This window comes from Streptomyces sp. NPDC048269, assembly GCF_040652395.1.
In the GTDB taxonomy this organism is placed as follows: domain Bacteria; phylum Actinomycetota; class Actinomycetes; order Streptomycetales; family Streptomycetaceae; genus Streptomyces.
Genome location: NZ_JBEZLW010000045.1, coordinates 1 through 50077 on the forward strand (window position 1 = coordinate 1; position 50077 = coordinate 50077).

General features: G+C 69.2%; 40 protein-coding genes and 4 pseudogenes. 16 read left to right on the plus strand and 28 right to left on the minus strand.

All coding sequences use genetic code 11. From position 1 onward, the window contains the following. Positions 1-217: 217 nt before the first annotated feature. The 3 genes and pseudogenes from AB0D48_RS30875 to AB0D48_RS30885 all read left to right on the plus strand — a co-directional run bounded on the left by AB0D48_RS30875 (position 218) and on the right by AB0D48_RS30885 (position 2517). Complete coding sequence (locus tag AB0D48_RS30875; protein WP_362404291.1) at positions 218-757, plus strand: winged helix-turn-helix domain-containing protein; 540 nt, start codon at positions 218-220, stop codon at positions 755-757. Next, positions 754-1288 (plus strand): annotated as a pseudogene (locus tag AB0D48_RS30880) (transposase). The gene AB0D48_RS30875 and the pseudogene AB0D48_RS30880 overlap by 4 nt, the downstream one beginning before the upstream one ends. Positions 1289-2283: 995 nt before the next feature. Beyond that, positions 2284-2517 (plus strand): hypothetical protein, encoded by a 234-nt coding sequence (locus AB0D48_RS30885; protein ID WP_362404294.1) that lies wholly within the window; start codon positions 2284-2286, stop codon positions 2515-2517. A 606-nt stretch (positions 2518-3123) separates the two neighbouring features. Here the strand turns inward: AB0D48_RS30885 and AB0D48_RS30890 are convergent. From AB0D48_RS30890 to AB0D48_RS30925, 8 genes and pseudogenes are all read right to left on the minus strand, one after another. Then, complete coding sequence (locus AB0D48_RS30890; RefSeq protein ID WP_362404297.1) at positions 3124-3282, minus strand: hypothetical protein; 159 nt, start codon at positions 3280-3282, stop codon at positions 3124-3126. Between the two features lie 119 nt (positions 3283-3401). Continuing rightward, positions 3402-3659, minus strand: a complete 258-nt coding sequence (locus AB0D48_RS30895; protein WP_362404300.1) for a hypothetical protein — start codon at positions 3657-3659, stop codon at positions 3402-3404. Positions 3660-4047: 388 nt separating this feature from the next. Further along, positions 4048-4334, minus strand: a pseudogene (locus AB0D48_RS30900) (HNH endonuclease); the annotation flags it as partial. Between the two features lie 348 nt (positions 4335-4682). Beyond that, a complete protein-coding gene (locus AB0D48_RS30905; protein WP_362404303.1) occupies positions 4683-5669 on the minus strand; it encodes a hypothetical protein in 987 nt (328 codons plus the stop codon). Positions 5670-6392: 723 nt separating this feature from the next. Further along, a complete protein-coding gene (locus AB0D48_RS30910) occupies positions 6393-6581 on the minus strand; it encodes a hypothetical protein (protein ID WP_362404306.1) in 189 nt (62 codons plus the stop codon). Next, positions 6578-6778 (minus strand): hypothetical protein, encoded by a 201-nt coding sequence (locus AB0D48_RS30915; protein ID WP_362404311.1) that lies wholly within the window; start codon positions 6776-6778, stop codon positions 6578-6580. Before AB0D48_RS30915 ends, AB0D48_RS30910 begins: the two co-directional genes overlap by 4 nt. Positions 6779-7362: 584 nt before the next feature. Continuing rightward, positions 7363-7872, minus strand: coding sequence for a hypothetical protein (locus tag AB0D48_RS30920; protein ID WP_362404314.1), 510 nt, complete (start codon positions 7870-7872; stop codon positions 7363-7365). Between the two features lie 493 nt (positions 7873-8365). Beyond that, positions 8366-9658, minus strand: coding sequence for a ricin-type beta-trefoil lectin domain protein (locus AB0D48_RS30925; protein ID WP_362404317.1), 1293 nt, complete (start codon positions 9656-9658; stop codon positions 8366-8368). 562 nt (positions 9659-10220) lie between these two features. Here AB0D48_RS30925 and AB0D48_RS30930 point away from each other — a divergent pair. Next, positions 10221-10679 carry a hypothetical protein gene (locus AB0D48_RS30930; protein WP_362404320.1) on the plus strand — a complete coding sequence of 153 codons (459 nt, stop codon included), beginning with the start codon at positions 10221-10223 and terminating at the stop codon, positions 10677-10679. Between the two features lie 688 nt (positions 10680-11367). On the opposite strand, the gene AB0D48_RS30935 is transcribed toward AB0D48_RS30930, so the two are convergent. Then, the gene (locus AB0D48_RS30935; protein WP_362404323.1) at positions 11368-13149 is read right to left on the minus strand and encodes a VCBS repeat-containing protein; all 1782 of its coding nucleotides are present in this window, start codon (positions 13147-13149) and stop codon (positions 11368-11370) included. Between the two features lie 762 nt (positions 13150-13911). Here AB0D48_RS30935 and AB0D48_RS30940 point away from each other — a divergent pair. Continuing rightward, a pseudogene (locus AB0D48_RS30940) lies at positions 13912-14244 on the plus strand (transposase); the annotation flags it as partial. A 749-nt stretch (positions 14245-14993) separates the two neighbouring features. Here the strand turns inward: AB0D48_RS30940 and AB0D48_RS30945 are convergent. Beyond that, on the minus strand, positions 14994-15284 hold the full coding sequence (locus tag AB0D48_RS30945; protein WP_362404408.1) for a hypothetical protein: 291 nt from the start codon (positions 15282-15284) through the stop codon (positions 14994-14996). A gap of 628 nt (positions 15285-15912) precedes the next feature. On the opposite strand from AB0D48_RS30945, the gene AB0D48_RS30950 reads away from it, so the two are divergent. Beyond that, positions 15913-16683 (plus strand): 2OG-Fe dioxygenase family protein, encoded by a 771-nt coding sequence (locus AB0D48_RS30950; RefSeq protein WP_362404326.1) that lies wholly within the window; start codon positions 15913-15915, stop codon positions 16681-16683. Positions 16684-17152: 469 nt separating this feature from the next. Next, on the plus strand, positions 17153-18283 hold the full coding sequence (locus AB0D48_RS30955) for an NAD(P)/FAD-dependent oxidoreductase (protein ID WP_362404330.1): 1131 nt from the start codon (positions 17153-17155) through the stop codon (positions 18281-18283). Positions 18284-18814: 531 nt separating this feature from the next. Here AB0D48_RS30955 and AB0D48_RS30960 read toward each other — a convergent pair. Then, positions 18815-18953: pseudogene (locus tag AB0D48_RS30960) on the minus strand (transposase); the annotation flags it as partial. Between the two features lie 650 nt (positions 18954-19603). On the opposite strand from AB0D48_RS30960, the gene AB0D48_RS30965 reads away from it, so the two are divergent. The 4 genes from AB0D48_RS30965 (at position 19604) to AB0D48_RS30980 (ending at position 24697) form a co-directional block, all read left to right on the plus strand. Continuing rightward, positions 19604-21163, plus strand: a complete 1560-nt coding sequence (locus AB0D48_RS30965) for a sigma-70 family RNA polymerase sigma factor (protein WP_362404334.1) — start codon at positions 19604-19606, stop codon at positions 21161-21163. Positions 21164-21617: 454 nt separating this feature from the next. Beyond that, the gene (locus AB0D48_RS30970) at positions 21618-21773 is read left to right on the plus strand and encodes a hypothetical protein (RefSeq protein WP_362404337.1); all 156 of its coding nucleotides are present in this window, start codon (positions 21618-21620) and stop codon (positions 21771-21773) included. Continuing rightward, positions 21770-24139, plus strand: coding sequence for a non-reducing end alpha-L-arabinofuranosidase family hydrolase (locus AB0D48_RS30975; protein ID WP_362404340.1), 2370 nt, complete (start codon positions 21770-21772; stop codon positions 24137-24139). The genes AB0D48_RS30970 and AB0D48_RS30975 overlap by 4 nt, the downstream gene beginning before the upstream one ends. A 282-nt stretch (positions 24140-24421) precedes the next feature. Continuing rightward, positions 24422-24697 (plus strand): hypothetical protein, encoded by a 276-nt coding sequence (locus AB0D48_RS30980; RefSeq protein WP_362404343.1) that lies wholly within the window; start codon positions 24422-24424, stop codon positions 24695-24697. A gap of 540 nt (positions 24698-25237) precedes the next feature. Here AB0D48_RS30980 and AB0D48_RS30985 read toward each other — a convergent pair. From AB0D48_RS30985 to AB0D48_RS31020, 8 genes are all read right to left on the minus strand, one after another. Beyond that, complete coding sequence (locus AB0D48_RS30985; RefSeq protein WP_362404346.1) at positions 25238-25813, minus strand: hypothetical protein; 576 nt, start codon at positions 25811-25813, stop codon at positions 25238-25240. Beyond that, positions 25810-27189: a hypothetical protein gene (locus AB0D48_RS30990; protein ID WP_362404349.1), complete on the minus strand. Its 1380-nt coding sequence runs from the start codon at positions 27187-27189 to the stop codon at positions 25810-25812. The genes AB0D48_RS30985 and AB0D48_RS30990 overlap by 4 nt, the downstream gene beginning before the upstream one ends. Then, positions 27186-27995, minus strand: coding sequence for an ABC transporter ATP-binding protein (locus AB0D48_RS30995; protein WP_362404353.1), 810 nt, complete (start codon positions 27993-27995; stop codon positions 27186-27188). The genes AB0D48_RS30990 and AB0D48_RS30995 overlap by 4 nt, the downstream gene beginning before the upstream one ends. 150 nt (positions 27996-28145) lie before the next feature. Then, positions 28146-28964 (minus strand): zf-HC2 domain-containing protein, encoded by an 819-nt coding sequence (locus tag AB0D48_RS31000; protein ID WP_362404356.1) that lies wholly within the window; start codon positions 28962-28964, stop codon positions 28146-28148. Continuing rightward, positions 28961-29521 carry an RNA polymerase sigma factor gene (locus tag AB0D48_RS31005; RefSeq protein ID WP_362404359.1) on the minus strand — a complete coding sequence of 187 codons (561 nt, stop codon included), beginning with the start codon at positions 29519-29521 and terminating at the stop codon, positions 28961-28963. Before AB0D48_RS31005 ends, AB0D48_RS31000 begins: the two co-directional genes overlap by 4 nt. A gap of 476 nt (positions 29522-29997) precedes the next feature. Then, entirely contained in the window at positions 29998-30909 is a 912-nt protein-coding gene (locus AB0D48_RS31010; RefSeq protein WP_362404362.1) for a MerR family transcriptional regulator, read from the minus strand. Between the two features lie 647 nt (positions 30910-31556). Continuing rightward, positions 31557-32336 carry a hypothetical protein gene (locus AB0D48_RS31015; protein WP_362404365.1) on the minus strand — a complete coding sequence of 260 codons (780 nt, stop codon included), beginning with the start codon at positions 32334-32336 and terminating at the stop codon, positions 31557-31559. A gap of 357 nt (positions 32337-32693) precedes the next feature. After that, a complete protein-coding gene (locus AB0D48_RS31020; RefSeq protein WP_362404367.1) occupies positions 32694-33182 on the minus strand; it encodes a hypothetical protein in 489 nt (162 codons plus the stop codon). 541 nt (positions 33183-33723) lie between these two features. Here AB0D48_RS31020 and AB0D48_RS31025 point away from each other — a divergent pair. After that, the gene (locus AB0D48_RS31025; protein ID WP_362404369.1) at positions 33724-34677 is read left to right on the plus strand and encodes a hypothetical protein; all 954 of its coding nucleotides are present in this window, start codon (positions 33724-33726) and stop codon (positions 34675-34677) included. Positions 34678-35031: 354 nt separating this feature from the next. Here the strand turns inward: AB0D48_RS31025 and AB0D48_RS31030 are convergent, their stop codons facing one another. Both AB0D48_RS31030 and AB0D48_RS31035 read right to left on the minus strand, forming a co-directional pair. Beyond that, positions 35032-37758, minus strand: coding sequence for a WD40 repeat domain-containing protein (locus AB0D48_RS31030; protein WP_362404371.1), 2727 nt, complete (start codon positions 37756-37758; stop codon positions 35032-35034). 440 nt (positions 37759-38198) lie between these two features. Continuing rightward, positions 38199-38375 (minus strand): hypothetical protein, encoded by a 177-nt coding sequence (locus tag AB0D48_RS31035; protein WP_362404374.1) that lies wholly within the window; start codon positions 38373-38375, stop codon positions 38199-38201. 88 nt (positions 38376-38463) lie between these two features. Here AB0D48_RS31035 and AB0D48_RS31040 point away from each other — a divergent pair, with 88 nt between their 5' ends. From AB0D48_RS31040 to AB0D48_RS31050, 3 genes are read left to right on the plus strand one after another with little or no spacing between them, the layout of a single operon-like run. Further along, complete coding sequence (locus AB0D48_RS31040; protein WP_362404377.1) at positions 38464-39087, plus strand: helix-turn-helix domain-containing protein; 624 nt, start codon at positions 38464-38466, stop codon at positions 39085-39087. Between the two features lie 18 nt (positions 39088-39105). Next, positions 39106-40812 carry a PEP-utilizing enzyme gene (locus tag AB0D48_RS31045; RefSeq protein ID WP_362404380.1) on the plus strand — a complete coding sequence of 569 codons (1707 nt, stop codon included), beginning with the start codon at positions 39106-39108 and terminating at the stop codon, positions 40810-40812. A gap of 35 nt (positions 40813-40847) precedes the next feature. Then, complete coding sequence (locus AB0D48_RS31050) at positions 40848-41663, plus strand: PEP/pyruvate-binding domain-containing protein (RefSeq protein WP_362404382.1); 816 nt, start codon at positions 40848-40850, stop codon at positions 41661-41663. A 249-nt stretch (positions 41664-41912) separates the two neighbouring features. Here the strand turns inward: AB0D48_RS31050 and AB0D48_RS31055 are convergent, their stop codons facing one another. Both AB0D48_RS31055 and AB0D48_RS31060 read right to left on the minus strand, forming a co-directional pair. Further along, positions 41913-42410 carry a DUF6262 family protein gene (locus tag AB0D48_RS31055; protein ID WP_362404385.1) on the minus strand — a complete coding sequence of 166 codons (498 nt, stop codon included), beginning with the start codon at positions 42408-42410 and terminating at the stop codon, positions 41913-41915. Further along, entirely contained in the window at positions 42395-42724 is a 330-nt protein-coding gene (locus AB0D48_RS31060) for a hypothetical protein (RefSeq protein ID WP_362404388.1), read from the minus strand. The genes AB0D48_RS31055 and AB0D48_RS31060 overlap by 16 nt, the downstream gene beginning before the upstream one ends. 376 nt (positions 42725-43100) lie before the next feature. On the opposite strand from AB0D48_RS31060, the gene AB0D48_RS31065 reads away from it, so the two are divergent. Beyond that, positions 43101-43583: a VTT domain-containing protein gene (locus AB0D48_RS31065; RefSeq protein WP_362404391.1), complete on the plus strand. Its 483-nt coding sequence runs from the start codon at positions 43101-43103 to the stop codon at positions 43581-43583. Positions 43584-44544: 961 nt separating this feature from the next. Here AB0D48_RS31065 and AB0D48_RS31070 read toward each other — a convergent pair. The 5 genes from AB0D48_RS31070 to AB0D48_RS31090 all read right to left on the minus strand — a co-directional run. Then, positions 44545-44976, minus strand: coding sequence for a GNAT family N-acetyltransferase (locus tag AB0D48_RS31070; RefSeq protein WP_362404394.1), 432 nt, complete (start codon positions 44974-44976; stop codon positions 44545-44547). A 282-nt stretch (positions 44977-45258) separates the two neighbouring features. After that, complete coding sequence (locus AB0D48_RS31075; RefSeq protein ID WP_362404397.1) at positions 45259-46215, minus strand: hypothetical protein; 957 nt, start codon at positions 46213-46215, stop codon at positions 45259-45261. Between the two features lie 233 nt (positions 46216-46448). Continuing rightward, positions 46449-47312, minus strand: coding sequence for a PhzF family phenazine biosynthesis protein (locus AB0D48_RS31080; protein ID WP_362404399.1), 864 nt, complete (start codon positions 47310-47312; stop codon positions 46449-46451). A 201-nt stretch (positions 47313-47513) separates the two neighbouring features. Next, on the minus strand, positions 47514-48419 hold the full coding sequence (locus AB0D48_RS31085; protein ID WP_362404402.1) for a LysR substrate-binding domain-containing protein: 906 nt from the start codon (positions 48417-48419) through the stop codon (positions 47514-47516). Between the two features lie 341 nt (positions 48420-48760). Next, positions 48761-50077, minus strand: a 1317-nt coding sequence (locus AB0D48_RS31090; protein WP_362404405.1) for an amino acid permease, incomplete at its 5' end; no start/stop codon positions are given.

Genomic DNA, 50077 nt, shown 5'->3' on the forward strand with positions numbered 1-50077 from the left:
GCCGTCCGCTGGGAACGCCGCACCGAACTCCACGACGCCTTCGTCTCCCTCGCCTGCAGCCTCATCTGCTGGCGACGCCTCAACAAACCCGAATCGTGATCGTGTTACGAGCTCTAAGGGCGTTGGGCGCGGGCGATGTCCGTGCGGCCCGCCTACTGAGGATTTCGGGTTGTCGTCGTGTAGTGACGGTTCGTGATCCCTGCGGTATGCCATTGGTATGCGTTATCCGGAGGGTGGGGGCCTGACCGCTGAGCGTCGGGCATTTCGGGAGAAGATCCGGCTCCAGGCCGGGCAACGATTTGCGGCGGGTGAGAAGACCGCGGTGATTGCGAAGGACTTGCGGGTGAGCGTGCGGTCGGTGGAACGCTGGCGCCGCGCCTGGCGGGAAGGCGGGCTCGAGGCCTTGCGCTCGGCCGGGCCGGCGAACTCTCCGACGATCAGTGGGGTCCAGTTCACCGTGCTTGAGGAGGAGTTGGCGAAGGGGCCGGCCGCGCATGGTTTCGAGGATCAGCGGTGGACCCTGGTCCGGGTGCAGAGCGTGATCCGCCGTCGGCTGCGGGTGAGTCTGTCGGTGGCGACGGTGTGGCGGCTGCTGAAACGGCACGGCTGGTCCTGGCAGGCCCCCTCCCGCAGAGCCCTCGAGCGTGACGAACACGCCGTCGAGTTGTGGAAGAGGGAGGTGTGGCCGCGGGTAAAAGCCTCGCGGCGGCCCATGGCGGCTGGATCGTCTTCGAGGACGAAGCCGGATTCTCCATGACGCCGCCACGCGCCCGCACCTGGGGCCGGCGCGGACACACCCCAGTCATCCACGTCCGCGGCCGCTCCCGACGAAGGACCTCGGTGGCTGCGCTGTGCTGCTACAAACACGGCGAGGGGAGTCGGCTGATTCACCGGCCCCGCAACCACCTCCTGCTGAAGGGGGCACGGAAGAGCTTTTCCTGGCAGGACTACCGGGACCTGCTCGTCCGGGCCCACATTCAGCTCGGCGCCCCGATCGTGGCCGTCTGGGACAATCTCAACACCCACCTGGCCGCAGACCTCAAACGGTACGAGGCCGAACACGACTGGCTCACCACCATCCGGCTGCCGCCGTACGCACCCGATCTCAACCCCGTCGAGGCCGTCTGGTCCTCGTGCGCAGAGCAATGGCCAACACCGCGTTCGATACATCCGACGACCTCGACCCACACTCCGCCGCGAGTTACGCAGAATCCAGCTCCGACCCCACCTGATCGACGGCTGCCTCACCGCCACCGGCCTGCCCCTCAACCCACCGACCCCACACTGAAAACCTCAGTAAACGGTCCCGAGGACCCGGCCTCCACGGTGCGAGCCGGGCGCAGCCGTCCGTCCCTGTGGCTGCGTCGGATCGGTGTCTGCCGCAGCCGTTCTCCGTTCCGAGCGGTCGGTGGTCGGCCGACCAGCCCGGCGCCATCTTCTCGGCGTCCTCACCGAGCTCTTCCTCCCGTCCGGTAAGGCGCTTCTGGGCGGCTCGGCGAACCGCGTCGGAGAAGGTCATCACCAGGCGGTAGGCCATCGCCCGCGGACGACCGCGAGGTTCTTCACCGTGCGGCCTGCGCGTCGGCTGGTCGGTCTGCGCCGCCTCCCCCAGCGCTTCGGCGAACGGCTCGGGCAGCGGCGGGTATCCAGACGTCATCAGCAAGGACTCCCTCGGCAGGCCACGGCCCGCGGCGCGCTTGATGCCCGCGGTACGCGGCCTCGGGCCCGTCCCCGGCGGCCGGCTGCCGGTCAGGGCGGCGGCCTCGCGCAGCAGCACGGCCGCGTCGGCGGCGGACCAGCTCGCCGCTGCGACGCCCCAGGACAGGGCTGTGACTGAAGCGGGCTCAGTTGGCCAGCTTTGCAGCTGAGCCGCTCAGGCGCGTGCCACACAGGGTGCGGATCGGTCCTCGCGCTGTGTGAAGACTGCACCGAGTCCCGCGGAGCAGCTGGTACCGACGTCATGGGGCCGTGGCGTTGCGAAGGGGTGAGGCCGTAACCCTTCCCCGACCAGTGAAGTTGATCTTGATGTTGAGTTGATCAGCTGTCAGGGATGAGCGCATGCGGGGGCAGCTGGCCGGCCGCCGTGCGCGGCCCGTCCTCTGGCTTTGCGGAAGGCCCCCCTTTGATGACCACCCCGATGACAGTCCTGCGCACGCGCGCACTGCTGGCCCTGCCGGTGCTGCTGGCCGGCGCTCTCGGCGCAAGCGGTTCCCCGGCACAGCCGCCGCGGACGCCACGGTCTACACCACCCCCGGCGAGTACACCTACACCGTCCCGGCAGGCGTGGAGTGGATCACGATCACCGCCGTCGGGGCCGGCGGCGGCGGAGGTGGAGGCGGCGGGGGCGTCATCTACTCCAGCGGGGGTGACGGCGGCCGCTACGAACGCAACGGCGCCTCGGGCGGTGGTGGCGGCAGCGGCGCCACCCGCACCTGCACTCTCCGTACCGCCCCCGGAACACAGTGGAGCGTGTTCGTCCACGCGGGCGGCGCCCGGCGGAACGGCCGGCAGCGATAGCGACGCCAGCAGCAACGGCGGTGACGGAAGCTTCGGCAACCTCAGGGGAGGCTCCGTCGCCTACGGCGGGGACGGTGCCGACGGGGACAATGAGATCCGCGTGGAGGGCGGCGGCGCCAAGGGCACCACCGGAAGCCATGGCGAGAAGAACGGGTCCGCGTCCGCCGGCGGCACCGGAGGCGGCGAGGGCAGCGTGAAGTGCCCGGGCAACCGCCGGACGACGGCGACCTTCGCCCTCGGCCAGAACGGCAAGGCCGGCAACAACGGCGACCTCAACGGCGGCGACGGCGGCGCCAGCCAGGCCCCTCAGGCCCGTGTGCCAGCGGGCGCCGGCGGCAGGGCTGGCAACGGCGGCACCGCCACCATCGGCGGCGGCAGCCTCCGCGCCGAACCCGGCAGCAACGTAGGGCGCGTTCCGCGACGCGCCCCCGAGCCGCCACGCACCTGCCTGACGCCATCTGGGGCTGAACCGCTCCGGCGCGCGCGACAGGGCGCCGGACCTCAACTCCCCGGTACGGCGACCTCGCCCAGGACACCCTGCCAGGCCGGGCCGGCCCCCAGCCGCACGGTGTGGCCGGCGTCGCGGATACCGGCCCGTAGCTCGACCTACCGCTGCCGGAGCTCGATCTCATCGCCGCGGACCCCCCGCGAATGACCGCCCGAGCCGAGAGCGCTCTGGTAGTAGGTGTGGCCCTTCCATGTCGTGGCGCTGCCGGTGACTTTGATGCACTGGCCCTTGCGCCACCAGGGGCCCTGGTCGGTCATGCCGGTGACCTCGTTCCAGGTGCGGAACCAGCCCGGTGCCCTGACGATTGGGCTCGCCGTAGATACGGATGTCGGCGCGCCAGGAACGGGCGAAGCCGGCGGTGGCCTTGGCGTCGCAGTCAGCGCTCGGCGACGTCGCGGAGCTGATCGCGGTTCACGACGTAGGTTTCCTGGAAGCCGCTGTCCGGGTCCTCGCGGAGGACGACGTGTACGAACTGCTTGTACACCGCGCCCGGCGCGTCCTCCCTGACGAAGTACCAGCGGCCGGGAGATCCCACGAACCAGCCCGGTGCGATCCGGTTCTCGTCGATTTTGACGAAGCCGGTGTCCGCCGGCAGTGAGCGCTGCCCAGCGCTGAGGAAGCCTTCGCTGTGCATCGCGTAGGTGTGGGCTTCCTCCTTCGTCCACGCCCGCCGGGAAAACACGTCCGGCCTGGACGGCTGCCCGTCCTGGCCACTGCCGGCCGGTGACACTGGCACGGGCTGGCTGTCGATGTCCAGCCCGCCGGGCATAGCCTCACCCGGGGCCGCGGGCGGGAGATACCTGTCCGGGATGGGATGATTCGACACCAGGGTGATGTCCCTGCCCACCACGACATACGCCGACCGGCCGAGATCATCCAGCGTCGCCTGCTCCAGCGTCCTGCAACGGCCGACGGCGGCCGCAGGTGCAACAGCATTGCGAACCAGGGGCGCGGGCGCGGGGCACGGAGAGGGCAGAGCGCGCCAGTGCGGGAGACGGCAGGCAGCCCTGCTGCCCCCCTGTCTACGGGGCGGGGGTGAACTCCACGCCGGTACCGCCGCAGCCGGCCGCGATGTCCAGCAGCCGGTCCCGCTCCGCCTCGTCGCCCGCGAGGCCCCAGCGGAGCTTGGTCGCGGTCCACTCGGCGCCGTACCGGCACAGCGCGTCCGCGGACGGCGGCAGCCACTGGGCCGGGTGCTGGTCCGCCTTCGACCGGTTCGAACGAGCCGTGACCGCGACGAGGGAGCCGGCTGGCCTTGGTCGTTCGCGTACGCCTCACGCCGCGCCGCCGTCCAGGCGGAAGCTCCAGCCGGCGGGGAGCGTCATTCGAACCGTGCGGTATTCCCTGGTGTTCCGGCTCGCCTGAGCGGCTCGGGCGGGGGCGTCAGCGGCCGTTACGGCGCCACTCGTACCGCCACGCATCGCCGAGGTAGATCTCCTCGTCAAGGACACCGGGCCGCGGCGGGCCGAGACGGCGTGCCGCTTCCACGCATCGCTCGTCGTCGTGGAGAGCAAGCCCCTGCACGGCGACGACCTGGACCTGGCGGTCCGCGTCATCAAGAGCGCGGCCATGGCTTCAGTGAGGACGGGAGCGCGGTCCCTGCCCCGGCCGACCGTGCGGCAGGCATCCCGCCGTACCGCCGTGTCGACGTCCGTCATCAGCAAGAGCAGCGCCTCAAGGACATCATCGGAGAAGGCGGGCTGCTCGGCCCATGTGCCGAACCCCTCCGCCACCAAGCGCCGCACACCGGCATCGGGGTGGCCGGTGTAGGCCAGGAGGGCGCTTCGGCACGCGGACCGGCATGCCCACCAAGCCCGCACAGCACCATGGTGAGGACCGCGAGGTCCCTCTCCTCAGCCGACCAGTCGACGAGGATGTCCAGGGTCGGACCTGCGAACGCCTCCTCCTCACTGTCGTCGAAAAGATCGATCAGCCGCACCAGGTCGGCACCGAACAACCGATGGGACGGGTCCGGATGCGTGCGCAGGGACGCGGCAGCCGTCCAGGTCTCCTGGTCGCGTCGGTGAGCCAGCAGGATGCTGGCCCGACCCCACGCGGCGTGGTCCTGGTCGTGGTCCAACGCGCGTGCCATCAGCTCCTCGAACGAGGAGCTGATGGCGAGCAGCTCCTCCAGGTCCGTGAGGATCGCCCCGTGCCCGTCCCGGACGGATAGTCCGCCGAGAGTAGGCTCGCCGACTCCGTAGTACTCGTCATCCTGAACCCTGGTACGGACAAGGTCGTCCTGGGAGCCCGTGCGCCGCCGCAGTTCGGCTTCGACCCCCGCCTCGTACCAGCGGCGCGCGAGATCCCGCATCTCCAGCAGCTCGGACTCGGCGTACCCGCCCCGGATCCTATAGTCCAGGAGCGCCGCAACGAGCGCGGGCGAACCCGAATCAATCGCCTCGCGCAGGGACAGCAGCTCGTCCGGCCCGCACTGGCTGGGATCGGCGCCACGCTCGAGCAGCAGTTGGGCGATGCCCCCGGAGAACGCCTGCACGGCCACGCCGAACGCCGCGGTCCGCTTGTCGTAATCGTCGTCTTCTTGCAGAAGCCTCTTCACCAGGGCCATGTCCCCGGTCCGAACAGCGTCGATCAGGGAAAGCTCCCCGGCGACCGCCACGCTCGCACGCCCACCCACGTCCATTGCTCTGCTCCCCCGTCGCGTTCCTCCAGCTCAGTGTAGGTCTGCCGAATCCAGCCCACCGGGACGGAGCACAGCCGGCGCAGTCGCGAGATTCGGTCACCAGGAGCTCCCGGCGGGCCCCTGCCACAGTTGCATCGCATGCAACATCGCGGCGTCAGGTACACCGGCCAAGGCCCAGAGCCCGCGCCGACACGTGGTCGATCGGCTCCCCGCCCTCAGGCTGCACCAACCCGTCAGCCGCGTTCGCGGAATGGAGCGGCCAGACCAATTCCGCCTACTTGCTGTCCCATGCCTCCGCCAGCGGCACCATGTGGTCGATGTCTAGCGCGCCGGGCAGCGGCGGCCGCGGTGGCGGCCCGCATCATCGTGATCATCACTAGGCGGTTGTAGCCGCACCCACGACGTCAGCGACAGCCCCCCGGCTGCGGGTTCACCCGCCCGGGGCGCCCGATTCACCGCCGAAACGCCACTGCACACCAACCCATAGGACGAGACGGCCGATGACCTCTCCATGGGTGTCGTGGGCCTTCGCCGGCCGCAGCGGAACCCAGGGGCCACCGACTCCTTCCCCGAGCTGATACCGAGCGAAGGAGTGGCGGGAGGATGGGCGGGTGCGAGCGCGAGAGGCCCGCTGTGGCCCCGCCCCACGCCACGGCCGCGCCGCTCCCCGGAAGCCTGGACGCCGGGGACGACGCGGCTTTGACCTTCCTGCGCTGGGCTAGGTCAGCAGGAGTTGTAGGTGTTCGTCGCCCGGACCGGGGTGCTGCTCGACGCCTGGTTCTTGTAGATCACCACATTGCCGCCCATCTGGATCTCCAGGCCGTTCGCTCCCTGCCAGAACGTGCCTGACGCCCAGATCGCCTTGCCGTCCGCGCGGTAGATGACAAGATTCCCGTCCCTCTGGAACTTCAAAGTGGATCCAGGTTGCCGTACGTCCCGGAGGCCCAGACCGGGCGCCCGTGGCCCGTGTTGCAGTACACGACGAGGTTGCCATCGGCCTGCCAGGCCAGCTTGGCCTTGCCGTAGGGCTGCCACACTTCGGGCTCTGACCACTGGCTACCCGCGGCCACGTAAATGGTCTCGCCAGCGGCCGCAGTGGCATCAGACATCGTGCCCACCATCAACGCGACTGCGCTCAGGGCAGCAGCAGTCACCTGCTTGGCTTGGTACTCATGCTCTCGATCCCCCATGTGGAAATGTCACCCCTCGGCCGATGCCGAGAGAGAAGTTTGATGGACAGTCAGATTTGTGAACGTGCAATTCGAGCCACCCGTCCATGCCGCCGACTCCAACCCGTCACGGACGAAGGGTGTTCGGAGGCGTAGGCCGAACGGAACGTGTCTAAGGGACGCCCCAGAGCCGGGACTTCCCTTCTGACCGGCACAGACGCCAATAGCCGTTGCTGGGATCGCATCCAGCAAGAGGCATGAGCCCGGGGGCTCTGGGGTCAGAGTTGTGCGGTTGATGCCGCCTTCGGCTGCGTGGCGCTCCCGGTAGCCGGTCATGTTGAACGTCGGCGGGCGGCCACTGCGAGCGCCGAGCAGGGCCAGGGGGTGGGCAGGAGGTGGGTCAGTCAGGCCCACCAGGTACTGCACGCCGGTCAGGACGGCCGGCAGCAGGGTCCAGAGTGCCCACCGGTCGCCGTGGGTTGCGCACCTGACGGCTGCGACGAAGCACCAGAGGACGGCGCGACTCACGGATCGATGGTGCTTATGGGAGTCCTGGCGAAGATGGCGGCACCTCCCGTGGTGACGTTCCGCAGTTTCACCCTTCCGTAGATCCTTTCCGAGCCGTCCTCCGTGTCCAAGACGTTGCTGGTCGTCGGGAAGGTCCAGGTAATGCTCTGCTGCGTTCTCGTAGGGACGAACCCGAACTCGAAATGCATCAGGAGTTCATCGTCGGCACCACCGAACGGCTCGCCGGTGTCCCTCTCGAAGATGCTCGCGGCATCCGCGAACCTGAACTGCTGGTTGAGTTCGCTTTGGGTGAATGTCTCCGTCGTCGTGACTTTGAGCGTCCAGTTGTTCCCCGCCTGGGTTATCGCCAGGCTCAGGTTGGTGAGGTTCATGAGAGGCACGGCGGCCTCAGGGGCGCGGACTGTTGCCTGGGCAGTCGGCGTAGCGACTGCGGGTGCGGTAACCGCAATGGGCAGCGTCAGACCCAGTGTTGCGGCAACAAGAGCATGTGCGAGTCGGTCGTGCATGGCATGACTCTCCTGCGGTTGCCTGTCGGATGACCTGTGTGGTTTCTACGGAGGCCACCACTCGTGGAGACATGCCGGCCATCAGTTTCGGTGCTCCGGCGGGCGCGCTGGCTGTGCGGTCCGGCCTGAGCCACCGACGACGAGTGGACAGAGCCGGGACGGCGGCGGGACATGTGCCACAACCCGCGCGCGGCGGTCGGCCGGCACAGGAACGCGAGCCTCGACAAGCGAACGGCCAGACGGGCCTGAAAGGGTCCATCGCTTCCATAGTCCCCCGCCCGGCCCGACGTGTCGATCGGGGGCCGGGCCACGCTGTCAAGGCGACGTGCTGCCAGTCCCCCCGTGCGCGAGGTGCAGTCGGCATCGACAGCGGCACCCCCTGCCGTCGGTGTGGATCAGTGCCCGGGACTCATGGGCGCCGGCCCCTGTGTGGCGTTGCTGAAGGAGCGGGCTGGTCCCGCGATCCGGACCGGCGCGAAGCGCCTGCGCCGCCCTACCATTGCCAGCGCAATTCGGGCTGATGAGGGCTGCACGGTGCCAGAGCCAGCCGAGGGTTCAGCAGGGCCAGGTCGTCCTGGTGGAGACAGCGGTCGCCCGATCCGACCCTCCCGTCGGCGTCACGCCACCACGTCTGGGCGCGCGACCCGTTGCACGGCGACACGCTGACCTTCGGGGAAGCGGTGAGACAGGCCCCGGACACGGCGGACCTGATGGTTCCGGACGCGAATGTCCACCGCTGGGCCGGCGTACCGTCGCAGTCGCCCGTCGTGACGGGCCCATGTGCGGGCCGACGGACGTCCCTCTCGAGGCAACGCTCGACCGCGCCGGTCGAGTTGGTGCGGCCTATCGCCGACATGATCTCGCCGGGGCGGGGCTGCCGATGCAGCCTCCGGTGTTCCCTCTCGATCCAGCGGCGGAAACTGTGGCTGCGGGTGAATCTGGCAGGGCACGGCAATGTGAAGCATCCCGCGTAGGCGAGATACGCGTCGTAGACGGCCCCCTTGTCGTGTTGCTGTGCGGGAGTCAGGTTTGCCGGCAGCAGCGGCAGGGCGTAGCCCACGTAGGGCGCGACGACCGGGCGGGCGGCAGTGAGGAAGGCAGCCTTCCTGAAGAACCGTCCTGCCATCTCGTGATCGCTGTGATCGGCAGGATTCGGTGGACCGACCCCGAAGGTGGCGCTGTCGTAGTCCAGCGTCAGGACGCGTTCCGCCTTCCGGAGGGCAACGACGGCGGAGATCACAGCGGTCAGCTCCGCCTTGGTATAGGGCTGCGTTCCGTCCACCGGCTTGATGGTGCTGATCTGGCCGCGAAACAGCTTCAGCAGGCTCTGTTCGGAGTACTGCGTGCTCCCGGTGCCCGTCGGGAACCCGTCGGGCAAGCGGATGAAGACGAGCCGTACGTCAGAACGATCGCTCAGGACGGAGGACACAACCCGGCGGGCTCGCACGGTGAGATCGCTGCGGCGCCAGCGGTTCGGCACACCGGCCATTTTCGCGTAGGCCGCCTGCAGGCCCTCTTCCCGACGCCGCACGTAGGAATCCCGGAGGAAGGAGCGCCCGGCATCACCGGCGGTCAGATACACGGTGCCGACGGAACACCTGTGGCGGATCAGCCGCTGGACCTCGGGATTGAGGAAGAGCAGATCGTCGTCCTGGTGTGCCACGCCCACCAACGTGCGGCGACACTCCCCCGCGTCCGGCTCCACACCTCTGTGGAATGCGGTGCGCTGCCCACTGTGGGAATGCGCGACGTCGACCTGGAGGAACGAGGCGATCCCGGCCAGCACGATGCCCAGTGCGGAAGGAAGCGCCGGCCAACGGCACTGCTGCCCGCATGGGACTCGGCGGCGATCCGCACGCGGCGGGGACTGCGCTCCGCGACCTGGTGCGGAGTGCGCGGTGTCCCCGGTACCCACGGATATGCCGCTGTCGGGCACCTCAGGCCTCACCACGCGCCCCTTTCGCGGAGCCGGTCCCGTGGCGCAGGCGGCACCACGTGCTCCCGGTGTGACGTGCCCGATGCTATGGGCGCCCGTGGAACAGCGGCGACACGGGAGGGGCCGATCGGTGGATGCTCCGGCGGGGGGGCGGCCGCGTGGCCGCCCCCTCGGGTAGGCGACGAGAACGTCCGCCCGGTGGTCTGGTTCGGCTGAGCCGGCTCGACCCGGACCCCCGACCGGAGCCGGACCCCCGACCCGGGCCGAAGGGCGCGATCGTGGGCAGGCGCCTTGCCGACCACCGGAAGGCACCACGGCACTCTCCCCACCGCGCACCTCTACAGGTGTAGAGTGCAACTCGTCTCCTCCTCTACGGATGTAGAGGAGGAGACCCCAACCTCAAGGAGACACGATGAGCGCCACCGCCCCCTCTGCCCTGAGGCGCAAGCCCGAGCCGCTGGGACCCTTCCAGGTGGGAGCGAGCGGCTTCGTGTTGCTGGGTACGGGCCACCTCGCCCTTGCCGCCGCAGCAGCCTGGGGCGACCCGACCCCGCAGCAGGAAGCCTCCTCGGCAGCCATGCGGGCAACGAGCATGACGCTGCTGGGTCTGGAACGCAGCACCCTCGACGTCTTCCACGGCATGAGTTCCGTCATGGCTCTGTTCGTCATCTCCTGTGCAGTCCTCGCCCTGTTCGCCGCCCGGCACTCCCCCGCCCTGGTCGAGCGGCGCACCGCCTTCGGGTGGACGCTCCTCGCCGTCTCACTCGGCGGCCTGGCGATGTCCGCCCTCCTCCTGCCCCCTCCGCCGATCGTCGTCCTCACCGTCACCAGCTGCGCCTTCGCCCTGTCCCTGCGCCGGGCAAAGCCGTGACCTGAGCCAACTGGTCCGCGCCCATACGGACGCCGCCTGGGCGAGGAGCCGCCCCAGGCGGCGTCGACGAACCGCGCGCCCGCCCCGGCCTCGACGCCGAAGGTCCATCCGCCGCCTCAACAGCCGCATCGAACGCTCCTGATCAGCCGTCACACGGGCGGGCGCAGAGCCGATCCGGGGACCGCCGCACCCGCAAGGTGCGGCGGTCCCTCGCGTTCCGGCAGCCGGCCGGCGGTGCCCCAGCGTCCTGGGATGCCACCTGGCTGCGGCCCCTGAGGCCGGCTTCGTGCTGCCGCTCCTGGGGTTGCCCGCACGATCCCCCGGCCCGAGCACAGGTGGTGCAGGTAGCGGGGCCCGCGGGTTGACGCGGGCCCCACCGACCGAACCCGCATCCGGGGCCCCGACCACGCCAACACCATCGACACCCGCCACAACCTCGCCGTCGCCCTCTACTGGCTCGGACGTCAAGGACCAGGGCGATTCGTTCGAACTGAGCGTCTGGCTCACCGACGGCGGCCTGCTGGACGATGCCGCCCTGCTCCGCGTCGCGGAGACGGTCCTCCCCGCCGTCCCGGGGTGGCCCCCGGCCGGCTCACGCGCCGGCCCGAGTCGGGCGCGGGCCCGGTCGCCGGCCGGGGCCGGCGGGCGAGCCCGCGCCGTCGCTCTCAGCGGCCCGGGGCCGCGGGGGTCAGAGCATGTTCTTGTAGATGTTCCACCCGGTGCCGAACTTCACCCGGGGGGCGAAGGTCGCGGTGCCGGTCTTGCCCGTCGAGGTGTACGTGTACACGTCGCCTCCCGGGAGCCGGGCCATCAGGTCGCCCTTGCTGTCGCCGTTGATGTCACCCGGGACGAACAGCGTGTCGTACTGGTTGAAGCCACTGCCGACCTGCTCCCGAGCGGCGAACGGCGCGCTGGCCGTGCCGGTGCCCTTGTAGAGGAAGAGACCGCCGGCGGTGTCCCGGGCGAGCAGGTCGGGCCGCCCGTCCCCGGAGTAGTCGCCCGCGCCGACGATGGTGTTGTAGCCGTTCCAGCCTGTGCCGACCTTGATGCGCGTGCCGAACTTCGTGTACAGCAGGCCGTCGCCGGGGTGCAGCCACAGGACGCCGGCGGAGTCACGGCTGACCAGGTCGCCCTTCCCGTCGCCGGTGAGGTCGCCGGGGCCGGCCATCATGGTGTAGTTCCACGACGTACTGACCTTCACGCCGCGGACGTAGAGGTCGGTGCCGATGTTCTGCACGTAGCTGGCGTGGTTGTGGCTGTTGAGGCCCGTGGCGTACGTGTTGCGGGAGCCGGGCGTCTCCTTGCCGGCCTCGTACGGCGGCGAGTAGTAGGTGCTGTTGGCCAGGGCCTGGTACTTGACCAGGACGTTGTCGGCCTGGGTCATCACGTTCTGGCCCTTGCCGAAGAGCGATGTGGTGCCCGCGCCGACGATGAACTTGTTGAGTTCGTAGCCGCTGCCGAAGTAGGCGGGTGCGGCGAACTTGCCGCCGCCGATCGACTTGAACCAGTACTCCACGCCGTCGTGGTTGCGGGCGAGCAGGTCGCTGCGGCCGTCGCCGTCGCCGTCGTCCGAGCCGGTGATCACGTTGTACGTGTTCCAGCCGGTGCCGACCTTGACGCCGGGCTTGAGCGGGGCGGTGGCGCTGCCGGCTCCCTTGTGGAACCACAGCTCGCCGGCCAGGGTACGGGTGAGGACATCGCCGATGCCGTCGCCGTCGACGTCGTTGGCGCCCACGACCTGGTCATAGATCCCCCAGCCGGAGCCGACCTTGACCCGGGAGTTGAAGGGCTTGCTGACCGTCCCGGTTCCGGTGTACAGCCACAGGTCACCGGCGGGGTCCCGGGCCAGCAGATCGGGGCGGCGGTCGCCGGTCAGATCGCCGGTGGCGATGAGGCGGTTGTAGATCTGCCAGCCGCGGCCCGACCACAGGGGCGCCGAGGTGCTCTTCACGCCCGCCTCGTAGAGCGTGAGCACGCCGTCGAAGGTGAGCGAGAGGAGTTCGGGCTGGGTGGTGCCGCCGACGTCGCCCACCGGCAGCAGGTCCTTGAACGAGGCCTCGGGATCCGGATCGGTCTTGTAGATCGTGTAGTCGCTCCAGGCCTTGATGGACGACAGGTAGACGGCCGTGACCTGGTCGTACTCCATGACGATCATGTCGCTGACGCCGTCGCCGTCGACGTCGTGCCGCGGCTTGGCGGCAGCGGCCACCTGGGCCGGGACCCGGGCCGGCATGACGACGGTCGGGAGCCCTTGGCCGCGGGCCGTTCCGTCCACGGCCGACGGTCCCGGCGCCGGCACGGCCGGGCTCGGCACGGCCAAGCTCGGCGCGGCGATACTCGGTGCGCCCAGGCTCGGCGCGGCGATACTCGGTGCGGCGGCCAGAGCGCCGGCGGCCAGGGCGAGAACGCTCCCGGCGGCCAGGGCGCGCAGCCGTCTGCGCTGCGGTGACGTGCGGTGCGATGTAGTCAAGATCCCCCCTGAGGATCGAGCCGTGGGGCTCTGCCCTGGCACACGTCATGTGTGTGTCCGGGATCATGCGTCCGTGCGTGAACGGCCCCCCGCTTCCGTCCGTGCACGCTAAGCCCCGTCACCGACGTTCACGTCGGCACGATCACTCCGGTTCCCGTTCCCGGCACATCAGTTGGACTTCCTGCACCGGGCGTGTGAGGACGATGTGCCGGCGCGTCCCCTGTTCAGGGGCCGGCGGTCAGGTGCACGTGGACGGTCTTGCCGCCCTCGGGGACCGACCGGATCTCCACCGCGTCGGCCAGCCGGTTGATCAGCGGCCAGCCGTACCCCTCCCCGCCGTCGGTGCCGCCGTCGGCCGGCCGGCGCCGGCGCGGCGGGTCGGGCTGGCGTCCCTGGCGTCGACGCCGCGCAAGACCAGGCCTTCTTCACCACCCACTTCACCGGCGCCCGAGCCGCCGCCGACGAACCCGACCAGGCCGCCACCACCGCTTCGGCGAACTGATCGACTGCGGGCGGCACGACAGGTTCGGGGGTGGACACGGACCGGGCCCCTTCGCGAGGGGTTAGCTGGACTTGCCCGTGCCCCGCTTGGACGGGACGGGCGTCGTACGCGGTACCCCGGTAACGGCCGCCGGCACGGCCGGGCCACGGGCCGCCGCCCGCGGCGTTGCGGTGCGTGCGGTGCGCGCCGGGCCCGGCCCAGGCGGCGGTGCGCCGGCCGCAAGGGCCGCCGGGCGCAGCAGCGCAGATCAGCGCTGCTGGGGGGTGACCGCCTGGCGTCGTCTGCGGGACTGGACCGAGGCTGGTGTCTGGCCCCGGCTGCACGCGGCACTACTCGCGGAACTGCGAAAGACCGGCCGCCTGGAGATGGACGACTGCGCGGTCGACGGCTCCCATGTCAGGTCTCTCAAAGGGGGGGACCATGTCGGGCCTTCGCCGGTCGACCGCGGGCGCCCCGGCTCCAAGCACCACGTGATCGTCGACCGCTCCGGCACGCCTCTGGCCGTCTCGGTGACCGGAGGGAACCGGCACGACGTCACCCAACTGATCCCGCTGCTCGACGCGATCCCCCGCATACGCGGGCGGCGGGGCCGTCGATCATCGCCCATACGTACCATGCAATGCGCCCTCCGCGGCCGTCGACTCCCCACCAAGAGGCCTTGGGCCGATCCCACTCTGAAACGATCAGTTAGTCGACGATTGCGAGGACCGGCTGAGGGCCTCGCAATCGTCGGGCTCCGTCAGTTCAACGGCAGCTGCCCCGTGATGGACGTGTCCTTCTTCCTCGGCTTGCGGAGCTGAGGCCGGAGCATCAGCAGTCTTGATCAGCTTGGCCCGGTCGGCCTCCCGCATCGGCGGCCCGCCCGGTGTGATCCCGGACGCCTCCGCCGGCTCCAGGTACTTATGATGATCACGCCCTGTGGCGCGTGGGGATCTGACGGACAGCCAGTGGGCCCGGCTTGAGCGGATGTTGCCGCAGCGCATCAAGCCGGGGCGTCCGCGGATGTGGACGTCGCGCAGCTGATAGACGGCATACGGTGGCGAACCCGAACCGGTGCACCGTGGCGGGACGTGCCCGACAGGTATGGGCCGTGGGACCGGGGGTTGAGCCGCCATCACGTCGACGACTCGGCGCATCACCCACCCGAAACAAGATTCTCGCGAGTCCGACCCTCACAAAGGTCGCCTGACACCGCAGCCGGCCGTCCCCGGAGCGCCGAGTCATTCATGGCATGGACGGTTCAGCGGCGGGTACTCAAGATCTCCGCCTCCTCATCCATGATGGGTCCTCGCCGCGGTGTCCCAGATATCCCGCGTCCCAAGCATGGGCATCGTGGCGGGCATCACGCATGTCCCGGCCCCATGGCTGTTTCTCCGCGAATGCGACTGCTGTGCCGTCGCGCGCTCCAGTCGATCCAGCAGGCAAGCGTGAGAATCAAGATGAGAGGCACCAGGAAGAACCACAGGAGAAACCACATTCCCTTCATCGTGCCGTGGTTCAGCAACGCCTGCCAGACAAGGATCGTGACCAACCACGGGAACTTGATCGCCGTACCATGGCCTTGACATGCCCACTCGGGAGCCGGCCGCGCCAGCGCGGCGGCGACGAGGCCGCTGTTGTCAGGTGCGGGCATGCGGTTCCTTGTGGGGACAGGTGCCGGTTACGTGTGCGGCCCGGCGGTGTTACCCCCTCACGCACATCGACCATCAGGGCAAGAAGCTGTCCTCCATCGTCGCCAACAGCGTCAACTCCATCGTGACCCCTGGTCATCTCTGGCCCGGCCCGGTACCACCAAGCCGCAGCAGTCCGACCCGCTCATATCGGACAACGCCGAGGCCCCCCGTAGCCGCTATGCCCGAAGGTGCCGGTGATGTCCAGGCGACGCTGTAGCTGGCAGTTGGGAGAATTCAGGTGGATGGCGATGCCTGCCTTGTGGACCCGCAGGATCCGCCCGGCACCCTCAGCGGTTACACGGCCTATGCACGCGTCCTTGGCATGAATATCGAATTTGCTTCCTCCGGCGACCCGTAGGACGCTCAGCAGCCGGACCGCCCGTAGCCGCGACCTTTCGGCGAGCACGCCGCAAGGGCTGTGCCTTGCGTCGCAGGGCCGCGTCGAGCCCGGCCGTGACGGGGGAGGTGCGTAAGGCCGGCACGGGCCGCCGGTGCCATGGCCCTGGTGGTGACCTATTGGAGGAACACGTGGAAAAGGCTGAGCCGCAGCGGCGATCGCACTCTGGTGCGGGGGGTCCGGGTGAGGGCATGGACGGTCTGCGCGAGCGCGGGTTCGCCCGCTATGGAGCTGAGCAACTCGGTATCATCCCGGCCGGCGCCGCTGCGAGGGACTTGGCCGGGATCCGGGAGGTCTTCGCGGCTCTGCCGCCCGACCCGTACGCTCCGGGAACGAATCGGTTCCGCCGGTACTCCCATGCCGTGTACCTGCCGTGGAAGGACGAACTGTCCTGGATTCCCGGAACCCCCGACCCCGTACACGGTACGGTCACCGACTTCTCCCAGGGCGAGGACGACGCTGAGTACCCGCGGAAGCGGCGCGCGCTCCCCGACATCCCCGAGGCGCTGCGCGGCAACGCTCTGCTGTTGCGACTCCTGCGCTGGGACATTGAGCAGGTCCTGTCCCTGAAGAATCTGGGGAGACGGCCGCTGTGGGCCGGGGTCCACCTGATCAGGCTCGGCGTCGACCGTCCAGGCCAGGACGCCATTTCTTCCCCGAACTGCTTGCACCAGGACGGAGGTTCGGCCAGCACGTTCACTTTCGCCCACCTGATCAGCCGTACCAACGTCACCGGCGGGCAGAACGTCATCGCCACACCGGGCAGCGCGGGCCTCCACCCCGAGGACCCGTGGGCGGACATCCACGCCCGCTTCACCCTCACCGACCCACTGGATGGCTACGCCGTCCACGACCACAGAGTCAGCCACTACGTCGGCCCGGTGCGCGCGGGCTCCGAGCCAGGGCCGGGCGAACGGTCCATCCTCATCGTCGGCCTCGCCCCATACGTCCCCCAGCTGTGACACCGGCACCACCCGAGCCCGCCGACACGCCGCCAGTGCGCGGTTCCGTCTTCGACCAGCCACGCGGGTGCTCCTTCGGCGACCGTCTGGACGCGGCGAGTACTTCCTGCTCCTCTGCGGCAGCCAGGGACTTCTCGGTCCGGCCGAGTTCGCCGCGAGCCCACCCGGGTTACCCAGCCCAACATCCCTGACCATGGCGGCTGGCCACCACGCCCGTCCGGCCGTTCGTTGTACCTCCGTGCAGGCCGGGCTTCGTCGCCCGGGGAGCGATGCGGGAACGAGAGCATGAGCACGATCGACCCGGCTGCCGAGCGGAACCCCATCCCGAGTAGGTCGGGACTGATGCGCGGTGTCGGTCATCTATCGGCGGCCGCCGGTTCGCTGTCGGTGGCTTGTCGGCGAGGTCCGGCAACGTTCCAGAGACGGCCGGCCGGAGCTCACTGGGCGGCCCCGATCCCCAGGAGCCACCATGCACATGCCCGTCACGATCATCGGCGCCGGACTCGGCGGACTCACTCTGGCCCGCGTCCTGCACGTCCACGGAATCCCGGTCACGGTCTACGAGTCGGAGTCCTCCCCGACGGTGCGCACGCAGGGTGGGATGCTCGACATCCACGACTACAACGGACAGCTCGCCCTCAAGGCGGCCGGCCTGATGGACGAGTTCCACGCCATCGTCCTGGAGGGCCGCCAGGCGATGCGGGTCCTCGACCCGGACGGGACCGTCCTGCTCGACAAGGCCGACGACGGCACGGGCGGACGCCCCGAGGTGCAGCGCGGCGAGTTACGACAGATCTTGCTCGACTCGCTCCCGGCCGGCACCGTCCGGTGGGGGCACAAGGTCAGCAGCACCCGCGCCCTCGGCTCGGGCCGCCACGAGGTGACGTTCGCCGATGGCGGCACCGTCGTCACCAGCCTGCTGGTCGGCGCGGACGGCGCCTGGTCACGGGTACGGCCACTGCTCTCCACCGCCACACCCGAGTACGCCGGCACGTCGTTCGTCGAGACTTACCTGTTCCACGCCGACACCCGCCACCCGGCCGCCGCGAAAGCGGTCGGTGGCGGGATGCTGATCGCGCCCGCGCCGGGCAGGGAGATCTTCGCTCACCGGGAAAGCGGCGACACCCTGCACACCTACGTGGCGCTGACCAGGCCGCAGGACTGGTTCGCCGCCATCGACTTCACCGATGCGGCCGCGGCCACCGCGCGGATCGCGCGCGAGTTCGACGGCTGGGCACCGGAACTCACCGCGCTGATCACCGACGGCGACACAGCGCCGGTCCTGCGCCCCCAGTACGCTCTGCCGACCGGGCACCGGTGGGACCGGGTGCCGGGGGTCACCCTGCTCGGCGACGCCGCCCACCTCGCGCCCCCGAACGGCGAAGGCGCCAACCTGGCCATGTACGACGGCGCCGAACTCGGCAAGGCCCTCGCCGCGCACCCCGACGATGTCGAGGCCGCGCTCACCGAGTACGAGCAGGCGATGTTCCCCCGCAGCACCGAGGTCGCCACTTTTGAAGGTGGAGAGGTTCGGGGGACGGACTCCGAGTACAACACGGCCCAGGGACTGATCAACATGATCACCGAGAAGGGCCAATGAGCCGCTCAGGCCCGAGGGGATCTGGTGGCCGTTGCCTTCGCCGGCGCCATCTGCGCCGGACCGCAGGGCGGGACGCTCCCCGAGGACGTCGCGTCACCATCTGGGAGGTGGGCAGGGCCCCTGCCCACCCTCGACAGCACCGCCGCGCCCCGCTCGGCCCTGTCGAAGGACCTGCTGCGCGGCTACACCGCCGCCCTCGCCCGGCGCCCTGCCCCTAATCGGCCACGGCCTGGCCCTGCGACGGGACCCGCTGGCCAACCCGTTGATCACGGCTCGTGTGGTGGGGCGGCACCCTGGTGGTCTCGGCTACGGGGGAGGTCCGGCCGGTGGTGGATGAGGTAGGGACTGCACACCACCGTGGTGCCCTTGGCTATCCGGTATGACCTCCACCTGCCAATCGGGCAGATGGTCCCGGCCATGTAGTCGCCCGGTCCGTACGGCCAGGCCGCCGCAGCTGTCCGGGTGAACACCCTGCCCCGGCTCCAGCGCGGCAAGCCCTCTTGTCGCAGCAGGAGCGAAAGCCGGAGCGGCCAGGGCCGCGAACGCGGAGAGGAAGAAGGCCGTTTGAGCTGCTTCCCCTCCGGGAGGGCTGTTCGCCACGGATCGACGAGCCCGAGCTGCGGATCTCCGGAGCGAGACCCGCATAGGCGGCGAGAGCGGCGGAGGGGAAGTTGCTGCCGTCGCAGGAGACGACAGTTCCTGGGGGAGACCTCGACTACTCAATCCCCGGCTCCGCCGAAATCCGCGGCGCCGGCCCCACCCGGTCCCTCGACCGGACGGCTGGTCGGTGTGAACCTGGCGCGGGCTCTGGCCGTGTTCGGTACTGGGGCGGTGTCCTTCGGGGGGGCGTTCGAGCCGAATGAAGGGCGGCAGACACCCGGCAGTCCTGGGTGCCGCTGCTCGTGTTCATCCTCGGGGCGACCGTTTTCGCCGCGATCTGGTCCCGCTTCTTGCGCCGCGGACCGCTGGAGTACCTGCTCAACGCCGCCACCAAGCGGTGAAGTACATCCGGTGAAGCCCATGGGTATCCGATTCCGGGACTGTCCGTCGTCGCTGCCGTCGCCGTCCTCGTCTAGCTCGAGGGGCGTGCCCTGCCAGCCCCTCCCGTCAGCGGCCCCAAACAGCCGCTGGTCCCACCCTGTACGCTCGCTCACCGAGAAGGTGCACTGTTCTTGCGGCGGATCCGGCCTAGACACTCGAATCCTCGCAGCTCAGGGGTACCTTTTCCTAACTCAGCGTCAGATCACCAAGCCCAGTCGAATACCCGAGGCCAAGGTGTGGCGACGTACTCGGCGGATCGCTCCCCTGAGGGAGGTGGGAATGGGGCTCATGGATGCGGACCACGCGCAGCTGGTTGTCGCGGCGCAGGCCGGTGACGATCGGGCGCGCGAGAAGCTGATCGCCGCGTACCTGCCGTTGCTATACAACGTCGTCGGGCGAGCGCTGAGCGGACATGCCGACGTCGACGACGTCGTCCAGGAAACCCTGCTGCGCGTGGTGCGCGACCTGCCTTCCCTGCGGGCCCCGGAGAGCTTCCGGTCCTGGCTGGTCTCGATCACGCTCCGCCAGATCAATACCCACTGGCACCGGCAACGCTCCCTCGCCGGCCGGACCACGGTCATCGACGAGGCTCTCCAGGTACCGGACGCCGGCGCGGAGCCGGAGGACGTGGCGATCGTGCGTCTGCACATGTCGGACGAGCGCCGGCAGGTCGTCGAAGCCGTCGGGTGGCTCGACCCGGACCATCGGGTGCTGCTGTCGCTGTGGTGGCAGGAGTGCGCCGGTTCGCTGAGCCGTGAGGACATCGCCGCCGCGACGGGGCTCACTGTCGCCCACGCGGGAGTACGCCTGCAGCGCATGCGCGAGCAGCTGGAACTGAGCCGGACGATCGTCGCCGCGCTGGAGGCCGAGCCGCGCTGTCCGCAGTTGGGCGAGACCTTGGCCGGCTGGGACGGTCTGCGTGCGTCGGTGTGGCGCAAGCGGATCGCGCGGCACACCCGCGGCTGCCCGGTCTGCACGGCGACGACGACAGAACGGGTTCCGGCCGAACTGCTGCTCCTCAGCCTCGCGTCGCTGGCCGTCCCGGCCGGACTCATCGCCGCGCTGGCCGCCAAGGGCCTGCTGTCGGGTACGGCCGCGAGCGCCGCCGGGCTGGCCACGGCACCCGTGGCCCTCGGCACGGCGACGGGTGGAGTCGGTCTGCACAGCTCGCTGATCGGCAAACTCTCCGCGGTGACCGCTCATCCGCTGGTGGGCCTGGCCACCGGCGCGGTGCTCATCGCCGGGACCGCTACCTACGCGACCTGGCCCGAACCGGCGCACCGGCCGCCCGGTGTCAGCGCCGCTCCCACGGTCGGTAGTCCCACGCCGATCCCGTCGAACACCACCCCGTCGGCCGGGCCGTCCCCGGTGAGTCCGTCCGCCGTCGCAGGCACTGTTCCGCTGGGCGCGCAGTCGCTGGAGTCCGTGAACGATCCCGCCCTGTACCTCACCTATGCCGACGACTTCGCGACACTCGGCAGAGTCTCCGCGTCCAGCAGCGCGCAGACACGGCAGCGGGTCACGTTCACGTTCGTCCAGGGGCTGTCCGACACACGGTGCGTCACCTTCCGCGCCGCCGACGGCCGCTATCTGCGCCATCGTGACCTGCGGCTACGGCTGAGCACCAACGACGGCAGCGAACTGTTCCGTGAAGACGCCACCTTCTGTCCGCACCCCGGGGCGGTCGACGGGTCGGTAACCCTGGCCGCGCACAACTATCCCGGATCGGTCCTCCGTCACCGCGACGGTGGCATCTGGCTCGACGGCTCCGACGGCACTCGGGCCTTCGCCGGCCAGGCTTCCTTCATCATGCGCAGGGCCTGGGCTACCGCTCCTTGAGCGTGTCGGACCGAGTGGCGCAGTGACAACTGGCGGTCCTGCACCGCGATCCTGCACCACGATCCATGCACCGCGCCGTTCTCAACCCGGCAGCGAGCCGAGTGCTGCGCCGAATCCAGCTTCGGTCCGCACCCGTCGACGGCTGCCTCGCCGTGACCGGTCTGAAGGCTGATCACCGCAGCCGCCACCGGTACCGCTCCAGACACCTTCACTGATGATCAGGGCGGCGCGCCCTTTCGCAGGGACGACCAGGCCGCGGGGTCTGGCGTAACGCTTTTTGCCTGCGAGATGCATCACTGGGCAATCGTCGGGGCGGCGCGGCTTTTCTGTTACGAGAACGCGAGTTCGGAGGCCTCCATTTCGTGGGGTGCCTTCCCGCCGCTCACCATGACGTGCGGGCGTGGGAGGTTCCCGACTTCCCCTGTTGACGCATCTCCTGAAGAAAGCCCCTCCCATGACGCGACACACCCACGAACCCCGGGCGGCCGGTCCGCAGGAACGGCGCCACGTCCTGCACCGCACCCACCCCGCGGCGGATCAGGCCGTACCGGCCGACGCGCACACGATCACGGCACCCAGGGTGACCCGCGACCCCCGAGGAGAATCATGAAGGGCCTGCACCGGCTCCGCCGGCGCCGCCGGACATTGACGATAGGACTGTCGGCCGCGGCGCTGGTGGCCGGCGTCGTGACGCTCCTGCCCAGCTCCGCCGGAGCCGCGAACCTGGGTACGCAGGCGGCCCCCTCGGGCAGGTACTTCGGCACCGCCGTGGCCGCCGGCAGGCTCGGCGACTCGCGGTATGCCGCGATCTCGGACCGGGAGTTCAACATGATCACCCCGGAGAACGAGATGAAGTGGGACGCCATCGAACCGTCCCGCGGCAATTTCAACTTCGGCCCCGCCGACCGGATCGTCAATCACGCCATGGCACACGGCCAGCGCCTGCGCGGCCACACCACGGTCTGGCACTCGCAGCTCCCGTCCTGGGTCAGCTCCATCGGCGACGCGAACACGCTGCGCAGCGTGATGAACAACCACATCACCACCGCAATGACCCACTACAAGGGCAAGTTCTATGCCTGGGACGTGGTCAACGAGGCGTTCGCCGACGGCTCCTCCCAGCACCGCAGCTCGGTGTTCCAGAACGTGCTGGGCAACGGCTTCATCGAGGAAGCGTTCCGTACCGCCCGGGCGGCCGACTCCTCGGCCAAGCTCTGCTACAACGACTACAACATCGAGAACTGGTCGGACGCCAAGACCCAGGGCGTCTACAGCATGGTCAGGGACTTCAAGTCCCGTGGTGTGCCGATCGACTGCGTCGGGTTCCAGAGCCACTTCGGCGCCGGCGGCCCGCCGTCCAGCTTCCAGACCACGTTGTCCAGCTTCGCCGCCCTGGGTGTCGACGTCCAGATCACCGAGCTGGACATCGCCCAGGCGTCGCCCACCCACTACGCCAACACGGTCAAGGCCTGCCTGAACGTGGCCCGGTGCACCGGCATCACGGTATGGGGCATCCGGGACAGCGACTCCTGGCGCAGCGGCGACAGCCCCCTGCTGTTCGACAACAACGGCAACCCCAAGGCCGCCTACACCGCCGTCGTGAACGCGCTCAAGGCCGCCTCCGGTACCACGACCGGTGGGACCGGTACCGGGGCGATCAAGGGCGTCCCCTCCGGTCGCTGTATCGACATCAACGGCTCCACCACCGCCAACGGCACCCAGGCGCAGCTGTGGGACTGCAACGGGCAGACGAACCAGCGCTGGACCTACACCTCCAGCAAGCAGCTGGTGATCTACGGCAAGAAGTGCCTGGACGCCAGGGCCAACGGAACCAGCAACGGCACCGCGGTGGTCATCGAGGACTGCAACGGCGGCGCCGGCCAGCAGTGGAACATCAACACCGACGGCACGATCGCCGGCGTCCGGTCCGGGTTGTGCCTCGACGCCGTCGGCGCGGCCACCGCCAAGGGCACCAAGATCCAGCTGTACTCCTGCTGGTCCGGCGCCAACCAGAAGTGGACCGGCCCGTCCGGCGCGTCGACCCCGACAACGCCCCCGCCGGCGGGCGGCCCGTGTGCCCTTCCGTCGACGTACCGCTGGACGTCGACGGGTGCGCTGGCGCAGCCGGCGAACGGGTGGGCCGCGGTGAAGGACTTCACCAGCGTGGTGCACAACGGCAAGCACCTGGTCTACGCGTCGAACGCGTCGGGATCGTCGTACGGCTCGATGATGTTCAGCCCCTTCACGAACTGGTCGGACATGGCGTCGGCCGGCCAGACCGGGATGAGCCAGGCCACGGTGGCGCCCACGCTGTTCTACTTCGCGCCCAAGAACATCTGGGTGATGGCGTACCAGTGGGGTTCGTGGCCCTTCATCTACCGCACGTCGAGCGACCCCACCAACCCCAACGGCTGGTCCGCGCCGCAGCCGCTGTTCACCGGTAGCATCCCCGGCTCCCCCACCGGCCCGATCGACCAGACCCTGATCGCTGACGGCCAGAACATGTACCTGTTCTTCGCCGGTGACAACGGCAAGATCTACCGGGCGAGCATGCCGATCGGGAACTTCCCGGGCAACTTCGGCTCGTCGTACACGACGGTCATGAGCGACTCGGCGGACAACCTGTTCGAGGCGCCGCAGGTCTACAAGGTGCAGGGCCAGAACCAGTACCTCATGATCGTCGAGGCGAGGGGTGCGAACGGGCGTTACTTCCGCTCGTTCACGGCCTCCAGCCTGAACGGTTCGTGGACCCCGCAGGCCGCCGGCGAGAGCAACCCCTTCGCGGGCAAGGCCAACAGCGGTGCGACCTGGACCAACGACATCAGCCACGGTGACCTGGTCCGCAACAACCCCGACCAGACCATGACCATCGACCCCTGCAACCTGCAGTTCCTCTACCAGGGCAAGTCCCCCACCGCGGGCGGCCCCTACGACCAACTGCCGTACCGGCCGGGTGTCCTCACCCTGCAGCGCTGACCTGACCGATCCACGGTGATCGTGATGCGTAGCGGCCTGTCGGCGCCGAGACGAGCGGTTTCCGGCACGGGCAACTCCGCCTGCTGACCGGTACTCACCACCTCGAGGAACCCCAGCCGTGCGTCGGCTGGGGTTCCCCTCTTCTGGCCTCCCGACGTGCTCCACCGCCATGATCTGTATTGCGCGCCACCCGGAAGCCCGCCGGGGGCGAGAGCTCCCGGGAAGGGAAAGCGGTGCGAAACGGTGTGGAAGTGGCTGAGGACCGCTGCGAGGATCCTCCCCATGCCACACTCCACCGCAGAAGAGCTTCTCACCAACGTCAGCGGCCTGGCCCCTGAGCTCGCACTACAGCTTGCCGGCCACATCGACGAATGCAGACGGCTACTGGGTTCGGGCGTCGACATGGACACGGTCCAACAGCACCTGAAAGACCAGGACGTCCCCATCATCCACGCCATCCTGATCACCACGAGACTCCTGGGAGAGCACCCGAGCGAACTGCGCGCGGCACGAGAGATCGTGGAGTGCAGCCCGGCTCGAACGTTGAAGACCCCTTGAACACCGAGCTGTCGGGCCGCAGGCCTGCAAGTCACCCGACGCAGCCGTGTCGGGTGCTGCTGAGCCAGTGAGTCCTGTCGCGCACGACGCCTGACCGTCTGCTGCCCGCCTGGATGCGCGGGTGCCGAGCCGGGTTCCTCCACGAAGCCCGGCCCCGAATCACGCGCTCTCGCGGGCGCCCTGGAGTTCAGGCCGATGAGCAGAACCAGTGCCGCCTCGCAGCCGCCTTCTGACCAGGCCCCCAGGCGGATCATTCAGCCACCGCCTGGAGCAGCGTCTCGCATCGACATCTGGAAGGACACCGGACTGGTTGGCACCGACGCGGATCGGTGTCGAGTCCTGATCGATTGCCTTGCGCAGGTCCCCGACGGTCGAGCCCTATGCGACGGCTCCGGCCGCGGGTCCAGGGTGTCCCGTTCGTAGGAGTGTCGGCCCACGTGGCGTGCCAGACGTGCTCCGCCGGCTTCGCTTCGTGCCTTCGGGACGGGCCTTCAGCCCCTCGCTGCCACGGCCGTGCCCCGGTCCGGTGGCCCGCTCCGGTTACCGTCTCGGTCCCGCGACGGCGTAGGCCGTGGTGCCGGCGACCGTGAGGACCAGGGCCGTCCAGGTGCCCGCTGCCGTGCCGGGTGGCAGCAGTATCCAGGTCGCCACCTGCATCGGCGTACTCGTCGGGGGCGGGGCGAAGAACGAGAACGCTAGCCAGGCGAACGGCAGCGTCCATGCGTACTGGCCGCCCAAGAGCGCCGCGCCCAGGGCGACCAGTCCCATCAGGCCCGCGCTGTCCCGGACGACGAACGCGGTGGTGGCCATGTCCTTGCCCATTGTCTGCACTGTCAGCAGCACCGTGCCGACGACCGCGCCGCAGAGCAGCACGTGTGCCGCTCTGCGGGGTACCCAGCGGATCGCGGCCGTCCGGTCCAGCGCGAGGTCCTGCCCGCTGAGCCCGATCGAGGCTGCCATCGCCCCCGTAGCGAGGACGAGCACGGGCAGCCGCGGATCACCGGGCCCTGCGCTGCCGTCCCGGGCGAGTGCCCACACCGTCACCGCGCTGATCACCACCGCGGCGAGTGACGCGGGTACCTGACGCGAGCGCGCGTACAGCGTCAGCCATCTCACCGGGATGCACCGCCGTTCAGCGTGTCGAACGCGTCGCCCTTGCAGGAGAGCGCGGCGGCGCGCATCGCATTGATCCGCGAGAGCTGCTCGGCCCGCGGCAGAGCCTTGAGGTCCGTCCACACCGGGCCGGCCTTGGCGTCGACCTCGCGGCGCAAACTCGCTGCCCCTGTGCGGGGCAGCGACCTGAGGTCCCCGAGGACCCAGCCCACCGCGACGGTCTGCGCGATGTCATCATTCCCGAAGCTGCTCCAGCCGACGGGGGCGCACCCTGGCACCATGCCTCTGGCGATCAGGGCCCAGGTCAGCTCCTCGCCCTCCGCGGCGGCGATGATGGCGTCGTCGAAGTCGAAGAGCACGGTCTCGCGGGACCACTGCGGCGTGGAGCCGTCCGGCAGGACGGCGGTGTTCTCCCGGACCGAGACCGGCGCCTGGCCGCCCAGAGCGTCGTGCAGCAGGCGCAGCGCCTCCCTGCCGGGACCGGCGAGGTCGGCGAGCCGTGCCTGGTGCGCCGTCGTCACGCACACCGGGCCGTCGCACACCAACTCCGCGGCGGCCTCGTCGACCACGTACGTCCGGCGCGGGTCGGAGGGGAGGACGAGCAGGGCGATCACCGCGCCCGCCAGGACGGGCGTCAGGGCGATCAGCCGGGCCCGCGGGGTCGCGGCGGCCAGCAGTGCGAAGCCGGTCGCGGCCATGCCGAGCAGCCAGATCGTCTGCCCGAGGTGCACGGAGGCGGAGAGGGTGAGGAGCACCTCGCGCACTTGCGCCACCGCCGGTGACAGCAGCGAGACCCGGTTCGCCACCGAGGTTGTCGCCGCCGCCGATTCCGTCGACAGCCGCAGGAGGCTGGTGAACACGAAGGCGCCCATGGCCAGCCCGGGTGGTGTGAGCGCGGACGGCAGGGCGCGCCCTGCGCCCATGCCCAGCACGGCTCCCGCGACGAGGGAGAGTGCCCCCACCAGCGAGATCGGCAGCCATCCGAGGTGCGCGTACTCGGTGTTGGGGAGCACCTGCACCGCGCATACGAGGACGAGCAGCGCAAAGGCCGAGGCCAGGGTGATCGCCGTCGTGCCCGCCAGCGTGGCGGCGCGGTGCCAGGCGGGACGCGCTGTGGTCGTCAGCAGCTCGGAGATCTTCGAGCGGTGGTCGCGCAGGCCCTGCAGCGCCCCGAGCCCTACGGCGAGCGGCCACAGGTAGTCCAGCAGGGCGCGGGTCCACAGGGCCATCGAGGTCCACTGGGCCGTCCACGCCGTGGTGCCCCTCCACCACGCGGCGTTCACCAGGTACAGGAACGCCAGCGCGCTCGTCAGGACCACGGCGCCGGCCCAAGGGGCGATGGAGCGCTTCAGCTCGATGCGCAGGACACGGACGTTCACCAGGTTCCCCTTGTCTGTTCGGGGGTCAGGAGCAGCGCCGAGTAGCCGCGCTCCAGGGGGCTATCGCCCACGTGCTCGGGGCCGCCCGCCGCGGCCAGCGCGTCCGGGGTGCCCTGGAAGACCAGCTTGCCCTCGGCGAAGAGCACCACGTCGGTGCAGGCGGCGGCGACGTCCTCCACCAGATGGGTGGAGACCACCACGCACGTGTCCGTGCCGAGCTGCTGAAGCAGCTCGCGGAAGCGCAACCGCTGCGCCGGGTCCAGGCCGACGGTCGGTTCGTCCAGCAGCAGGATCGTCGGGTCGTTGACGATGGCCTGGGCGATGCCGACCCTCCGCACCATGCCGCCCGACAGGGCCTTCATCTTCTCGTCGGCGCGGTCTGCCAGACCCACCCGCTCCACGGCGCGTTGCACCGCCCCGGGGATGTCCGCCTTGGGCACCTCCTTCAGCCACGCCATGTACTCGACGAACTCGCGCACCGTGAAACGCTTGTAGTAGCCGAACTCCTGTGGCAGGTAGCCGATCCGGCGGCGCAGCGCACGGTGCTCGCCCATGCCGCCCGCGGACTCGCCGAGCAGCTCCAGGGTGCCCTCGGTGGGGCGCAGTACGGTGGCCAGTGTCCGGATGAGGGTGGTCTTGCCCGCCCCGTTGGGGCCGAGGAGTCCGTGTACGCCGATGCCGAGCTTCAGGTCGAGCCCGTCGACGGCCATCCGGTTCCTGCCGACTCTGACCTTCAGCCCGATGGCCTGGATCTCCCAGGCGTAGGCCGTCGGTGCGATGTCGGCCGCGCTCACCGCGGTCATCATGTGGTGTTCCTTACGTTGTTGTTGGGTTGATTGCGGTCACTCGCAGGATCGGGAGACCCAGGGATGCCGGTGTGGCCGTGGTGTTTCAGCCACTCATTGGGTTGCGCGCGACAAGATCGCCAGGTAAGGACACACTGGCGAGGCCGATGGTCAGCGATGGGCGCCCAGCACGGAGTACGAGCCCCTGCGGGCGATCACGACGCCGATGCCGAGCGTGAGGACCAGCCCCCACACGGGCAGACCGCCCGTCTGCAGGGCGAAGGTCGTACGGCTGGCGGCCAGGGTCGGCGCCACGACTACGGCGGCCCACACCGCCACCAGCGCAAGGGCCGCACGGGTCACGCCGACGACGCCGCCGAGCGCCAGGGTCGTCGAGGTGAAGGCAAGACAGGGCAGCAGCCACTGCGCGGCCGTCATCCCCGTCACCCAGCCGGCCACCAGCAGCGCGGGGACGACCACGGCGAGCACGGAGGCAGTGCGCCGCAGCACCAGATACAGCCCGGCCCTGGACGCCGAGGCCGTCAGCTCGTACGCCGGGTCGAGCCCGCGCGACCACGACGCCGCGACGCCGAGCACGGGCAGGACCGGGGAGAGCAGAAGTACCAGTGACACCTCGCTGGATCCGGTGCCGACCAGGTCGAGCAGGAGCGCGAGCAGTGTCACGCTCACGACCATGGCCAGCCACGGCACCATCACCGGGGTCATCCACGCGGACAGCCACGCCGACCAGCGCCGCCGGCGCGGCATCGTGGCGGTGGCGGCCAACTGGGGGCCGAGGCCGGACCACACCGTGTCGACCAGTGCCGCCACGGCGGGCGCCTGCGCCGTAACGGCGGCCGACAGCCGGTCACGGCACACCTGGCACGCCTCCAGGTGGGTCTCCAGGGCCCATACCTCGTCGGCGGCAATGTCCGTGTCGCCGCGTGCGTAACCGTCGATGATCCGCATCGACGCGTGTTCCACGCTCATACCAGCGCCCTCCGCATCGCGATCCTGGCCCGGCGGGCACGGGTCTTGACCGTGCCCTCGGGCAGCCTGAGCAGGACAGCGGTCTCCCTGACGGACAGTCCGTCCAGCACCATGGCCTGCAGTACCTGTCTGAGCTCCGGCGCGAGGCGCCGCAGGGCGTCGCCGACGTCACCGCCGACGGTCGCCGCGAGCGCCTCCTCCTCGGCGGCGGGCGCCACGGGCTGCGGGGCGGCCGCGGGCGGCGGCTCCGCGTGGTGGGCTCTGCGCCGGAACGCGTCGACGAGGCGCCGCGCCGCGATCGTCCACAGCCAGCCGACGGCCGTCCCGCCCACCGACGCCCCCGCGAACGCGCCCGCCGCGCGCCACACCGCCAGATACGTCTCCTGCATGACCTCGGCGACGATCTGCTCGTCCGCGCAGCGGCGGCGCAACCGCACCGCCATCCACGGCGACGTACGCCGGTACAACTCCTCGAACGCGGCACGGTCGCCCTTGGCCACCAGCCGGACGAGACGCTCCTCGTCCAACTCGTGCAGCGCTGCTCTGACTGTTCTCACACCTCCTAGACGCCCGAGCGGGGCCGCAGGTTTTCTCCCCAACGTGATCCCCGCCACATGTGGGAAAACCCGTGGGTTCCACTCACCTGAAGCTTCGCCGCTGTGCAGCGGTAGCTTCGCTGGTCTGGACGGTCTCGCTGAATAGGGCGGGGGGAAGACCTCGGAATACCGGATCGACTCGCCTTCGCAGTGGCCGGACAACACGATGACCAGGGCCCGGTCGCTGCCGTGCTCGAAGATGCCGTCGCTGGTGATCCAGCGGCTCCAGCCGCCGGCCTCGCCCAGGGCTCGGGCCGTCTGCCGGGCCCGGACAAGCCAAGGTTGGCGGGGTCAGCATGCCGTTCCCGGTCGAACCGGTGAAAGTCCCGGACCGTGGTGAACAGCGGCAGCTGCACCCAGCTCGTGATCACACGAGGCGGATCGGGAACCGGTGGTCGTTCGCCTCAACCCATGCGGGGCCGGGGCAGTACAACCGCTCAGGCTTGATCCGCGGCACGCAGGGCCCGCGCGAGCCACTCCAGTTCCTCGGACGCGTCCGGAGACGAATACTGTCCGCGCACGCGTGCGACAAGCCTGCGGTAGCGCTCCGCCCCTGCCTCGATCCCGGCCTCCAGGCACAACAGCACTGCGGCCCGATCGGCATCGCCGAACAGCTCGGCCAGCACTTCGGCCGCTGCCGGTCCCTCAGGAGCGATCCCGCGTTCTCTCACCTTCGCGACGGTCTGCACGACCTGCCTGGCCCACCAGATGGACGCCCCGGGGGCACGACCCTGCCCGGGGACCGGGGTGCTCAGCTCCAGCATGGTGCGCATCCGGGTGCGGAAGCCGGGGTCCCGCACCAGCTCGGCCAGTTCGATCCAGGCGTCGACCTGCTGGGGTGTGGGGTCGTCGGGCAGTTCGACGCTGAAGGTGCGCATGCGGTCACGCAGGCGCGGGTCGACGTCGAGACCGCCGAACACCTCCTCCTTGAACTCGTCGACGATTTGCTTGCGTTCGGTGGCGGAAAGCCGTGCCAACCGGTTCATCAGTGCTGTCTCCTCAGTTGTCGAACCACGTTTCGATACGGTGGACAGGACGGCCCGGCTCACCTTCAGGGAGCGGATCTGCGCGTCGAGCGCGGCCACGTGCGCGTCGGCGACCTCGGCGACCGTGGTGCGGCCGCTCAGGACGCGGCCCACGTCGTCGAGGCCGAGGCCCAGCTCCCGCAGGGTGCGGACCAGCTCGACGCGGGCCACGGACTCGGCGTCGTACAGCCGGTAGCCGCTCGCGGAGCGGGCCACGGGCGGCACCACTCCCTCGTCCGACCAGAAGCGCAGGGTGCGCACCGGAAGTCCGGTGCGGTGTGCGAGCTGGCCGATGGTGAGCACCTCGGGGCGTTCGTCTTCCATGGGCAAGACCCTGGACCCTCCAGCCGCTGGAGACTCAAGCGCCCGGGTGCGCGAGCCGGTGGATCTTGACGTCGAGTGGCTTTCCACCGCTTGCCGTGGCGGTCATGCAGGTCCACATGAGCTCGTGAGGACCCGGCACACGACGGGGTTCGGCAAAGGCGCATCGGTCCTGGCAACACCACCTGCCGTGGATGCGCACCCCCCAAGAGAATCGCCTGCACGCCTGCGCAGCGCAGGGAAGGCAGGAGACATGCCGGGAACCTCTCCTGTCTGTGCGACATCCCGTGAGTTGTCCAGAGCTCTGCTGAGTTCCCTCACCACCGCCAGCGCCGACAGCATGCGCCTCCTCGACTTCGACCAGGCCGCCGATTGGCCGGATGGGACGAGAATGCTTCAGGAATTCCGTCTTGTGGGTCCGGGTGGCGGTGTAGCCGGTGACGATCACGGGGTCGCGCATTGTCCAGGCCGAACGACAGGATCCGCCACCTGGACCGGATCGCAACCGGCCGTCGGGCAGCTTCCGCAGCCAGCCGCGATCGACGAGCCTGACCAGCTTCCCGCGCAGCGGTTCCAGCTTGGCCCGGGCGCTGACGTCGATGCCCAGGGCGTCGCCGACCTGCCTATAGAAAAGTCCGAGCGGCTCGTTGTCAGTGCGCCCAAGGCAGACGAACCGTCTCGATTTCACAGTCGTTCATCAACGCGTCGATGAGGGCTGGGGTCCCGGCGATCTTGGTGGCCCACAGGTCGTAGTCAGTACACAGGACCCACGAGCGGTCATCGGCCCAGAGGTTGGACGGACTGAAGTCGGCCTCGGACTGGTCGTACAGGATCTCGGCGTCGCCGAGTCGACCCGCACGCACGTGGAGGTTGTCGAAGTCGATGGCTCCGAGCATCAGCGGGTTGTAGTAGGCCAGACAGCGGGTGTTCGGGCCCGCGGGACTGTACTGGGTGAGGATGGCGATCAGCCGGTTCCAGGTCTCACGGTCCAGGCTTCCCTCGGTCGGCGGGACCATGCCCAGCGGCCAGCTGCCCTGCTTCTTGGCCGAGGGAAAGCAACGGTAGGAGGGCATCAGCCCGTCGGCCACGACCTGGTCACCGGTCCGCCGGGCAAGCTCGGCCCAGCGCAGCCGTCGCCAGCCGGGCCCCGGGTGCTCGGCGCGGCCCAGCCCTCCTCCCGTGGCGACGCCCACGGCGTCGAGGTCGATGCCCGCGAACACGTGGGGCTGGACGCTCCCGTCCGCCAGCCGCGCCTGGTGGTACTCGTGGTACGACACATCGGCCGGTCCTTGCTCGTGCTCGTACATGGCGTTGAGCACCCACACCGCGTCGGGCATCGCCGGAGGCATGAACCCGGTGATGCCGTCGCCGCACAGCTCGAGCAGCCAATCGGTGGCCCCAGATGGCACGAGCGGCCACAGGCTTGACATCAGGCTCGACTCCTCGGACATCCGCTCATGGTCCCAGGCGCGAACCGCCCTCCCACGAGGGGCACCGGCATTACGCCGCCCGAACCCCGCCGCCCGAGCACGTTTCCGCGTACCTGGCCAGGATGGCGAGGCGTGCCCGCCGAGAACCACCGGGGCCTGGTCCGCAAGAGGGTCGGGGTCCTTTACGACCAGACGGAGGACCGGCGCCGGCGGATCGCCGAGCAGTCGATCCGCAAGGAGGCGGCAGCGCAAGAACCACCCGGCGGACATGATCAACATCGCGCTGGAGAAGGTGGTGGAGGAACAACACACCAGACCAGCCACCCGCCCGCACAGCAACGGCCATCCCTCCCAGCGTCAACGGGTTGTCCGATCCGCGCGGTCGGGGGCGAAGAGGGTGATCTCGGTGCCGTGACAGACGATCAGCTCACCCCCAGTGGTGGTCGCCACGGCCCTGATGGGGTTGGGAAAGCACAACTCCGGCCCGACCTGCCGGCCGGTGGTCAGGTCCCAGGCGCGGATGGTGCAGTCGTCTCCTCCGGTGATGACGACCGGTCGGCTGGTGAGAGTGGTGACCGATACGGTTCGTATCGCAGCGGTGTGACCAATCAGAGGTTGGCCGAGAGCCTCGCCGGTGGTCAGGTCCCAGACGCGCCCTGTCGCGTCCTCGCCGGCGACGGCAGCCACGGGACGGCCCTCGACGGTCGCCGTCGCCACCGCATTGACCCAGCTCTCATGGTGCCCGAGCGGTAGGCGTTGCCCGGTTGCGAGGTCCACTGCACGTAGCTCGCCGAAGCCGCCGCAATGGCATACCGGATGAGACATCGTCGTGGCCCACGCGCTCACCCCCGTCACCGCAGGGCAACCATGATGGTGCCCCGTCTCCACAGCGGCGGGCAACGATACATGTCGTGATCTTCCAGGGGCCCCTGGTCCACCGGTCGGAACCTGACACCAGCGACTACGGCCGTGCGTCAGGGCAGGCCAACACGCCTCCATGCCGGACACCGCCACGGCCGGGTATCAGGCACAGATGTGTTTGCGCCCCGAGGATGCGTGAGGCGCGCGCCCTGCGGACGAGTGACGCAAAACACCCACTGGCTGCTGCGGAGCCAGCCACGGCATAGCCTGGCCCCAGCTACTCGGTGTACTGGGAAGCGGCTCCCGAACGACCGGCTGAGGCACATGGGTTAAGCTGCTCGGCCTTGCCCACCGAGCAGTCGGCGACCGTTCTGAAGCAACCGGAGACAGTCGCCAGGCTCATCTCACCGTGCGTGGAAGAATGCGCAATCCGGCGGACGGTGCGTTGTCTGACATCTGGGTTCCCCGGTGGACCCGCTCGGAATGGGGAGGCACACCGTTGTCCCCGGTCAGCACTGTGGTGACCATGATGCTCGACGGACACCCCGTCGCCGTCACCGCCGGCAAGGACACCCCGTGCGTGTGGGACCTGACCGACGGCAGCTGCTCCGGTGGGATATCGGCCGGTGCGGTCGAGGACATGGCGATCGTCCCGTTCGGAAATCGTCCGGCCGTCGCCGTCCTCGGCCACGATTCGCGCGGGGTAGGACTGTGGGACCTGGCCGCTGGACACCATGTGTCGGACCTGCCTGCCGAGGCAACCCAAGCCATGGCCCTAGGCATGATCGATGCCTGCCCCGTCGTCGTCACCGGGCACGAGGACTGCACGGTACGGGTGTGGGACCTGACGACCTGCCGGCAGATCGGTCCCGCCCTCGTCGGTCACACGACCGGGGTGGCCCACGTGGCCACTGCAATGGTCGACGGCCGTGCCGTCGCCATCACCGGCGGTGGCATGGACCTCGACCACGGGTGGGACGAGAAAATACGAATCTGGGACCTCACGGAAGGCAGGCAGCTCACATCATTCCCCACCGCAGACGGCCCGGTCTCGGCGATGGCCATGACGGCACTCGGCGGCCGTCCCGTCGTAATGGCCGGCTACTGGGACGGGCGGTTGCAACTGTGGGACGTGACTACGGGACAGGGTCTCAGGGTATGGCAGGCCGAAAGCCTCACCGACCTCCTCTACCGGCCTGCCGGAGTCAGTGCGCTGCAGGCCATGGTGCTGCGTGGCCGCCCCGTCGTGCTGGCCGGCCACGACGACGGCACCCTGCGGATCTGGGACGTGGCAACCGACAAACAGACCGGACCGACGCTCCAACTCCCCACCACTGAGGGTGCCTCCGCACGCCGGCGGTCACTTGGGGCAGAGCGTCGTCGCGTGAGGCTGGCCATCGGTCCGCAAGGCGGCTTGGTCGCCTGCGCCGACCAAGAGGTGGCGTTGTTGTGCTACGGCGGGACGGCGCAGGGGCTGTGACAGCGCCTGACCGGTCGTCGCCGTTGCCTCTCGTGGCGCCGAGACCCCCTCGGCCGTACTGACGCCCTGGCCTGACCAGACCGGCGGCCCGCTCCGAAACGGACCGCCGAGACGCCGCGCCGACAGGGGTTTTCCAGCGCCGTCCGCACGGGTTCGGTCCAGCGAGTGGGAGTGTTCGACGAACAAACGGCGTTCTGGCTCTGTTCGTGAGAATGAGCAGCGGTTCGGCGGCAGCGGATCCGTATCAGGTGGCGCGGATGTTCCCGTGATTCGAGAGCAGCCGGATACGGCCCAAGTAGCCGGCCAGCATCAACGAAACCCCGCAGCACACGTCGAGTGAGACAACCCGGACTCTCATGGGCGTATGGCTCCGCTCGCGGCAGCATCAGCCTGCGCGACTTCGACAGCGCCGGACGCCTGGAGCCGCAGCACTGCCACCTCGGGGCCGAACGCGACCACGAGACCACCATGCGGTGCGGCTGTCAGCGCGTGCACGGGCAGAGGGAGCAGATAGTCGGTGGTGGCCCTGCGCCCTGTGGCCAGGTCGAGGAACCGCACGGTGTTGTCATGGCTGATGGCCGCCACGAGTTGCCCGTCGTCGGTCCTGGTGACGGCCATCGCCCCGCTCGCACCTGATTCGGTGAGTTCGTGGCTGCCGACCTGGGCCATGGAGCTGAGGTTCCACAGGCAGACCGTTCCGTCCCGCCCGTTCGTCATCGCGGCAGGACCGCTGGACAGCGTCGCGGTGGCCACAGAGGTCACCCAGTCGGTGTGGCCGGTCAATGGCTCGTCGACCTGGCGGCCGGTGGTGAGGTCCCACAGCCGCACCGACTTGTCCCAGCCGCCCGTCACCGCGACGGGCCGTCCGTCCAGAACAGTGGTGGCAACGGCTGTGACACGGCTGGAGTGACCGGTGAGAGGTGCGCACAACGCCTTGCCGGTGTTGAGATCCCAGACCCCCACGGTCCGGTCGCTGCCCGCGGTGACTGCTACGGGCGCTCCGTCCAGGGTCGCCGTGGCCATGGCGAGGACTCTGCCGTGGTTGCTGGGCGTTGCCGGGTGCACCTCTCGGCCGGTGACGAGATCGAGAACGTGCAAGGTCGCGTCGGGGCCGGCGGTCACGACGACCGGGCGCCCGTCCACGTCCGCTGTCGACATGACGGCTGCCTCGGTTCGCAGGGCATCGGTGACCTGCCGACCGGTGATCACATCCCACGTCCGTATGGTCTTGTCGGAGCCTGCGGTGATGACCACGGGTCGACCGTCGAGAATCGTCGTGGCGAGGGCGGCGACGGCGCCGGTATGTCCGGAGCGGTGCCGGCCGCTACCGTGGGCCTGGGTGAGATCCCACATGCGCACCGTGCGGTCATCGCCAGCGGTCAGGGCCACCGGACGTCCCTCCACGACGGTGGTGTCGAGGTCCCACACCTGGCCGGTGTGCCCGGTAAGGGGCTCGCCCTGCTGCTCCCGGGTCTCCAGATCCCACACCCGCACGGTCCGGTCGAGGCCGACGGTCAACGCCAGCGTTCCTCGCCCGGCGGTCACAGTGTCCATGGCGCACACCCGATCCGTGTGGCCGGTGAGCGGCCGGCCCGAGGGCCACCCTTCCACCGCGTCCAACACCGTGACCGTGCCGTCCTTTTCGGCGGCGAGCGAGACCATTCGCTCCTGCAGTACCAGGGGCCGGGAAGTGGCCCGAGGGCCGACTCCTACCGCGTTCCCGGCACTGATCCGACCACCTCTGCGGCCCGCGATCAGGTCCCACAGGTCGGTTCGCCCGCCTGGGTCGGGGGCCAGGGCCAGCAGTCCGTCCCCGGCAGGGACACTCCCAAGGGCCCGGACGCCGTCGATGCTGCGTTGAGGACTCGTCGTCAGGTCCCAGGCATGCAGTGCCTGATCGGCTCCCGCACAGAGCACGACCCGGCTCGCGCCCAGGACCGCGGTCTGACGTCTTCGGACGGACGCCCCCTTGTCGCGGTAGTCGGCGGTCCAGTTCCCGACAAGTTCCGGTTCGGCCTGATAGTCGAGCGTGACGGCGACCACTCGGCCGTTGACCGCCGTCAGAGCTGACACGCCTGACAAGCGCTCCGCCTCAGAGAACTCGAGCTCTGCCAGCTCGGCGCCTTGGATCATGTGACCGGTGACGAGGTCCCACGTGCGCGCCACCTCGCCTTCCTCAGCAACCACAGCGATAGGACGCTGCCCTTCGACCAGGACGGCATCCACGACTGTCAGACGCTCGGCGACTTGACGGTCGGCCACCAGATCCCACACCTGGACCGGTTGGTCCACAGCGGCGGTGACGGCGACGAGGCGCCCGTCCAGCACACCTATGTCCGTGACCCAGGGAAACGCGCTGATCTGGGCCCCGGTGAGCAGATCCCACACCTGCAACGTCCGGTCCTTCCCCATGGTCAAAGCCACACGGCGTCCGGCCGGGGTCGCGCACTCCACCATGTCGACGAGTTCGCCCGCCGAACGGCCCGTCTCCAGATCCCACACCCCCACCGGCCCATCAGCGTGCAGTGTGAACGCCACGGCACGGTCGTCCACTAGAGCCGTGGCCACGGCCAGCAGCTCGGCCGTCATCGACGACACCGGGTCGGTACGGCCCGTCATCAGCTCGTGCCGCAGGTTCCCGGTCGTCAAGTCCCATACGCGCACTGCCCCGTCCTTGCTTCCCGCAACGACGACCGGCCGACCGTCGACAACCGCCGTCGACACGGCCGTCACAGGAGCACCGTGACCTGTGAACATGCGCAGGAACCGAGGGTCGGAAGCAGAGCCGCTCGCCCACTGCGGACCCCACTCCGGACCGGGCTGCCCCGGCACATCCGCGCTCCCCAACCATGCAGCCAGCTCCGCGTCACCCAACCGGGCAGCCTCCAGCATCAGCACCTGGCGTCGCTGAACCGGCACCAGCGTCCGGTGCACTTCCGCCGAAGCCAGGTACACCGCTGCTACAGCCCGGCTCCGAGAGTCGTCTTCGTGGCCCAACAGCTCGATGACACGGGCCGGTTCCGTCGTGAGAAGCAGACTGGGATTCGACAGCAAGGAATGCACGTCGCGCGGGTCCTTCACTGGTCTTTCGCTCATGGACCCGAGGCTACGATCCGGCACTGACATCGGGACCGCAGTGTGGATGGTGAGCCAGCAGTCTCCGCGCCAGGCGCCAGCCCTGCAGTCGGCAAGACCCTTTCGGAGCGCATCGGCAATGTCCGATGGTCTTGGCCCTACCATCCTGCAATTGATGATCCAACGGATGGACCACGTGGGCGTGGCCCGGCTGGCTGCCCCGTACGCACGGTTAACAACTCGACTCAACCGCGCCTGGAGCGAGTGGGGCTCGCACTGGCCGGCGGGCCGGAGCTCGGCTGGCTGCCCAGATGGGATTCGGCGCGGGACGAATGACCTTGGCACGCAGGGATATGGCACTGCCTGATGCGCAGTTCAGTACTCCACGTGTGCTGGGCGTGGACGACTTCGGGCCGCTACTCGGTCCCGGGCCGGGCACTGGGCCGTTACACGAGGAACAGCAGCACCGCCTGGACGACGCTGGCCTGCTCGGCTTCTCCCGCACGGTCTTGGACCATCGCGGCGGTGCTCGTACGGTCCGGCGAGCAGCTCCTGGCAGGCAGGGCCCTGGCCCGGTCCAGATCAGCGGCGGGCAGGATGGTGAGAACCGGATGTCCGTCCAAACATCTCTCTCGGTCTCGTCCCTTCTTGGGGGAAGATTTATACCGTTTCTTGACAGTTTAGCGTGAATTGGAGTACTGTCAACGTGCCATGAAAGAGAAGCGCGCGTACGAGAGTCCGCTGCGTGCCGGGCAGCTTGAGCAGACCCGGCAGCTGATCCTCGCCGCGCTCACCGAGGCCATCGCCGACGAGAGCGTCCAGGAGCTGACCATCCCGCTCGTGGCGGAGCGCGCAGGCGTCGCCGTCCGCACCGTCTACCGGCACTTCCCGACCAGGGAGGCGCTCTTCGCGGCCTGGAGCGGGTGGGCCCAGGAGAATCTGCACGTGCTCATGCAGTCCTACCCGGACACCTTGGACGGGCTGCGCCGCGTGGCGCCGGAGCTCTACCGCTCGTACGACGAGCACGCGCCACTGATCCTCGCCATGCTGAACTCCAAGGCAGCCCGGCCGCTGCGGGAGCAGGGCCGCAGGCACCGGTTCCACTCGGTGGAGGCGGCGCTGGCCGAGCTCACGGCGGAGGCCGACCCGGTAGCCCGCCGCCGCGCGGTCGCCGTGGTGTACCTGCTGGTGAGCGCCCCGGCCTGGCAAGCCATGCGGCTGCAGGCGGGGCTCGACGGGGCGGAGGCAGGCACGGCCGCCGCCTGGGCGGTGCGGGTGCTCACAGACGAGCTGCGGCGAGACCCGGACGGCCCGCTACGCCACCCGGGCAGATGACCGGCGAGGAGGAGAGCCATGAGCATCGCCACGGAACGCACTTTCGCTCCACCGGGGCCGGGTACCTGGTTCCTGGACCCGACCCACTTCACCCGCCCGGTGACCAGGTTCCACGCCGAGATCTTCATCGAGGAGATGCACCGCGGCTTCGGAGAGAGCCTCCGCCGGTACGGGTCGCTGCTCGAACGGCTGGACTGGGCCTTCGTCAACGGTTTCTGCTACTACCATCCCCAGCCGCTGGGAGCCCCGCCGGACGCCACGGACCACCCGCCGAGAGAGGTCTGGGAACGCCTTGCCGCCGATCATCCCGAGATCCGCACCAGGCTCGCGACCAGTGCGACCGTCTTCGAGCACAAGCTGTGGCGCGAGGACCTGCGCCGCTGGGACGAGGAGGTCAGACCCGGGCTACAGCGCGAGCGGCGCGAACTACAGCAGGTCGAGCCCGGTCTCCTCGATACCGGCAGTCTGCTCGCGTACCTCGACCGGTGCCGGGAGCACCAGCGCCGAGCCGGCTACATGCACCACCTGTTCAACATGCCGGCACTGCTGCCGATGGGCGATCTGCTCGCACACTGTCAGGAGTGGACCGGGCGCACCGCCGGCGAGATCCTGGCCCCGCTGGCCGGATCGAGCCCCGACCCGCTGGCGGACCGGGAGGAGCTGGCCGAGCTGGCCGCCGCCGTAGCAGCGGACCCCCGGGCGAGCGAGCTGCTCGCCTCCCCGGCGCGACCCCAGGAGCTGCTGGCGGCGCTGGGGGCCGTCGCGGGACGTACGAGTACCGCCCTCGCCGAGTACCTGGAGACGGCGGGCTGGCGCCCCGTCAATGGCGAGGACGTGGGCGATCCCTGCGTGGCGGAGTTGCCCGCCGTCGTGCTCGCGGCCATTCGCTCGGCGGTCTCCTCCTTGACGAGCCCCCAGGCGGACGCCCGCGCCGACCAGCGCGCCGACGCGGCGGCCGACCTTCGCGACGCCGTACCCGCGCCGCACCGCTCCCGCTTCGACGAGCTGCTCGCCGAGGCGCGGTTGGTCTCCCGGCTGCGCGACGAGCGCGGGTCGTGCGCGGACCTGCCGGCCATCGGCCTCACCCGGCGCGCCATCCTGGCGGCCGGCCGACGGCTCACCGAGCAGGGCCGGATCCACGCACCCGCCCACCTGGCCGAGGCGGGCTACGCCGAGCTGCGCGCCCTGGTCCGTACGGGCTCCGGGCCCGACGCCGCAGAACTCGCCGCCCGGGCGCACTACCGCGACCACGCCCGGTACGCGGACGCGCCGCCGATGCTGGGTCCACCGCCGGGCGACCCGCTGCCGCCCGCTTGGCTGCCGCCCGGCGCGGCACGTCTGGAACGCGCCCTCGCAGCCATCGTCCTTGCCATGTTCACCAACCCGGCAGCCCGGACCGAGGAGCGGACCGTGCACGGGCTCGGCGCGAGCCCGGGCGTGTACGAGGGCACGGCACGGGTGATCAGCGGCGTGCCCGAGTTCGACCGCATCCAGCCCGGCGACGTCCTGGTCACCGACGCGACCACCACGGCCTTCAACATCGTCCTGCCACTGCTCGGCGCGATCGTCACCGATCGCGGCGGGGCGCTCTCCCACGCCGCCATCGTCGCCCGGGAGTTCGCCATCCCCGGCGTCGTCGGATGCACGGATGCCACGGCGGTGATACCCGACGGCGCCTGGGTGCGGGTCGACGGCCGGGCCGGAGAGGCGGCGGTGGTCCGATGACGGGTCCGCTGTCGCCGAGCACATGGTCCGCCCCCGTGCCGCTCCGCCTGGCCACCGACAAGAGCCGGTACGGCGGCAAGTCCTCGCAGCTCGCGGCCGCCGCCCGGGCGGGTCTACCGGTACCGGAAGGAATCGCCCTGGAATGGCTGTTTGTCGACGCCGTCGCAGCAGGCGACGACGAGGCGCTCGCCGCCCTGCAGCTGTCGACCGCCGACTTGCAGGACGGCGGGCTGGCCGTGCGCTCATCCGCGCTGGGCGAGGACTCGGCCGCGGCTAGCTTCGCCGGACAGCACCTCACCTGCCTCAACGTACGGGGTCCGGACGGGCTGACCGAGGCGGTCCGAATGGTGAGAGATTCGGCGCACTCGGCCGCCGCGTTCGCCTACCGTGAGCGGCTCGGGCTGCCCGGCCGGCCCAGAGTGGCAGTGGTGGTACAGGAGTTGGTGGTACCCGAGTGCGCCGGAGTCCTGTTCTCCCGAGACCCCCTCGACGGCTCCGACGTCCTGGTGATCGAGGCGAGTTGGGGCCTGGGCGAAGCCGTGGTCAGCGGCCTGGTCGTACCGGATCACTACCGGGTCCGCCGCGACGGCCGGGTGATCGAGCGCACGGCGGGCATGAAGGACCTGGCCGTGGAGCCCGCGCTGGCCGGCGGAACGAGCCAGGTCCCGGTCCCCGCCGACCGAATCCACCGACTCTGCCTCGACGAGACACGGTTGGAGAGCCTGCGGGAACTCACCGCCCACTGCGAGCAGGTCTTCGGCGGGACGCAGGACCTGGAGTGGGCCTTCGTCGCCGACCGTCTCCTTCTGCTCCAGCGCCGGCCGATGACCGGGGCCGTGCCCCCGCACTGACCCCTGCGGAGCCGCCACCTCAGCTCGGGACGATCATGGACTGCTGTGGTGGTTGGGGCTACTGACGGGGCGCTGAGAGTCGGCCGTCGAAGGTGATCAGGATCAGGACCCCTGTTCGACGTACACGTTCCAAGATCGGTTGAGATACGGCTTCTCAGGACCGTTGGTGTTCGAGGATCCGGGTTTCGAGTTCGGCGATCGGTTTGTCGGCGAACCGGACGTCGTCGCGGGCTGCGGCCAGATTGCCGATCAGCGACTTGTTCTCCGCGGCCGTCGGACCCGCCTCTTCAAGGTGCCGTTGTCAGTAGTGATCCGGACGGTGTCTTCCTCGGTCCACTGCGTCTGCAGGTCCTTTATCTGGCCAAGGAAGTCGCCGATCTGTTCGCGCTGGGCGAGGATCTCGGCGTTTGCGGCCTCGAGGGCATCCTCGGCGTTGAGCGCGCGCTCGCTCCAGGATGCCTCCATAGCGGCCTGCTCGTCCCTGCGGTCTTGGAAGCGGCGGTCGGCGGCCCGGCTCATCGCCCCGCTGACCAGGGTCTTGGCGTCGGCGTGTTCGTAGAGGAAGGTGCGGGAGACGGCCGCCTGGCGAGCGACGGCGGCCATGGTGATCGGTGTTCTGGTCCCGGCCAGCCGTTGGAGGGTGTCCTTGATCCGCTGCAGGGCCGCGTCTGTTTTGCGCTGCCGGGCGGCGAGCGCTTCGGCGGTGCGGGCCGACGGAACTCTGGGGGCGCTCAGTCCTTCGGCCACGTGTCCTCCAGGTCGTCGTGGTCGTCGTGGGCGAGGGCGGCCAGGCCGGTGGCTCGGAAGGCGAGGGACCACATGCGCTGGAAGTAGTCCTGCGGCGGCCTGCGCAGGTTTATGGCCAGGGCTTCGTCCAGCAGACCGAGGCCGGACAGGGCCTTCTCCAGGCCCCCGATGGCGCGGGCGGTCGGCTCGAAGACCTGGTGGAGGTAGTCCGCGGTCGCGTCGTCCGGGGCGCGCTCGGCCAGCGACCGCCACTGCTCGGCCTTGCGCCGCTGGTAGAGGAGGCCCAGCAGGGCGTCAGTCAGTGGCAGAGCCACGACCACCGGAACCCGCGTACGAGTATCAATGTCAGTGGCCGTGTAATGGCCGACCGGCAGGCTGACTAGGCCGAACGACAAATTTCCGGCCCAACGTTGGTGAGCCGACCAGGTTCACTGACCCCGCCTGTGGTTCCTCCGGCAGCCCGGCACCCTGTACCCCCATATGAGCGCTCGGTTAGGCTTACCTTGCCTGGCTGCAGGTTCGTGTTCCAGTGCCGCAGGTGGCAACCCATAGGACGGAACTGGCAGAGGCAGGGCGCAGGTGGAGAAATGGTGACCGGGCTAGTGTGCCGTCGTGCGCCCGTTGGGGGCGGGACGGCCATTGGGGTGACGGGCGTCCCGGGTTCCGGCCCGGAGCTCGGGACGAGGCGTCGTGGATAGGATCGCGCTCACGGCCGGGGCTTTGTATGTCATTGTCCTGCTCCGCGCCGGAGGGACGTTCACCGTCGGGTGGCTTGCGGGCGCCGGTGCCCGGCGTAGCAGGTTCGCCGAGCGGACCTCCTCGGCGAAGTTCCGGCGCGCCGAGCGGGCGATCCAGCGGTGGGGCGCGCCGGTGGTGGCCGTCTCTTTCCTGACCGTCGGATTCCAGACCGCCGCCAACCTCCTCGCGGGCAGCATGCGCATGCCGTTGCCGCGCTACCTCCCCGCCCTGTTCGTGGGCGGAGCGGCCTGGGCGCTGATCTACGCAACCGCGGGGCTCGGCGTGCTCGAAGTGCTGGGAAGGCTCTTCGCCGAGCGGACGGCCCTCGGGGTGTCCGCCGTGGCCGTCCTGCTCCTCGCGGCGTGCGGGGTGGTGATGTACCGCAGAAGAAGGGCGAGCCTGCCCTCCGGTGACCCCGTGGCCGAGGAATCGTGAGCCCGTCCCCTGTCCGGGGGTGACGCTGAGACCGCCGGTTGCGCCGATGCCGGCGCAGGCCGCGGAGTCGGTCCCGGGTCCGGCTGCGCGGCGCGCGGGGGCGGCGTACCAGCAAGAAGCTGGACGGGCACCGGGCGCTGCTGTCCACCCGGCCGGCCCCGGTGGCCGGGTGCTGGTGCAGACCCGCCGCGGGTCGCTGGTCCAGGACCGTGTTGCAGCAGGACGGCCAGGAGCTCCTGACCCCTCTGCCCGATGACGACGGACCTGGTCAAGGCTCAGGAATCGCTGGCGTTCTGAACCGACGTATCCGGCGTCGAAGCCTCGTGGTCAAGCCCCTGACCAGTGCTACCTGACCGGCTACCGCGGCTGGTCTGTTAAATGCACCTTCTCCGACTCAATGGGCAGGGCGATGGGGCAGGCACCCAAAATCGGTGAACTTGGCCGGATCGGCTACACCGGCGCATCCGCCCGGCCCCTCCACGGGCATGCCTGGTACGGGGACACGCCGATGCACCACTCGCAGCGCGGTAGCGGTGCACCGGCGGGGCGGGACTGACAACGCGCTCACCGGGTGGTGATCCCGCCAGCCTGGCTACGGTCAGCACCGGCGTTCCTCGCGTCGATGAGCTGTGCGGGCTTGTCTCACGGCCATCGCGCTCATGGACCCTGCTGGGGAGCCGGTCGTCGATTTGACGATCAGCCCGTGCTCGCGACAGTGCGGAACAGGGCAGCGCGGCGGCGTAGAGCATGCCCCGGGCGCGGAAGCCGCGGGCCATGTCCGCCAGGCGACCCCGCCCGGCACTCGGTTACGGATCGCGTCCAGCATCTGGCGACGGCAATAGCCCCCAGGCTGTCCACCCCGCCGCTGAAGCCAGGTCGACCCGGGCAACAACGGCCGGTTGGCCCTCCACTCTGCACCCGTCATCTCGGCGCCCGGCCGCGCCGAAGTGTGATTGGGGGCTCACTGCTCCCCGAGCGTCATCCACTTTTCCGGCTTTTCCAGTGATGCGAAGCCCACCTTGGCGTAGACAGTGTGCGCGTCCGCCGTGGCCAGCAGGATTCGACGCAGGCCGTAAGGAGAAAGATGGTCCCGGACCGCAGCGGCCAGAGCGGTTCCCAGGCCCCTTCCACGGGCGTCGCGTGCGATGTACACGTCGCACAACCAGGCGAAGGTGGCCGCGTCAGTGACAACACGGGCGTAGCCAATTTGGGCGCCTGAGGCGTTGTCGTAGACGCCGAAGTTGAGGGAACAGGCGATCGCCAGGTCCTGCTTCTCTCTCGATCGACCGACGGCCCAGTAGGAGTCCTGCGACAGCCACTGGTGGATCAGCTCGGGGTCGAGGCGTGCGGGGTCCGTGGATATTTCATATCCGACAGGAAGTTCAATTTCCATGAGTGAATTATCCAATCCAAGCAGCCGACAAACCATCACGGAATTCGACATCCAACGCCGGCTCGTACTGTTGCGCTCTGATAGACATCGGATCGGCTCCGATGCCTAGGAATCTGAGCATGGTAATCCTGTCTATGCGGGGCGCGGTTCACGTTGTGCCCGGGAGCACGGCCACAGCGCTTGGATGTCCGGGGTGTTGGCGGCCGAGACGCCGACGAGGAGAGGCAGTCCTGCCGCGTCCGACAGTGCAGTTCTCGACCTGAGGATCCGAACTGGCGGCATTCAGGCCGCCTGGCGCCGTCTGGCACGTTCGGCTGCTTTGGTGTATCGCTGCACGGCATCTCCTGATGTCGACCACGGCCACGACGTCACCACACCTTCGAGGGCTTGGAAGACGACTGTCGCTTCGGAAAAGCGCTCCGCCTCCACCAGCGCGTAGGCAAGTGTGTTCAGATCGGCGAGGGCGGAGGCCTGCTGCAAGAACCCGGGGCTGAGACAGAGCCTGAATGCCCGCTCCAACGCTCCGGTCTCCCATGGCTGTGCCCATGCGGAGCGGGACAGCAAAGCCTGCACGCCGCCGCCCTGGACCAGCTTCACGTAACGCCGCACCACCGCTGTCAGCTCGAGGCCTGCCGTGGGCGCATCGGGAGGCGTCCGAGCCCGAACCGTCTCGATGAATTCCATCCACTCGAGATGCGAACCGCATTCCTCGGGCGAGAGGTAATCAAGCATTTCCATGTACGCGTAGCGATTCCAGGGGTCTCGTTCGACCACCTCGCTCCACACCCCGGCCATTTCCGGAAGAGGTCGCCGAAGTAGACGATACAAAGCCACCAATAGAACCCACGGCGTGGGGTCCTCCGGATTATCCGCCGCCACCCGGTGACAAGACTTCGCGATCGCCGCCGCATCTGATATCGAACCGCTGAGGCGACCTCGGACGACATCCACCCACGCCTTGAAAAGGAGCGCCTCTCCGTCGTTCGGCTGACGCCTCAGCCATTGTTCGGGCAGCTGACCGCCGGCTACCACGGATCCCAGAATCGCCAGACGGTGGGCTTTCCGATCCCAGTCCCTTTGTGCGTCGGCAGCGTCTACGACCGCTGCGATGGCGCCCACTTGAATATCGATCATGTTCGGTGTCGGCAGCCGAACGAGCAGTCTCACAGCCTTTCCCAGTTCCTGGTCATCGAGTTCGGGGAGCAAACGCGGCTTTGGCCGACGGGAGATAATAGACACGTGGACACCTTATGTCGTCCACCATGGATAACAACCGTCGTCTCCCAACCGTTACCATGCAAATATCCCGCCACGGGATAACGGGTGACATTGTTCCGCGATATCACCAACGCTTTGCCGACGGCGTTGTCCCTGCTGGTCGGCGAGAACGGACGCCACCGGTTAAGGCACATCGCCTCCATATCCCACCGAGGCGCACATGAGGTCGGGCCTGAAGTAGTCCAGCACCCCGCTCATGCCGGCAGCTCCTCCAAACGTCCAGTCGCGACGAACGAGACCTCGCCGCCGACTTGTACCGAGCGAACGTCCCCGCTCGGGCCCTGCGCGCTGATCGTCATCTGGCTGGGACGGCCGGTGAACCGGCCCTGTCTCAGGACCACCTTTTCCCCGTCGCGGATGCGGCCGTGGCGGCGCAGATAGGCGGCGGCACATCCTGCGCCACTTCCGGTCGCCACGTCCTCGACGATGCCGTCGTTGTTCCAGTGCCGTGCCTCCAAGGCCTCGGCATCGAGGAGATAGGCGAACTGTGCGCCGAGGCTGGAAAGCGCCGTGTCGAGATCGAAAGCGATCCGGGCCCGTTCAAGTGCGCCGCTGCGCACCGGCAGCACCAGGTAACGCAGACCGGTGGAGACCACCTCGGGCGGGAGATCCGCATCCAGGTCTTCGTCATTCAGCGAAAACCAAGACGCCAGGTCCTTGCGGTCCGGCTGACCGAGGAAGGAGGGGGCGCCCTGATCCAGCACGCTGGAGTACCGCCCAGGACCATGACGATGCGTGGTGATCTCCACCGTGCGGGCTTTCAACTTCATGGTCCATGTCTCGCTGTCGTCACTGCCGTGCAGCGCGTGCAGGACACAAGCAGCCCCGATCACAGGATGGCCGGCGAAGTCGAGTTCCCCGATGAGGTCGAAGACGCGGGCCCGCCAGGTCCCCTCTTCCGCGTCCTCACCTGACAGGAAGATCGATTCGAAGTGGCGCATTTCCCTGGTGATGGATGCCATCTGGCCGCTGCTGAGCTGACGGGCGTCGGGGAAGACGGTGAGACTGTTGCCGCTGAAGGGCCGAGGGCTGAACACATCGACATGGAAGTAGTGCATGGGACTGACGCTAATGATTCGCTCCTTCAGACAGAACTACCCAATTGACCAGGGGCCGTATTAGCTGCGGTTATGGCCTCCGACCACGATCTACAGACGTCGTTGCTGCGGATGTTCGTCAGCTGCGCCTGCCCGGGCACCATCCGTCGCGCCGCCGCCGCGCTCGGGCGCAGCCAGCCGGGGCCCCCGCGGCTCATGCGGTCACAACACCAGCCGCTCAGCGGCCTGGAGCAGTGCCTGCCGGGCGGCTTTGATGGTGGGGTGCTGGCCGCCTCCGCGACGCACGGCAGTGAACAGTCTGCGCCTGCGATGAGCCCGTGGCAGTGGCTGTATGGGGACGGTCAGGGGGCGGCCGTGCCAGGCCAAGCCCGGAAGCAGTGCGGCCGCATGACCCTGTTCGGCGAGTCGCAGATGCAGGAAGTGATCGGTGGACTCGTAACGGATGTCGGGTTCGAAGCCTGCTTCGCGGCACAATGCCATCGACCAACGGCGAGCGACGGTTCCCTCGGGCTCCATGACCCACGGCTGTCCTGCCAGGCTGAGAAGAGCCTCCATGGGGTCGGCCACGCTCCCAATGGCCGGATGAGCCAGATGCAGGGTGTCCTCACACAACTCCTCCTGCTCCACCTCCGCCGGCCGTGGACCGGGAATACCGGGGTACTCCACGTCGATGACCAGATCGAAGTCGCGCGCCAGCAGAGCAGAAAGGGCGCTTTCCCGCTCCATCTGAGTGAGATGGACACGCAGCAGCGGATGAGCAGCATGCAACAAGTTCAACGCGGTGGGGACCAGGGCCAGCGCCGCACTCTGAAAGGAAGCGATGCGGAGTGTTCCGGTCAAATCGGTCAAGGATGTCGCGATGTCGGTCTCCGCGCGTTCCAGCCGCTCCAGGACAGCCTCGGTGTGCGCAACGAGGATCTCCGCCTGTTGGGTGAGGCGTACCCGCCGACCGACGTGTTCCAGTAGCTGGACGCCGGCCTCGGATTCCAGCAGCGACAACTGCTGAGAAATGGTGGATGGACTGTAGGACAAGGCCGCGGCAACGGCGGCCAGCGTGCCGCGGTGCTTGAGCTCCCTGAGAAGTCTGAGCCGGTGAAGATCGAACATGGCAGCGCCTGAAACAGCTGGCTTTCTCGTGGGAGAGCTTGTTCCGGACGCGTAGAGTGTGAATGCCACGCTACGCCTCGCGGTTGACTCGGGGTGAGGACGGCGATCTCAAGGATCAGCGCCGCCGGTTTTAGGGCTGGGTGCCGTAGGGGCGAGGGATGCGCGGCGGCCAGGACTCTCTGGGGCGCGGTCGGATCGTAAGGCGACCACCCGGCCATTGAAAAGCGCTACGAGGTCACGCTTGAATGCGTCCCGGGCGGATTGGCGGCACGGCCCGCATCAGGCAGGTGATGTCCCGGCCCACTGATGCCTTGGCGGGCCGTCCCCGATCGCCGTCGAGGTCACGGCCTGGCTTGGGCGTCCTCGGCTGCCCTGCGCATGGCGGCCACCCGGCCGCGCACGCCGAACCACCCGGCGACGAGGGCCCCGACGATCAGCGGCAGACACAGCACGGTGGTGCGTGCGGCCCCGCCATCGGCGTACATCAACACCAGAACGGAGGCCAGGAAGCCGAGGGTCACGATCTCGGTCCAAGGCGAGCCGGGCAGCCGGTAGCCAGGACGCGTCAGCTCGCCCTGCCGCGCCTTCCGCCAGAAGAGCAGGTGGCAGATCATGATCATGCCCCACGTGGACAGGATGCCGATCGCCGCGAAGTTCAGGACGATCTCGAACGCCTCCGCCGGCACGACGAAGTTGAGGCCGACGCCGAGCACACAGATACCGGTGGTGAGCAGGATGCCACCGTAGGGAACCTGGCTGCGGCTCATCGCACTCGTGAACCTCGGCGCCGAGCCGGACATCGCCATGGAGCGCAGGATGCGGCCGGTCGAGTACAGGCCGGAGTTGAGCGAGGACATGGCCGCGGTGAGGACGACAAGGTTCATCACGCCGCCCGCGGCGGGGACACCGATGTTGGACAGCACGGTCACGAAGGGGCTCTCGCCGGCGACGTACTTGTTCCACGGCAGCAGCATCGAGAGCAGGATGACCGAGCCGACGTAGAACAGCCCCACGCGCCACATGATCGAGTTGATCGCCTTGGGCATGATCTTCTCGGGGTTCTCGGTCTCACCCGCGGTAACGCCGACCAGCTCGACTGCGGCGTAGGCGAAGATGACGCCCTGGGTGATCAGGAGCATGGGCAGCAGACCGTTGGGGAAGACACCTCCGTTGTCGCTGATCACGGACAGACCGGGGTTGTGACCGCCGACGGGCTGCTGGGTCACCAGCAGGAAAATGCCGATGCACATGAAGACGACGAGGGCGCCGACCTTGATGATCGCGAACCAGAACTCCAGCTCGCCGAAGATCCGCACCGAGATCAGGTTGACCGCCAGGACGACCGCCAGGGCGATCAGCGCGATCACCCATTGGGGTATGTCGGAGAACATGCCCCAGTAGTGGGTGTAGGTGGCCACCGCGGTGATGTCGGCGATACCGGTCGTGGCCCAGTTCAGGAAGTACATCCAGCCCGCGGTGTAGGCGCCCTTCTCGCCGAGGAACTCCCGGGCGTACGACACGAAGGCGCCGGACGAGGGCCGGTACAGGACGAGTTCGCCGAGCGCGCGGACGACGAGGAAGGCGAAGACGCCGCAGACCGCGTACGCGACGAACAACGACGGGCCGGCCTCGGCGAGGCGGCCGCCGGCACCGAGGAA

Excerpts from the sequence above, each read along its gene's own strand:
- AB0D48_RS31000 (WP_362404356.1), bottom strand. The coding sequence starts at position 28,964 with ATGAGCGTGGAACACGCGTCGATGCGGATCATCGACGGTTACGCACGC.
- AB0D48_RS30915 (WP_362404311.1), bottom strand. The coding sequence starts at position 6,778 with ATGTCTGATGCCACTGCGGCCGCTGGCGAGACCATTTACGTGGCCGCG.
- AB0D48_RS30950 (WP_362404326.1), top strand. The coding sequence starts at position 15,913 with ATGGACGGTCTGCGCGAGCGCGGGTTCGCCCGCTATGGAGCTGAGCAA.
- AB0D48_RS30995 (WP_362404353.1), bottom strand. The coding sequence starts at position 27,995 with ATGATGACCGCGGTGAGCGCGGCCGACATCGCACCGACGGCCTACGCC.
- AB0D48_RS30930 (WP_362404320.1), top strand. The coding sequence starts at position 10,221 with ATGAGCGCCACCGCCCCCTCTGCCCTGAGGCGCAAGCCCGAGCCGCTG.
- AB0D48_RS30980 (WP_362404343.1), top strand. The coding sequence starts at position 24,422 with ATGCCACACTCCACCGCAGAAGAGCTTCTCACCAACGTCAGCGGCCTG.
- AB0D48_RS31080 (WP_362404399.1), bottom strand. The coding sequence starts at position 47,312 with ATGCACTACTTCCATGTCGATGTGTTCAGCCCTCGGCCCTTCAGCGGC.
- AB0D48_RS30975 (WP_362404340.1), top strand. The coding sequence starts at position 21,770 with ATGAAGGGCCTGCACCGGCTCCGCCGGCGCCGCCGGACATTGACGATA.
- AB0D48_RS31015 (WP_362404365.1), bottom strand. The coding sequence starts at position 32,336 with ATGTCAAGCCTGTGGCCGCTCGTGCCATCTGGGGCCACCGATTGGCTG.
- AB0D48_RS31010 (WP_362404362.1), bottom strand. The coding sequence starts at position 30,909 with ATGGAAGACGAACGCCCCGAGGTGCTCACCATCGGCCAGCTCGCACAC.
- AB0D48_RS30905 (WP_362404303.1), bottom strand. The coding sequence starts at position 5,669 with ATGGACGTGGGTGGGCGTGCGAGCGTGGCGGTCGCCGGGGAGCTTTCC.
- AB0D48_RS30920 (WP_362404314.1), bottom strand. The coding sequence starts at position 7,872 with ATGCACGACCGACTCGCACATGCTCTTGTTGCCGCAACACTGGGTCTG.
- AB0D48_RS31070 (WP_362404394.1), bottom strand. The coding sequence starts at position 44,976 with ATGGAAATTGAACTTCCTGTCGGATATGAAATATCCACGGACCCCGCA.
- AB0D48_RS30875 (WP_362404291.1), top strand. The coding sequence starts at position 218 with ATGCGTTATCCGGAGGGTGGGGGCCTGACCGCTGAGCGTCGGGCATTT.
- AB0D48_RS31025 (WP_362404369.1), top strand. The coding sequence starts at position 33,724 with ATGATGCTCGACGGACACCCCGTCGCCGTCACCGCCGGCAAGGACACC.
- AB0D48_RS31045 (WP_362404380.1), top strand. The coding sequence starts at position 39,106 with ATGAGCATCGCCACGGAACGCACTTTCGCTCCACCGGGGCCGGGTACC.
- AB0D48_RS30945 (WP_362404408.1), bottom strand. The coding sequence starts at position 15,284 with ATGCCCGCACCTGACAACAGCGGCCTCGTCGCCGCCGCGCTGGCGCGG.
- AB0D48_RS30895 (WP_362404300.1), bottom strand. The coding sequence starts at position 3,659 with ATGCACAGCGAAGGCTTCCTCAGCGCTGGGCAGCGCTCACTGCCGGCG.
- AB0D48_RS31040 (WP_362404377.1), top strand. The coding sequence starts at position 38,464 with ATGAAAGAGAAGCGCGCGTACGAGAGTCCGCTGCGTGCCGGGCAGCTT.
- AB0D48_RS31085 (WP_362404402.1), bottom strand. The coding sequence starts at position 48,419 with ATGTTCGATCTTCACCGGCTCAGACTTCTCAGGGAGCTCAAGCACCGC.
- AB0D48_RS30890 (WP_362404297.1), bottom strand. The coding sequence starts at position 3,282 with ATGACCGACCAGGGCCCCTGGTGGCGCAAGGGCCAGTGCATCAAAGTC.
- AB0D48_RS30970 (WP_362404337.1), top strand. The coding sequence starts at position 21,618 with ATGACGCGACACACCCACGAACCCCGGGCGGCCGGTCCGCAGGAACGG.
- AB0D48_RS30965 (WP_362404334.1), top strand. The coding sequence starts at position 19,604 with ATGGGGCTCATGGATGCGGACCACGCGCAGCTGGTTGTCGCGGCGCAG.
- AB0D48_RS30955 (WP_362404330.1), top strand. The coding sequence starts at position 17,153 with ATGCACATGCCCGTCACGATCATCGGCGCCGGACTCGGCGGACTCACT.